The following is a 56618-nucleotide window of genomic DNA, read 5'->3' as shown; positions in this document are numbered from 1 at the left end:
GCCGAGCAGGACGCCGCCGACCTGCGCGACACCGCCGAGCGCGAGACCGCCGAACAGCGCGCCATCGCCGACCGCGAGACGGCCGAGCAGCGCGCCCTGGCCGAGCGCGAGACCACCGAACAGCGCGCCGTCGCCGACCGCGAGACGGCCGACCTGCGGGCCAGGACCGCCGCCGAGGTCGCCGCGCTGCGCGAGCAGACCGACCTGGAGCTCACCGCCGAGCGCGAGGCCGCCGAGGCCGAACTGGGCCGTCGGCGCGCCGAGGCGCAGGCCTACGACGAGCAGCTGCGCGCCGGCGCCGAGGCCGAGCTCCGGGCCGCCCAGGAGTCCGCCGAGCGTCAGCGCGCCGAGGCCGAGGCACTGGCCGCCCGGACGGTGGCCGCCGCCGACGAGCGGGCCGCCGCCGCGATCGCCGAGGCCGAGGACTTCGCCGCCTCGCTGCGGGCCGAGGCCGAGGAGTACGCGCTGGCCACCCGGACCCTCGCGGACGACTACGACACCGCGACCCACGCCCGCGCCGACGCCTTCGACGCCGACACCCGCGAGGCCGCCGAGCAGTTCGACCGGTCCACCCGCGAGAAGGCCAACTCCGTTCTGGAGAAGGCCTTCGCGGACGCCGAGGCGCTCGGCGAGGACGCCCAGACGACCGCACTGGCCACCACCGCGGCCGCCGAGGAGCAGGCGGACGCGATGGTCGCGGCCGCCCGCAAGGAGGCCGACCGGCTGGTCGCGGCCGGCGAGGCCGCCGGCCAGGCCGAGGTCGAGAAGGGGCGTGCGGACGCCGACGCGCTGCTCTCCGAGGCCCGCCGGGACGCCACCGCGGTCCGCGAGCGCGCCGAGGAACTGCGCGAGCGCACCGACGCCGAGGTGGAGGCGCTGCACGAGCGGGCCCGCAAGGAGAACGCGCAGGCCATGAAGTCGGCCGGCGAACGGGTGGACGCGCTGGTGACGGCCGCCCAGGAGCAGCTGACCGAGGCCGAGGAGCAGGCGGTGGCCGCCGTCGCCGAGGCCGAGGAGCGCGCGGCGGCGCTGGTCGCGGCCGCCGAGGAGCGCGCCAACGAGCTCACCTCGGAGGCGTCCGCCGAGGCCAGCAAGGTCCGGATCTCCGCCGTCCGCAAGGCCGAGGGCCTGCTCAAGGAGGCGGAGACCAAGCTCGCCGACTCCACCGACCGCGCCGAGGCCCTGATCATCAAGGCCGAGGCCAAGCTGAAGTCCGCCCAGGACGACGCCGAGGAGCGGCTCGACTCGGCCTCGGCCGAGGCGGAGAAGCGGCTGCGGGGCGCCGACGAGGCCGCCGACGAGCAGATCGAGCTGGCGAAGGCGGAGGCCGATCGGCTGCTCGCCGAGGCCCGCACCGAGGCGAAGCGGGTCACCGACGAGGGCCGCCGCGAGCTGGACGAACTGGTGCGCCGCCGCAAGGACATCAACACCGAGATCTCCAGGGTGCAGGACGTGCTGTCCGCCCTGGAGGCCTTCGAGGCGCCGTCGCCGGCCGCACCGACCAACGGGGGAAGCAACACCAAGAAGGACGGGGGTGCCAAGGCCGGTGCCGGAGTTGGCTCACCCCGGTCGGGTGGCAATCGCTCCGGTGGCGCACCACCCGATTGAGCGGACATTCTCCGCGATGCATCGGCATTTCGCCGACGACACTCCGGTACCGTGACAGGATTCCCTCAACCACCTCAGCGGTTTGACGACAGGAAGCCCAGAACCCCATGAGCGACAGTCACTCCCCTCACGGCTTCGACCTGGTGCGCCGTGGGTACGAGCGTGCCCAGGTCGACGAGCGGATCACCAAGCTGGTGGCCGACCGTGACAGTGCCTTGACCCGGATCAGTGCGCTGGAGAAGCGCATCGAGGAACTCCACCTGGAGACCCAGACCGCTCAGGCGGCGGTCACCGAGGCGGAGCCCTCCTACGCCGGTCTCGGCGCCCGGGTCGAGAAGATCCTGCGGCTGGCCGAGGAGGAGGCCAAGGACCTGCGCGACGAGGCGCACCGCGCCGCCGAGCAGCACCGCGAGCTCGCCGAGGCCGCCGCCCAGCAGGTCCGCACCGAGGCCGAGAACTACGCCAAGGACCGCAAGGCCAAGGCCGAGGACGAGGGTCTGCGGATCGTCGACAAGGCCAAGAGCGACAGCGCCCAGCTGCGCGCCGAGGCCAACAAGGACGCCCAGAACAAGCGCGAGGAGGCGGACGCCCTCTTCGAGGAGACCCGCACCAAGGCCGCCCAGGCCGCGCTGGAGTTCGAGACCAACCTGGCGAAGCGCCGCGAGCAGTCCGAGCGCGACCTGGCCGCCCGCCAGGCCAAGGCCGAGAAGCGCCTGGCCGAGATCGAGCACCGGGCCGAGCAGCTGCGCCTGGAGGCCGAGAAGCTGCGCACCGACGCCGAGCGCCGCGCCCGTCAGACCGTCGAGACGGCCCAGCGCCAGTCCGAGGACATCGTGGCCGACGCCAACGCCAAGGCCGACCGCATCCGCAGCGAGTCCGAGCGCGAGCTGGCGGCGCTCACCAACCGCCGCGACAGCATCAACGCCCAGCTGACCAACGTCCGCGAGATGCTGGCGACGCTGACCGGCGCGGCCGTGGCCGCCGCCTCGCTGCCGAACGACGACACCATGGGCGTTCCCGCCCAGCAGTCGCGCTGACGCCGCCGCCACGGGCCCTCACCCTCCGGGGTGGGGGCCCGTGGTGCTGCTCCGTCAGGATCCGCCGCCCGGCCGGGCCCGGCTCACCGGGGGTAGGCGCCGTCCGGCCGCTGGTGGCCGCAGCTCAGCTGGTTCCCGTCGTCGTCCGAGACGGTGCCGAACCACGAGGTGCACCAGACCGAGACCGAATCCGGCCAGTACTGCACCTCGAAGGGGTGCCCCGAGCCGAAGTCCCCGTACGAGGTGACGATGAAGGTCTCGCCCGGCCGCATCCAGTAGTCCTCGCCGAGCGGCTCCAAGGTCAGTTCGACCAGTTCCTCGCTGCGGTTGGTGACCGGCATCCGACCGGACACCTGCAGCGCCGAGAAGTCCCAGCCCGCCGCGTCCTCCGTCATCCCGCCACCCGCGCCAGCAGTCCGCGTACGGCGGCGTTGAACGCCTCCGGTGCCTCCAGCGCGCTGAGGTGGCCCACGCCGGGGAGGACGGTCAGCTCGGCCGCCGGCTGCGCCCGGACCATCCGCTCGGCCTCCTGGACCGGCGTCAGGGCGTCCTCGGCGCCCACCACGACGGCCACCGGCACCCGCACCCCGGCCAGCACCTCCAGGGTGTCCTGGCGGGCCGCCATCGCCCGCTGCGCCCAGGCGACGGACGCCGGAGGGGCCGCGGCGATCATGTCCTGGACGCGGTCGAGCAGGTGGCCGGAGTCCGGTCCGAGCTGACCGGCCGCCATCCGCTCGTCGAGCAGCAGCCGGACGCTGTCCCGGGCGAGCACGGCGGCGGCGATCCGCTCCCGGTTGGCCAGGGCCTGCTCCGGGTCGGCGGTGGCCTTGGTGTTCGCCAGCAGCAGGCCGGCCAGCCGCTGCGGGTGACGGCGGGCGAAGGCCAGCGCCACGTACCCGCCCATCGACAGCCCGCCGAGCACCGCCCGGTCGATCCCGGCCGCGTCCAGCAGCAGCGCGATGTCGTCGGCGACCGCGTCCAGCGAGGGCTCGTCCGCACCCAGCTCGGTGCCGCCGAAGCCGCGCAGGTCGGGGGCGAGCACCCGGGCCTCGTCGCCGGTCAGACCGGGCAGCCCGTCGAGTTGGGCGCTCCACATCGAGGCGTTGAGCGGAAAGGCGTGCAACAGCACGAGGGGCATTCCGGTACCGCTCTCGCGGACCGACAATGCGGAGGGGAGCTGGGTCATGGCCCCACCGTAGTTCGGCTCGCCCGGCGGGCGCACTCAGCGGGCCGCCATGTCCGCTTTGTCATAGCCTGACGGAGAGTAAGGAGTCCGAATGATCGAGTTGCACGACCTGACAAAACGTTACGGCAAGACCCTTGCCGTCGACCGGCTGAGCTTCCAGGTACCGCAGGGCGTGGTCACCGGATTCCTCGGCCCCAACGGTGCGGGCAAGTCCACCACCATGCGCATGATCCTCGATCTCGACCGGCCCACCGGCGGCCGCGTCACCATCGACGGCAAGCGGTACGGACAGCTCAGCGAGCCGCTCAAGTACATCGGGGCGCTGCTGGAGGCCAAGGCCGTCCACCCCGGCCGCACCGCCCGCGACCACCTGCTCTGGCTCGCCCAGAGCAACCGCATCCCCACCCGGCGGGTGGACGAGGTGCTCGCCCTGGTCGGGCTCACCCCGGTGGCCCGCAAGCGCGCCCGGGGCTTCTCGCTCGGCATGGGCCAGCGCCTCGGCATCGCCTCCGCGCTGCTCGGCGACCCGGAGATCGTGATGTTCGACGAGCCGGTCAACGGGCTGGACCCGGAGGGCATCCTCTGGATCCGCAACCTGATGAAGCGCCTCGCCGGCGAGGGCCGGACGGTGTTCGTCTCCTCCCACCTGATGAGCGAGATGGCCGTCACCGCCGACCACCTGGTCGTCATCGGCCGGGGCCGGCTGCTCTCGGACCTGCCGATGGCCGAGTTCATCCGGCGCAACTCCCGCTCCGCCGTCCGGCTGCGCACCCCCCAGCCGGAGCGGCTGCTGGACCTGCTGGCCGGCGCCGGGCTGCGGCACGAACCCGGTCCGGACGGCTCCGTCGAGGTGGTCGACGGCGACCTCGCCCAGCTCGGCGAACTCGCCGCCGACCACGACGTCGTGCTGCACGAGCTCAGCCCCCAACAGGCCTCGCTGGAGGAGGCGTTCATGCAGATGACGGCCGACTCGGTGGAGTACCACGCCGGGGACGGCGAGGGCCGCGACGCGGCCGGGGCGCCCGGCACCTGGGGCGCCGACTGGCAGGACGCGGCAGTGAAGCAGCCGGCGACGGCCCGGCAGGAGGAGAACTGAGATGGCGTCCTTCCCCGCGGTCCTGCGCTCCGAGTGGACCAAGATCCGCAGTGTCCGCTCGACGGTCTGGACGCTCGCGCTGGCCTTCGTGATCACCCTCGGCGTCGGCGCGCTGCTGTCCCTGCTCACCAACAACAACTTCAGCGAGTTCCGGGGCGACGAGGACACCCCCTTCGACGCCACCGGCACCGCCTTCTCCGGCATCATCCTCGGCGAACTGGCCATCATCGTCTTCGGCGTGCTGGCCGTCGGCAACGAGTACAGCAGCGGGATGATCCGGGTCACCCTGGCCGCCGTGCCGCAGCGCGGCACCCTGCTGGCCGGCAAGGCCGTGGTACTCGGCGCGCTGGCCCTGGCGGTCTCCCTGGTCACCGCGTTCATCACGTTCTTCGTCGGCCAGGCACTGCTCGGCGACCACTCCACCGGCCTGGGCGACCCGAACGTCCTGCGCGCGGTGTTCGGAGCGGCGCTGTACCTGACGATGCTCTGCCTGTTCTCGGCCGGTGTCACCGCGATGCTGCACAACCAGACGCTGGCGCTGGGCGTGCTGGTGCCGTTCTTCTTCCTGCTCTCGCCGATCCTCTCGGCGGTGCCGAAGGTCAAGACGCTCGCCCACTACTTCCCCGACTACGCGGGCTCCCGGATGCTGCTGGTGTACGAGCAGCACGGGCAGCCCTACGGGCCGTGGACCGGCTTCACCATCTGCCTGGCCTGGACGCTCGCCGCACTGGTCGGCGGCGCGCTGGTGCTGAAGAACCGCGACGCCTGACCGGCCGCGGCGCCCTGACGCGGCACTAGTAGCGGGGGGCGCCGCGGCCGCGCTGGATGTTGGAGGCGCGCCGCTCGCGGGCGCCCCAGCAGGCCCGGTGCCAGTGCCGGCGGTCGTCCACCCCGGCGCCGTGCATCGGCCAGGCCACCACGTGCCCGACGCCCGGCGGGATCTCCTGGTCGCAGCCCGGGCAGCGGTAGTGGCGGCCGGCCGTGCCGGCCACCGTCTGCACCACCCACTCCTCGCCCTGGTAGTTCTCGGTGCGGCGCAGCGAGCCCCCGAGCGGGGGAGCCGGCTCCGCGGCCTCGTGGTCGGCTGCGATCTTGATCCGGTTGCGGCGCGGCACGGCTGGCTACCTTCCTACGGGGGCGCGGAACCATCCCAGCCTACGGCCGGAATCCGATCTCCCGGGCCTCTATCACGGCATCGCCCGGAGCTCCGGTGTTTCCCGTGATATCCACCCGATCTTCTGGGAAATTCGTGGTTCGGCGTGCCATTGGCACATGACATCGGTTACTCACGAGGGGACAGGCGGGGCCCGCAGACCCTGCGCGCACCCGAGGAGGCCCATCGATGACCAAGACCAGTGCCCGCGCCGAGGCCCGACGGCCCGTCGGGGTGCGTCCGCCCGCCCCCGGCCCGGTGCTCACCCCGCACGCCCCGGCGACCGCCACCCCCGGCACCCCGCTGCCCGTACCCGAGCGGGCGTCCGCGCTGCCCGCGGACACCGCGCCGGTCCGGGTCGGCGCCTTCCTGCTCTCGGCGCAGTTCCCCGGACAGACCCACGGCGAGGCGCTGGACCGCACCGTGCGGGCCGCCGTCGAGGCCGAGCGCGCCGGCCTGGACTCCGTCTGGCTGGCCGAGCACCACTTCGTCCCCTACGGGGTCTGCCCGAACGCCGCGACGCTCGCCGCGCTGCTGCTCGGCCGGACCCGCCGGATCGGTGTCGGAACGGCCGTCAGCGTGCTGTCCACCGCGCACCCGGTGGCGCTCGGCGAGCAGGCCGCGCTGCTGCACCTCACGTCCGACGGGCGGTTCACGCTCGGCGTCGGACGCGGCGGGCCGTGGATCGACCTGGCCGTCTTCGGCGGCGGCGTGGACGCGTTCGAGCAGGGCTTCCCGGAGCGGCTGGACCTGCTGCTGCGCTGGCTGCGCGGCTCCCGGGTGGGCGCGGACGGGCCGCAGTTCAGCTTCCCCGAGGTGGCCGTGGTGCCCCGGGCCGCCGAACCGGCCCGCCGAACCGAGCTCGGCGCCTGGCTGGGCCTCGGCGACCCCGGCGGGCGGCCGCGGTTCCCGCGCCAGCGCAAGGAAGCCGACGCCGCGGACGGGGAGCTCACGCTCGCCGGGCGCCCGGTGGCCGGCCCGCCGGTGGTCGTCGCCTGCACCTCCCCCGGCGGTGTCCGGCTCGCCGCCGAGCGCGGTCTGCCGATGCTGCTCGGCATGCACTCCGGGGACGAGGACAAGCTGCGGATGCTGGAGCTGTACCGGGCCGCCTGGCTGGCCGCCGGGCGCAGCGAGGAGCAGCTGCGCCGGGTCAACCGCCAGCACGTGGCGGCCGGGGTGGCCCAGGTCGACGACCGGACCTCGGCCGCGCGGGCCACCCTGCTGCGCTCGATGCCGGGCTGGTTCGAGTACGGGCTCGGTGCGCACCGCACGGTGGACGGCCGGGAGCGCAAGATGCGCGACCCGCGCGAGTACACCGAGCTGCTCTGCGACCTGCACGCGGTGGGCACGCCGAAGCAGTGCGCCGACCGCCTGCTGGCGACCGCCGAGCGGACCGGCATCCGCCGTTTCGCGCTGCTCGCCGAGGGCAGCGGTGACCGCGAGGCGACGCTGCAGAACATCGCCCGGCTGGGCTCCGAGGTGCTGCCGCAGCTGAGCTGAGGCCCGTGGAGGCCGCCGTCGCCGCGCCGGAACGGTTCTGCGACGGCCCGGGCCGCCCCTCCCCCTCGACATCCCGGTCGGGTGGGGGCGGGGCGGCCCGGTGGCGTCCTGCGGTCCGACCGGCCTGACGGCCGGTCAGCAGTCCCGCAGTTCGTCGGACTGGTTGAGCAGCTGCTCCCGGGCGGACGTGAAGCGCCGCAAACGCGCCTCGTTGGCGTCCGACGGCAGGAACACCGCCACCCGGTGACAGTTCTGGAAGGCCAGCTGGACGCCGAAGTGGCGCTGCAGGGCGCCCCGGATCGCGTCGCTGGCGAGGGCCCGGAGGAGCTGGCCACGGGCCTGCTCGCTGGGCGGCGGTACCTGGTTGTCGGCGAAGTCGGTGCCGTCGACCTTCGCCTGGGCGACCAGCGAGCTGATCAGCTCCCAGGCGTACGGCAGGGAGACGCGGACGCAGTCGACGAATTCCCGCTCGTCGACCTCGCCCCGCTCGGCCTTCTCCAGCAGGGCCGGTGAGACGTCGAGCGACATGGGTTCTCCTCTCGCGGTCCACCCGCGCGGCGCCCGGGTGGTTCTGCGTTGTCCAAGCTGAGGGTGAGGGTGGGCGATCGCGCGTGATGTCCGGAACACCGTCGGACGGCTGTTTCCGGCACCGTGCGGAGGCGGTTGGGCACAGGGCGTCAACCGCTCACAACAGCGTGGCAGCCATCCGTGGACGAGGCCGGTGGTTCCTGTGGATTGCTCCGGAAATACGACTCACTGCACCAGAATGGCCTGATCCTGTCGGATCGTTCATCTGCCGTCTCCATCCCCGTTGACAGCGGCCCCGCAATCGTGCCGTCACACACGGTAGCTACCTATGGGTGTGGGCGCCAGAGCGTGGCGGGCAATCGTCGAACCGCCGAACATCCATGTTCGTCGGGTTCGCGCTTTCTTCACCCGGCCGTCGCGGAATCGCATCAACTGGCCCCGGTGGGCTAGCGTGGTCGACCGTGCGTCTCGTAATTGCCCGCTGCTCAGTCGACTATGCCGGTCGGCTCTCCGCCCATCTGCCCTCCGCCACCAGGCTCATCCTGGTCAAGGCCGACGGCAGCGTCAGCATCCACGCCGACGACCGCGCCTACAAGCCGCTCAACTGGATGTCCCCGCCGTGTGTCCTCAAGGAGGGCGACGGGGTCTGGACGGTGGTGAACAAGGCCGGCGAGAAGCTCATCATCACGCTGGAGGAGGTGCTGCATGACTCCTCCCACGAACTCGGGGTGGACCCGGGTCTGATCAAGGACGGCGTCGAGGCCCACCTCCAGGAGCTGCTCGCGGACCGGATGGAGGTGCTCGGCGCAGGCTGGTCGCTGATCCGCCGCGAGTACCCGACCGCGATCGGCCCGGTCGACATCCTGTGCCGTGACTCGGACGGCGCGACCGTCGCCATCGAGATCAAGCGGCGCGGCGAGATCGACGGCGTCGAGCAGCTCACCCGCTATCTGGAGCTGCTCAACCGCGACCCGCTGCTCGCCCCGGTGAAGGGCGTCTTCGCCGCGCAGGAGATCAAGCCCCAGGCCCGCGTCCTGGCCACCGACCGGGGCATCGGCTGCGTGGTGCTGGACTACGACGAACTGCGCGGCATCGACGACGACAAGCTGAAGCTGTTCTGACCGGTCGTCGACCGCGCTAGGGCGTGTTTGCAAAGTCCCGTCGGGTCCGACGCGACTTTGCAAACACGCCCTAGGTCGGCGACCCGGACGCCGTCGGGCTGCCCGTGCCCGACGGCGTCGTGCTGGCCGTGGCGCTGGGGCTGGTGGAGGGCGTGCTCGGGGACTGCGAGGGCGACGGCGTGGTGCCGGTACCGCCGCCGGCCGCGCCGCCACCGATGGCCCCGCCGTTGCCGCTGTTCCCACCGGCCCCGGCGTTGCCGCCCGATCCGCCGGGCGGCGGCGGGTTGCCGCCCGCACCGCCGCCCGCCGCGCCACCGCCTGCCGCACCGCCGCCGACCGCGCCCCCGGCCGCCGCGCCTCCGGCCGGGGGCTGCGACTGGCCCGGACCGGACGACTGCGGGGTGCTCGCCGTGGCGGTCGGCGACTTGCCGGGCTTCTTCGACGGGGAGGCCGAGGGCGAGCGCGACGCTCCGCCGCTGCTCGCCGAGGCCTCCGGGTCCGCCTGCTCCTCGGCCGTGGTGGCCGGGGCCGGCGTGCCGCCGGAGGCCGTCGCGCCGGGGCTGAGGCTCGGGCGGTGCGTCGGCAGGCCCGCGGGCAGGCCCGAGCCGTCCTCGGTGCTGATGCGCGGGTCGCCGCCGGGCTTCTCCGAGCCGGTGACGCTCATCCCGACCGCCGTCCCGAGCACGCCGAGCGCCAGCACGGCCGCCGAGGCGGCGATCACGGTCCGCCGATTGGCGCCGGCCGTTCCGGGGGTGCTCTTGAACCGCCACGGCACCTGCGCGATGGCCCGGATGACGGGCCGCCGCGGCGTGCTCTGGCCGGCCGACCCGGCCGCGGGCAGCTGACGTCCGTCGGCGCGCAGCAGGTCGAGCATCCGGCGGGCGGCGACGGCCCCCCGCGGCTCGCCCAGAGCGGCCCGCAGTGTCAGGGCGGACTCCAACTCGGCCGTCGCACGGGCCGGTTCCCGGACGCAGATCGCGTACACGCCCAACTCGTGGCGGAACCAGGCCTCGTCGCTTCCGGAGCCGCTCCGGCGGGCGGCCTCCAGGCCGAGCTGCAGGGCGCGCTCCCAGGCCCCCCAGCGCAGCGCCAGTGCCAGCGCGGGGGCGGCCGCCCGGGCCAGTCGCAGCACCGAGCCGTCGCGCCCGGCGGCGGCGTCGGCCAGCAGCACGCCGATCACCACCTCCGCCTCGGCCGCGATCTGCGCGGTGGAGACCGAACTGTGCCCGACCCACCAGGCGAAGTGCTGGGCGGCGCCGTCCATGCTGCCGCGGGCCGGCCAGTGCGGGGCGAGCAGCTCCAACGCGCCCGAGGTGAGCCGGTGGTGGCCGCCGATGGAGACGGCCAGCCCGCAGTCGGCGAGTTCGTGCAGGGCGCTCTCGCCCTGGCCCACGTCGATCAGCGCGGGCAGGTGGGGGGCAGTCGGGCACTCGCCGCCGAGCGCCACGGCGAGCCGCAGCACGGCCTGTGCGGGCTCGCTGAGCCCCTCGGCGAGCCGGACGGCGGGTGAGGCGCTCTCGGCGACGGAGGGCAGCGGGACGGTGCCGCGCAGCTCTCCCTCGCGGATCGCCGGGTCGGGGTGCTGGACCGGCTCGTCGACGACGCCGAAGACGCCCAGCCGGTCCTCCTCGGCGGCCACCAGCGCGTCCACCGCGACGTCCCGCTGGCGCAGCAGCGCGGCGGCCTGGACGAAGCGCAGCGGCAGACCCTCGGACTCGAACCAGAGGTCGACCGCCCAGGCCTTCTCGGACGGGTCCAGCGCGCGGCCGGCCAGCCGGGCGGCCAGCGCCAGGCAGGCGGACCGGGAGAGCCCGGCCACCAGGTGGTCCTGCAGCCGGGAGTCGAGCGGCAGTGCCGGGCTGTCCGGGGTGACGGAGACCAGGAAGGCGCAGTCGGGGGCCGCGGCGAGCAGCTGCTCCAGCTCGGGGCCGACGGACTCCACCTCGTCGATCACCACGACCGCGCCGACGCCGGCCAGGTGCTCGGCCAGCTGCCCCGGGTCGGGCCGGTAGCCGGGGGCGTGGTGGGTGGCGGCGAAGAGGTCCTGGAGCAGGTCGGCCGCGGTGCGGCGGTGACCGCAGAGCTGGACGACGCCGCCGGGGGCGATGTCGCCGGCCGCCTCGGCGACCGCCGACAGCAGGGCGCTGCGGCCCGAGCCGGCCTGGCCGACCAGGCGTATCGAGCGGCCCTCGGCGAGCAGGCCGAGCAGCTGGGCGATGTCGGCCTCGCGGTCCAGCAGCGGCAGGTCGGCCGCCCCGGCACCGAGGGCGAGCGGTCCGACCGCGCGGCCGGGGCCGCCGAGCGGACCGCGGGCGGGCTCGCTGCGCCCGGTCCGGCGGGGGCGGGGCCGCCACTCCTCGGGGCAGGGGCGCACCTCGGAGCCGTCCGGGGTCCCGACGCTCACCAGCAGGCCGCCGGAGACCAGCTCACCGCCCCGGGTGCGTACGGCCTCCTGCCGGAACTCACCGGATGGCTGTCCCACGTTCTACCTCGCCCCATGCTCGGCCGACGACTGCGTGCGGCCGCTCCCGCGCCGGGGAGGACGCCCCCGGTCGGCGGACCTCCACCCGGCCGAAGGCCCGGGAGAGCCGGACCAGGCTCCGGCGGCCGAATTCTCTGACGGCAGACTCTCGCACATCCGGCCCCACCCGTGCAGCGGCGGTCCGGTCCGGGCCCGCGGACGGCGGCCGCGCCTGGGGCGGTGCCGCTGCCGGGCCGGCCGGACAGGACGTATTAGAGGACCGGCCCCAGGGCGGGCAGGGTCGCACCGAGGTGGTCGACGGTGATGCCCTCGACGGCGAGGATGCGGTGCAGCCGGGTGGCCACCAGCAGGCGCTGGAGCTGGGCCGGGACGGAGCGCAGCACCAGGCGTCGGCCGATCCGGCCGGCCCGGCGGTGGGTGCCCATGATCACGCCGAGGCCGGTGGCGTCCCAGAACTCCAGTCGGGAGAGGTCGAGGACGAGGTCGCCCCGGCCGCCGTCGACCGCCCGGTGCAGGCGGCCACGGGCGTCGGCGGCGGTGCGCACGTCGAGGCGGCCTTCGATGGCCAGCGCCGCGTGGTCGCCGGTGATGCGCATGCTCTCCTCCTCCGCCTGGCAGGTCTGGTACGGGATCGTTCCGCCCCGACCGCGGCCGGGCCCGGGGGCGGGGTCCATCCGGGCGGGCCGTGGCCCCGCGCCCGGGCCCGGCCGCGGCATCAACGCCGGGCCGGGTTCCCCCTCATCTGACGGTGAACCAGGTCCGCAGGTTGCTGGTTCCGGCCAGATCTGAAGCAACTTCACTCGTCCGAGGGAATATACGCAGTAACTCCCCACACCTACGCTCGATTACCGCCCAAATCACCCGTCTGCGGCACCGGCGTGAGGAAACTCACCCGGCCTCCCGGAGGCGGGCCCGCGGTGCGCCGACCGCGGGCCCGGCGCGGCTCATCCGAGCCGGCGGATCACTTGCCCGGGTACGGGTAGAAGCCCCGGCCGCTCTTGCGGCCCAGGTCACCGGCGGTGACCATGCGGGCCATGATCTCGGGAGCGGCGAACTTCTCGTCCTGGGTCTCGGCGTAGATGTTGTGGGCGGCGTGCAGCAGGATGTCGACGCCGGTGAGGTCGGCGGTCTCCAGCGGGCCCATCGGGTGGCCGAAGCCGAGGCGGCAGGCCGCGTCGATGTCCTCGGCGGTGGCGACGCCCGACTCGTACAGCTTTGCGGCCTCGACGACCAGCGCGGTGATCAGGCGGGTGGTGACGAAACCGGCCACGTCGCGGTTGACCACCACGACGTCCTTGCCGACGCCCTCGGCGTAGGCGCGGACGGTGGCCAGCGTCGCGTCGCTGGTCTTGTAGCCGCGCACCAGCTCGACCAGCTTCATCAGCGGCACCGGCGAGAAGAAGTGCACGCCGACGACCGACTCGGGGCGCCCGGTGGCGGCGGCGATCCGGGTGATCGGGATGGCGGAGGTGTTGGAGGCCAGTACCGCGCCGTCCTTGGCGATCTTGTCGAGCTCCCGGAAGACGCCCTCCTTGACCTCCAGCTGCTCGAACACCGCCTCGACCACGATGTCGGCCTCGGCGACCGCGCCCAGGTCGGTGGTGGTGGTGATCCGGGCGAGCGCCGCCTCGGCGTCCTCGGCGGTCAGCCGCCCCTTGGCGACGAACTTGTCGTACGAGGCGCGGATGCCGGCGAGGCCGCGCTGCAGCGCCTCCTCGGTGACGTCCCGCAGCACCACCGGGTGCCCCGCCTGCGCGGAGACCTGGGCGATGCCGGCCCCCATCAGGCCGGCGCCGATCACGGCGATCTGCTGGCTGGACGCATTGCTCATGGCTGGGTCTCCCGGATGCCGTCGCCGCCCGGTGGGCGGGCCCTGAAGGCGGCTCAGGGCAGGGGTCACCCGCGTCGGAGCCGCGTCGCTCATGCGCGGACTCTAATGCCCTTCAGGCCCGCGTGGTGCCATTCGAGAGTGTGATCTGTGCCCGACCTGGTCACCCGATCAGACCGTCAGCCCGAGGTCCTGCGCGAGGATCGCCGCCTGTACCCGGCTGCGCAGCTCCAGCTTCGACAGGATCCGGCTGACGTGCGTCTTGGTGGTCGCCTCCGCCATCTCCAGGCGCCGCGCGATCTCGCCGTTGGACAGCCCGGCGCCGATGCAGGCCAGCACCTCCCGCTCGCGCGGGGTGAGCCCCGCGACGGCCGCCCGCGCGTCGGGCCCCACCGTACGGTCCGGGCGGGCGAAGGTGCCGATCAGCCGCCTGGTCACCGAGGGCGCCAGCATGCCGTCCCCGCGCGCCACCGTGCGGATGCCCTCGACCAGGGTGTCCGCCTCCAGGTCCTTGAGCAGGAACCCGGCCGCGCCGGCCCGCAGCGCGCCGTAGACGTACTCGTCCAGGTCGAAGGTGGTCAGCACCAGCACCTGGGCCGCCCCGGCGGCCACCACCGCGCGGGTCGCCGAGACACCGTCCAACCGGGGCATCTGCACGTCCATCAGGACGACGTCGGGCCGCAGCTCCAGCGCGAGGCGCACCGCCTCCTCCCCGTCGGCGGCCTGTCCGACCACTTCCAGGTCCGGTTCGGCGCGCAGGATCATCACCAGCGCCGCCCGCACGGCCGCCTGGTCCTCGGCCACCAGCACCCGGATCGTCATGCCCGGCCCTCGCCTTCCTCGGTCACCAAGGCGCGCGGCAGCACCGCGCGCACGCTCCACAACCCGCCGTGCGGACCGGCCTCGAAGTCGCCGCCGAGCAGTCCGGCCCGCTCCCGCATGCCCACCATGCCCGCCCGGGCGCCCGGCAGCGCCTGGCCGGCGCCGCTGCGGTACGGGCTGTCCACGGCGATCCGCAGCTCCTGCGGCAGGTACTCCAGCCGCACCCGGACCGTCCCCGGACCGGCGTGCTTGAGCGTGTTGGTCAGCGACTCCTGCACGATCCGGTACGCCGCCAGCCCGACCGGCACGGCCAGCGTGCCGCGCTCACCGCTCTGCTCCAGTTCGAAGTCCAGCCCGACGTCCTGGCCGGCCGCCCGGGCCTTGGCCAGCAGCGCGTCGACCGCGTCCAGGTCGGGCGCGGCGTAGGACTCGTCGGCCTCTCCCCCGCCGCTGTCCCGCAGCAGCCCGATCATGCGGCGCATTTCGGCCAATCCCTGGACGCTGTTCTCCCGGATCACCCGCAGCACCTCCACCAGCGGGTCGTCCTCGGGTCGGCGCTGGCGGCGGGCCGCCGACTGGGCCCCGGTGGCGTGGATCGCGATGGCCGACAGGTGGTTGGCCACCACGTCGTGCAACTCCCTTGCCATTCTGGCGCGTTCGGCGACGACCGCCTCCCGCCGGTCCATCTCGGAGAGCAGTGCGGTCTGTTCGGCCCGCAGCCGCTGGGTCTCCGCCTCCTCACGGTGCTTGCGCACCAGGTCGCCGGTCCACACCGGCCCGAGGAAGATCAGCACGGTGACCACCACGACCGCGAGCGCCGTCGGGGCGTCGCTGTAGAGGAAGGACAGACTGCCCAGCACGACGACCGACCCGGCCCCGCTCAGGTGCAGGACGCGCGACATCCGGGCGCTGCCGTAGAGCACGCTCGCGTAGAGCAGGTCGGTGTACATGATGGTGGTCGCGATCAGCGCGCCGGTGAAGATGCTCACCGCGAAGACCACCCCGCCGAGCGCCACCGTCAGGATCGGACGGGTGCGGCGGAACAGCTCCAGCCCGGCGGTGATGAGCAGCGGCGGCAGCACCATCCAGCGCGGGACGCCCTCGGAGTGGTCGTACACCTTGAACGCGAGCAGCAACAGGCCGCCGAGCAGGCCGCCGAGGGCGATCGCTCGGTCCTCCTGCCGCGGGGTGAGGGTGGGTCTGCGCACCACCCCATCAGATCATCCCCGGGCGGGCCCACGGCTCCGGTGCGGGGAGGAGCCGCCGTACACCGAAAGATGCAGGCCGGGCTCGGCTTCGGCGACGACGACGGGCGCGCCCGCACCCGGGAGGCTGGAGGCACCGCCGAGAGTCCCGGAGCACACCATGATCGTCACCCTCATCCTCGCGGCCGAGGTCGCCTTCTGGGTGCTCCTCGCCCTCGGACTGGCCACCCGCTACCTGCTGCGCTGGCGCACCGTGAGCACCGTCCTGCTGGTCGGGCTGCCCGCGGTGGACCTGACGCTGTTCGCCCTCACCGTGCTCGACCTGCGCGGCGGCGCCACCGCGAGCTGGACGCACGCCCTGGCCGCGGGCTACGCGGGCTTCTCCATCGGCTACGGGCCGTCCCTGGTGCGGTGGGCCGACCGGCACTTCCAGTACCGGTTCGCCGGCGGCCCCAGGCCGCTGCCCTCCCCCAAGTACGGCCCCGAGCGGACCCGCCACGAGTGGCAGATCTGCGGGCGCACCGTGGTCTCGGCCGGCATCACGCTGGCCCTGATCACCGCGCTGGTCCCGCTCTCCGACGGCGCCGCCCACTTCGGCGACTTCACCGGCTGGTACCTGCGGCTGGGCCTGGCGTCCGTGATCAACGTGATCGTCGCCGCCTGCTACTCGATCTGGCCCAAGGAGCCGCCGGCCGGCGCCCTCGTCGAGGACGGCCGCCCCGTCCCGGCCGGCCGGCGACTGCCCGGCGACTCCTGACCTAGCGGTTCTCGCCCGGCACCCAGAGCACGTCGCCCTGCTCCTTGTTGGCCGTACGGGCCAGGATGAACAGCAGGTCGGAGAGCCGGTTGAGGTACTTGGCGGTCAGCGGGTTGACGGTGTCCCCGTGCTCCTCGATGGCCGCCCAGGTGGACCGCTCGGCCCGCCGCACCACCGTGCAGGCCAGGTGCAGGTACGCCGCGCCCGCGGTGCCGCCGGGGAGGATGAAGCTGCGCAGCTTCTCCAGCGGCTCCAGGTAGCGGTCGCAGTCCTCCTCCAGCTTGTCGATGTAGGACTCCAGCACCCGCAGCGGCGGGTACTTCGGGTCCTCCACCACCGGGGTGGCCAGGTCCGCACCGACGTCGAAGAGGTCGTTCTGCACCCGGGTGAGCACCACGGAGACGTCCTCGGAGAGCCCGCCGGCCGCGATCGCCACGCCGATCGCGGCATTGGCCTCGTTGGTGTCGGCGTACGCGGCCAGGCGCGGGTCGGTCTTGGTCGTACGGCTCATGTCACCGAGCGCGGTGGTGCCGTCGTCGCCGGTACGGGTGTAGATGCGCGTCAGATTGACCATGCCGCCAAGACTAGCGAGCCGGGTTAGACCGCGTTAACCCCTGCCCCGGGGGACGTCGCCACCCGGTGTTGCCCTCCCCCCAGCCTCCGGCCGGGGGTGCCCCCACCCCGAGCGTGCCGCCGCTACGCGACGTTCACTCTCCCCCAGCCTCCGGCCGGGGGTGCCCCCACCCCGAGCGTGCCGCCGCTACGCGACGTTCACTCTCTGCCCGGGCGGGGCGGCCTCCAGCCAGGCGAGGAAGCCGGTCAGCGCGTCGTCGCTCATCGCGAGCTCCAGCGGCGCGCCGTTGTGCAGGCAGCGCAGCACGACCGAGCCGGAGAGCAGCGCCAGCTCCTCCTGGCCCTCGGGGTAGCGCCGGCCGAGGACCTCGATCTCCCGACGGGGCAGCACCCTGCGCGGGCGCGGGGCGTAGGAGAAGACCCGGAACCACTCGATGGAGTCGCCGCTGTACCGCCCGATACCAAAAACCCACCCCTTGCCGTCGGTCTGGGGGACCGGGGCCGAGGTGGGTTTGCCGTTCTCGTCGAGGTCGGGCTGCGTCGACGCGTCGGCGGGCATTTTGAGCCGGTAGCTGCAGTCGAACGTTCCGCCGACCCGCTGGATGACACGGCGGCGTACCGCGAAGGCCACCAGGCCGATCACACCCAGTGCCACGACCGCCGCACACACCACAAGGGCGAGGACCATGCTCACCTACCTCCTCGCTGCCCGCGTTCCCCGTATCGGTCGTATCAAGCGACCGCGTTGACCTACCAACTGATACGACAGTCCCGGGGTCACGCTCACGCGTCCCCGGGACCGTCGGTCGACCCCGCCACTGCGGGGTCAAGCTTGCTCAGGCGTGGGCCTTGAGGCCGCGCGCCGCGAACAGGCGCACCTCGGCGCGCCGCTCGGCGTGCGCGTCCAGGTCGGACTTGGCCTTGTCCAGCGCGCGCTCGGCACGGGCGACATCGATCTCGTCCGCCAGCTCGGCGATCTCCGCGAGCAGAGACACCTTGTTGTCGGCGAAGGAGATGAAGCCTCCGTGCACGGCGGCGATCACGGTGCCGCCGTCCACCGTGCGGATGGTGACCGGACCGGTCTCCAGCACGCTCAGCACCGGGGTGTGTCCCGGCATGATGCCGGTGTCACCGGAGGCCGTACGTGCGACAACGATGGTGGCCGCACCGGACCACACCTTGCGGTCGGCTGCGACCAGCTCGACGTGCAGCTCAGCCAACGTGGGCTCCTAGGCTCATGCAACGCCCGATTACTCGGGAGTTTCGGTAAGAATAACGGGCCCGCGCCTCCGGCATGAAACCGGCGGCACGGATTTGACCTGAATCACAGCCGATGCGACGCGAGGGGTGGGTCCCAGGGCTGGGGCCCACCCCTCACGGTCACTCAGCTGCTACCGGCCGCGATTACTTCTTCGCCAGCTCGGCGGCGTTGCGCTCCAGGTCCTCGATGCCACCGCACATGAAGAAGGCCTGCTCCGGGATGGAGTCGTACTTGCCGTCGGCGATCGAGTTGAAGGCCTCGATGGTCTCCGACAGCGGCACGGTCGAACCCTCGACACCGGTGAACTGCTTCGCCACGTAGGTGTTCTGCGAGAGGAAGCGCTCGATGCGACGGGCACGGTGGACCGTGATCTTGTCGTCCTCGGACAGCTCGTCCATACCGAGGATGGCGATGATGTCCTGCAGGTCCTTGTACTTCTGCAGGATCCCCTTGATACGGATGGCCGTCTCGTAGTGGTTCTGCGCGATGTACCGCGGGTCGAGGATGCGGGACGTGGAGTCCAGCGGGTCGACGGCCGGGTAGATGCCCTTCTCCGAGATCGGGCGCGACAGAACGGTCGTCGCGTCCAGGTGGGCGAAGGTGGTGGCCGGGGCCGGGTCGGTCAGGTCGTCCGCGGGGACGTAGATCGCCTGCATCGAGGTGATCGAGTGACCGCGGGTCGAGGTGATGCGCTCCTGCAGGAGGCCCATCTCGTCGGCCAGGTTCGGCTGGTAGCCCACCGCGGAGGGCATACGGCCGAGCAGGGTCGACACCTCGGAACCGGCCTGGGTGAACCGGAAGATGTTGTCGATGAAGAGGAGCACGTCCTGCTTCTCGACGTCACGGAAGTACTCCGCCATGGTCAGCGCGGAGAGCGCAACGCGCAGACGGGTGCCCGGCGGCTCGTCCATCTGGCCGAAGACCAGCGCGGTCTTGTCCAGAACGCCCGAGTCGACCATCTCGTCGATGAGGTCGTTGCCCTCACGGGTGCGCTCGCCGACGCCGGCGAACACCGACACACCACCGAAGTTCTCGGCGACGCGGTAGATCATCTCCTGGATCAGAACGGTCTTGCCGACACCGGCACCACCGAACAGACCGATCTTGCCACCGGTGACGTACGGGGTGAGCAGGTCGATGACCTTGATGCCGGTCTCGAACATCTCGGTCTTGGACTCGAGGTCCTTGAAGTCCGGCGCCTTGCGGTGGATCGGCCAGCGGACCTCGACCTGGGACTCGAACTCGTCCTTGTCGACGTTCAGCACCTCACCGAGGGCGTTGAACACCTTGCCCTTGGTGATCTGGCCGACCGGCACCGAGATGGCGGTGCCGGTGTCGGAGACCTGCGCGCCACGGACCAGGCCGTCGGTCGGCTGCATCGAGATGCCGCGGACCATGCCGTCGCCGAGGTGCTGCGCGACCTCGAGGGTCAGGATCTTCTTGCCCGAGCCGTCGGGGTTGTCCACCTCGACGTGCAGGGCGTTGAACATCTCCGGAATCGCGTCGACGGGGAACTCCACGTCGACGACCGGGCCGATGACCCGCGCGACGCGGCCCGTCGCCGTGGTCGGCTCAACTGTGGTGGTCATTCTCATTCGCTCCCGCGGCTAGCGTCGGCGAGGGCGTTGGCACCGCCGACGATCTCGCTGATTTCCTGGGTGATCTCGGCCTGACGGGCCGAGTTGGCAAGCCGCGTGAGCGACTTGATGAGCTCGCCGGCATTGTCCGTCGCGCTCTTCATCGCACGCCGACGGGCGGCGTGCTCGGAGGCGGCCGACTGCAGCAGCGCGCTGTAGATCCGGCTCTCGACGTACCGCGGCAGCAGCGCGTCGAGGACGCCCTCCGCCGACGGCTCGAAGTCGTACAGCGGGAAGATCTGGTTCGTGGCCTTCGACTGGTCGCTGAGCTCGACCTCGTCGAGCTTCAGCGGCAGCAGGCGCGCGTCGACCGCGGTCTGCGTCAGCATCGACTCGAACTCGGTCGAGACCAGGTGGAGCTCGTCCACCCCGCCGGTCTCGGCCGTGAAGGCCTCGATCAGCGCTGCCGCGACAGCCTTCGCGTCGCCGTAGCTCGGCTTGTCCGAGAAGCCCGTCCACGACTGCCCCACCGCGAGGTTGCGGAAGGTGTAGTACGACAGACCCTTCCGACCCACGATGTAGGTCACCACGTCCTTGCCCTCGCCGCGCAGGCGCTCGGTGAGCACCGTCGAGGCCTTGATGGCGTTGGACGAGTAACCGCCGGCCAGGCCGCGGTCCGCCGTGATCAGCAGGACGGCGGCACGCGTGGCGTTCGGGTTCTCGGTGGTGAGCGGGTGCTTGGCGTTGGACCGGGTGGCCACCGCCGTCACCGCCCGGGTGAGCTCGTCGGCGTACGGAGTGGAGGCGGCCACCGCGCGCTGCGCCTTACCGATGCGCGCCGCGGAGATCATCTCCATCGCCTTGGTGATCTTCTTCGTCGCGGTGACAGAGCGGATCCGGCGCTTGTAGACCCGAAGCTGTGCTCCCATGGGTCGTTACGTCCTTTCCCTCGCTACCGGACTCAGGCCTGCTCGGAGAGCAGCTTGCCGTCAGCCGTCGTGAAGCCCTGCTTGAAGGCCTCGATCGCCGTGGTCAGCGCGTCGGTGGTGCCCTCGGCCAGCAGACCGGTCTCGACGATGCCGGCGAGCAGGTCCTTGTGCTGCAGGCGCACGTGGTCCAGGAACTCGCGCTCGAAGCGGCGGATGTCCGCCACCGGGACGTCGTCCAGCTTGCCGGTGGTGCCGGCCCAGATGGAGACGACCTGCTCCTCGACCGGGAACGGCTGGTACTGGCCCTGCTTCAGCAGCTCGACCATGCGCGCACCGCGCTCCAGCTGGGCCTTGGAGGCCGCGTCCAGGTCGGAGCCGAAGCCGGCGAAGGCCTCCAGCTCACGGTACTGGGCGAGGTCCAGGCGCAGACGGCCGGCGACCGAGCGCATGGCCTTGATCTGGGCGGAGCCACCGACGCGGGAGACCGAGATACCGACGTTCACGGCCGGGCGGATGCCGGCGTTGAACAGGTCGGACTCCAGGAAGCACTGGCCGTCGGTGATGGAGATGACGTTGGTCGGGATGTACGCCGAGACGTCGTTCGCCTTGGTCTCGATGATCGGCAGACCGGTCATCGAGCCGCCGCCGAGCTTGTCGTTCAGCTTGGCGCAGCGCTCCAGCAGGCGGGAGTGCAGGTAGAAGACGTCACCCGGGTAGGCCTCGCGGCCCGGCGGGCGGCGCAGCAGCAGGGAGACGGAGCGGTACGCCTCGGCCTGCTTCGACAGGTCGTCGAAGATGATGAGGACGTGCTTGCCGTCGTACATCCACTCCTGGCCGATGGCCGAACCGGTGTACGGGGCGAGGTACTTGAAGCCGGCCGGGTCGGAGGCGGGAGCAGCCACGATCGTGGTGTACTCCAGCGCGCCGGCCTCCTCCAGGGCGCCACGGACGGACGCGATGGTGGAGCCCTTCTGACCCACGGCGACGTAGATGCAGCGGACCTGCTTCTTCGGGTCGCCCGAGCGCCAGTTGTCACGCTGGTTGATGATCGTGTCGACAGCCACCGCGGTCTTGCCGGTCTGGCGGTCGCCGATGATCAGCTGGCGCTGGCCGCGGCCGATCGGGGTCATCGCGTCGATGGCCTTGATGCCGGTCTGCAGCGGCTCCTTGACCGACTTGCGGGCCATGACGCCCGGGGCCTGCAGCTCCAGGGCACGGCGACCGGTCGAGGCGATGTCGCCCAGGCCGTCGATGGGGCTGCCCAGCGGGTCCACGACGCGGCCGAGGTAGCCGTCGCCGACCGGCACGGAGAGGACCTCGCCGGTGCGACGCACCGTCTGGCCCTCTTCGATGCCGCCGAACTCGCCGAGGATGACGACACCGATCTCACGGGTGTCGAGGTTCAGCGCGAGGCCGAGCGTGCCGTCCTCGAACTTCAGCAGCTCGTTCGCCATGACCGAGGGCAGGCCCTCGACATGCGCGATACCGTCCGCCGCGTCAGTAACCGTGCCGACCTCTTCACGCGAGGCGGCGTCCGGCTGGTACGACTGGACAAAGTCGGCCAGCGCGTCCCGGATCTCCTCCGGACGGATCGTAAGCTCCGCCATCAGGCTTCCCTGCTCTCCTAGTTTGCGATCCTCGGCCCGCCATTGAGGGCCGCAAGTATTCGACTCTCGGCCGGGTCTCTCGAACCGGCCGTACGATTTGCCGGCTCCGGTGGAGCCGGTTCCCGACCGAGGGTCGGATGTGCTTCGGGGTGCTCAGCCTTCGAGCGACTGGCGAGCGCCTTCGAGGCGGCTCGACACGGTGCCGTCGATGATCTCGTCACCGATCTCGACCCGGACACCGCCGACGACCTCGGGGTCGACGTCGATGTTCAGGTGGACCTGGCGGCCGTACAGCCGGGCCAGCGAGCCCGACAGGCGCTCCTTCTGGCCGTCCGACAGCGGCACCGCGGTGGTGACCAGGGCCACCACGCGACCGCGCCGCGCTGCGGCGAGCCGCGAGTAGGACTCCAGGCCCTGCTCAAGGCTACGGCCACGCGGCTGGGTGACCAGGGCCGTGACCAGCCGGACGGTGCCCGCGTTGGCGCGGCCGCCGAGCAGCTTCTTGATCAGCGCCGCCTTGGAGGCGGAGCCGGCCTTGGGCTCGGTCAGCGCGGAGCGCAGCTCGTGCGAGCCGCACACCACCCGGCCGAACCGGAAGAGCTCGTCCTCGACGTCGTCCAGGACACCGGCCTTCTCGGCGGCGATGACCTCGGCGTACGCGGCCAGCTCCTCGGTGGCGTCCACCAGGTCGCGCGAGCCCGACCAGCGGGAGCGGACCAGGCCGGAGGCCAGGTCGACCGTCTCGCCGGAGACCTGGCCGGCCAGCAGCGAGGAGACCAGCTGGGCCTTGTCCTGACCCGACCGGGACGGGTCGGTCAGGACGCGGCGCAGCGACACCTCACGGTCCAGGAGGACCGTGACGGCGGTGAGCTCCTCGGCGAGCTTGACCGCGTCCACCGAGGTGGAGTCGGTCAGGCTTTCGAGGTTCTGCCGCCCGGCGGCGAGGGCCTCGCGGCTTGCGCCGATCACTTGGCCGCACCCTGAGCAACGGCGGCCTTGGCCTCCAGCTCGTCCAGGAAGCGGTCAATCACGCCGCTCTGCCGGGTGTGGTCCTCAAGGGACTCACCCACGATGCGGGAGGCCAGCTGCGAAGCGAGCGAACCCACGTCCTGGCGCAGGGCGGCAGTCGCCTGCTTCTTGTCGGCCTCGATCTGGGCGTGGCCGGCGGCGACGATGGCCTCGCGCTGACGCTGGCCCTCCTCGCGCATCTCGCCGAGCTGGGCAGCACCCTGCTCGCGCGCCTGCTCGACGATCCGAGCAGCCTCGTGCCGCGCCTCGGCGAGCTCGGCCCGGTACTGCTCAAGCAGGGCCTGGGCCTCAGCCTGAGCGGTCTCCGCCCGCTCCATGCCGCCCTCGATGGCGTCCCGGCGCTCCGACAGCACCTTCTCGATGCTGGGGAGGAGCTTCTTGCCGAGCAGGCCGAAGACGATGAAGAAGCAGAGCAGGCCGATGATGATCTCCGGCCACGCGGGGAGGAGAGGATTCATCTTCTCCTCCTCCTGCGCAAGCTGAGCCACGATGCCCATGCTCATATCTGGACCTTCCTCGAAAGGGTCTGCGGCGGGATTACTTGTTGCCGAAGACGAACGGCATGACGATGCCGATGAGGGCCAGCGCCTCGGTCAGCGCGAAGCCGATGAACATGTTGGAGCGGATCAGGCCCGCGGCCTCGGGCTGACGGGCCATGGCCTGAACGCCGTTGCCGAAGATGAGACCGACGCCGATGCCGGGGCCGATCGCGGCGAGGCCGTAGCCGATGGACGCGACGGAACCGTAGACAGTGCCCTCAGCGAGGAAGCTCATTGCAGTTGTCCTTTGCAAGGTGGTGAACCGGTGGTGATTGGCCACCGGGCGATCCGGGAGGTTGGTTCAGGGAGGGCCGATTGGCCCCCTGGCTCAGTGCGCCTCTTCGAGGGCACCGGCGATGTAGCTGCTGGCCAGCATCACGAAGATGTAGGCCTGCAGGAACTGGACCAGCAGCTCGAAGGCGGTCAGCGCGATGGTCACCACGAAGGAGACCGAGCCGTAGAGCGCGCCCAGGGTCGGGCTGAGCAGGTACCAGGAGGCGATGGAGAACATCACGATCAGCAGGTGGCCCGCGAACATGTTCGCGAAGGCTCGGACCGCGAGCGTGAAGGGGCGCACGAGAACGTTCGAGAAGAACTCGATCGGCACCAGGATGAACATGACCCAGCCGGGGATGCCCGAGGGCCAGCAGAGGTTCTTCAGACCGCCGACGAAGCCGTGCTTCTTGAAGGTCAGGGTCATGTAGGTGACCCAGACGATCGCCGCCAGGCCGGCCGGGAACGCGATCGCCGCCATCACCGGGAACTGGGCGAAGGGGATGATCGACATGATGTTCATCATCCAGATGAAGAAGAACATCGAGACGAGCATCGGGACGTACTTCTCGCCCTTCTTGCCGATCGTCTCCAGCACGATGGACCGCTTGACGAAGTCGTAGCCGATCTCACCGACCAGCTGCAGCTTCCCGGGCACCACTCGCGGCTTGGCGAAGGCGGCCCAGAAGAAGGCGACCACCAGGAACGAGACGATGAACGACAGCAGCATCGGCTTGTTGAACTCGATGCTGCCGATCGTGAAGATCGGCTCGAACTGGAACTCGTTCAGGCCGGGGGCCGGGAAGCCGCAGCCAGCGTCCCCGAAGTGGCAACTGCCTGAGGCGAGGGACGTGAGTTCAGCACTCACCACGGACTCCTTCGTCGTGACGCATGGTTACGGCAACCTCGGTGTGTCGGCGTGGCCTGCGGCCACGGAGCGGCACTGAAACTTGATGGGTATCTCGCCGACCCCGCGCAGCAGTGCGGCGCACCGCAGAGGGATCATCGAAGACTTCGCGGATCCGGGGGGCGATCCGTCCATGACTCGGACAGACCAGGCCTCTTCCCGTGTTCCGTTGTTGCGACGGACGATAGCAGCCCGTCAGTGCGGCATAAACACCGCCCCCCTCGTTGGGGGGACAGTCAGGCCTCGTCACTGTTGACGCCCCGAGTCCGGAGGCTTGTCGGCCTTGCTTTCGGAGGCGTCCGGGTCGACGTAGAAGGTCTTGGCCTTGAGCGCACCGCGGACCTGGAAGCCGGTCCAGATCAGCGCGCAGCCGAGCAGGGTGAAGGCGAAGGCCTGACGGTTGAAGAGCTCGGTGTCCTTGAAGACTGCGAGAACGATGCCCACCAGCAGGATCTGCGTCGTGTAGACCAGGAGCGCCGCGGCCATCATGATGTGCGGGTTGTTCCTGGTCAGCCGGTCGAGTGCGACCTGGCCGAAGCTGAAGAAGGCCATCACCAGCAGCGTTCCGAAGAGAGCGCCGAGCAGCCCCTTGGTGCCCGCGACGGCGAGGGAGATCGCCATCGCGATGACTCCGGCGACCGCAGTGGGGATCGCGGCGCCTCGGAGGATCCGGGCGTCGTTGGACGGCATGTCGGCAACTCCGGCGGCATGTCGATGTGGCAGGGGGACGGGCACAGAACGTGGTGGGTGGCACCGGACCGGGAGGCCGCCGCGGGCCGACCGTCTGACGACGGGCCCGTCGAGGGAGACCGACCAGGGACGGAAGTCATCCACCTGTGAGGTCTTTCGGCGTGTTCTCGGTACTCGTGAACGGTATCACAAACTATTTGATGAGAGCTTTACCATGAATGTGTGGCACCTGTCACACTAGCGGCCTAACGGTGCCGCCGTACGGGTGAAGCATCTTGACGCCGCATCAGCCGAATGCGTAGGGCCGGACCGGGCCTAGTCGCGGTGCGGACCGCGCCCGCGGCCGCCGACCGCCGAGGAGCCCTTGCCCAGCCCGCCGAGCAGTTCCTTGTCCTTGGCGGACAGCTCGGCCATCGGCTCGGAGCCCGGAGCGGTCGCGGCGGGGTCGCTCCCGGTCGCCGCGGCGGCCGCCCGGGGGGTGCGGCGGCGGTAGCGCGGGGGCACGAAGGCCTGCACCGCACGCGGGGCGCGCGGGCGGAACCGCGGGGTGAGCAGCACGACCAGGCCGACCAGGCAGAGCCCGGCCAGCGTCAGCACCACCGTGCGGCCGGTGTTGGTGACCGAGAAGGCGACGGTGCCGAAGGCGATCAGGGCGGCCCAGAAGTACATGATCAGGACGGCCCGGCTGTGCGAGTGGCCGACCTGGAGGAGCCGGTGGTGCAGGTGCCGCTTGTCGGCGGCGAACGGCGACTGGCCGGCCCAGGTGCGGCGCACCACGGCGAGCAGCAGGTCGGCCAGCGGCAGCGCGATGACGGTCAGCGGCAGCAGCAGCGGGATGTAGATCGGGACCAAGGCGTGCACGGTGGCGGTCTGCGAACCGGTCTCGCTGGTGATGAGGTCCGGGTCGACGCGGCCGGTGATGGAGATCGCGGCCACCGCCAGCATCAGGCCGAGCATCATCGAGCCGGAGTCGCCCATGAAGATCCGGGCCGGGTGCAGGTTGTGCGCCAGGAAGCCCAGGCACATGCCGATCAGCAGCACGCTGAACAGCACGGCGGGCGCCGCGTCGGTGATCGTGTAGCCGTACCAGAGCCGGTAGGAGTACAGGAAGAAGGCGATCGCGGCGATGCAGACCATGCCGCCGGCCAGGCCGTCCAGGCCGTCGATGAAGTTCACCGCGTTGACCATGACGACGACCATGGTGACCGAGATGACCATGCCCTGGGTGGGACTCACCGCGACCGCGCCGACGCCGGGCACCGGCAGGGTGATCACCGTGACGCCCTGCCAGACCATCACACCGGCGGCGATCATCTGGCCGCCGAGCTTCACCAGGGCGTCCACGCCCCACTTGTCGTCGAGCACGCCGAGCAGCCACATGATCCCGGCGCCGGAGAGCAGCGCCCGGATGTCGGTGCCCTGGGAGAACACCTTGCTGAGGTTGTCGAGCTGGGAGGCGACCAGGATGCCCGCGCACAGGCCTCCGAACATCGCGATGCCGCCGAGCCGGGGCGTGGGCTCGCGGTGCACGTCACGGGCGCGTACCGGCGGCATCGCGCCGGCCGCGATCGCGAACTTCCGGACCGGGCCGGTCAGCAGGTAGGTGACGGCCGCGGTGCAGAACAGCACCAGCAGATACTCACGCACCACTGGCCTCCTGCGTCACTGTCCGACGGGTGAGTACCGAAGGTACTCCCGCGCTTGTCCGGGATTCGAGGTGCGTCGCCACGGCACACACCTTATTGAGTCGGACGCCCCAGGCGTGCATCGCGGTTCGCCCTACCGGGTAGGGATCCGGGATGCGTGCTCACCGGCGCTCGGCGAAGGCCCCCGCGAGCTCCCGGACCCGCGCTCCGGTCCGGGCGTCCGTGCCCTCGCCGAGCACCCGTCCGATCAGGCCGGCGATCTCGGTGAGCTCCGCCTCGCCCATGCCCTGGGTGGTGACGGTGCCGGTGCCGAGCCGGATCCCGGAGGTCTCCGCGGGCGGCGCCGGGTCGTAGGGCAGCGCGCACTTGCCGAGCAGGAGTCCGACCGAGGCGCACCGGCGTTCGGCCTCGGCCCCGCTGACGCCGAGCGGGCCGACGTCGGCGGTCACCAGGTGGGTGTCGGTGCCGCCGGTCGACAGGCGCAGGCCGGCCGCCGCGAGCCCCGCCGCCAGCACCCGCGCCCCCGCCACCGTGCGGTGGGCGTACCCGCGGTACCCGGGGGTGGCCGCCTCGGCCAGCGCGACCGCCTTGCCGGCCACCTCGTTCATCGCCGCGCCGCCCTGGCTGAACGGGAACACCGCCCGGTCGATCCGCTCGGCCAGTTCGGCGGTGGACAGCAGCAGACCGCCGCGCGGGCCGCGCAGCAGCTTGTGGGTGGCGGCCACGGTGACGTCCGCGTAGGGCACCGGGGAGGGCGCCACATGGGCCGCGATCAAACCGGTGGTCTGCGCGGCGGACGCGATCAGATAGGCGTCCACCTCGTCGGCGATCTCCCGGAAGGCGGCCCAGTCCGGGTGCCGGGGGTAGGAGATGGACCCGGCCACGATCGCCTTCGGGCGGTGCCGGCGGGCCAGCTCACGGACCTGGTCGAGGTCGATCAGGCCGTCGTCCTCCCGCACCCCGTAGCCGACGAACTCGAACCAGCGGCCGGAGAAGTTGGCCCGTGAGCCGCAGCTGAGGTGGCCGCCGTGCTCCAGCGACATCGCCAGCACCACGTCGCCGGGCCGCAGCAGCGCCGCGTAGGTCGCCAGCATCGCCGAAGTGGCCGACCGGGGCTGGACGTTGGCGTGCGGGGCGGCGAACAGCTCACGGGCCCGGTCGATCGCCAGCAGCTCGGCGGCGTCCGCCAGCGCGCAGCCGGTGTGGTGGCGCCTGCCCGGGTAGCCCTCGGCGTACTTGTCGATCAGCGGGCCGCCCAGGGCCGCCAGCACGGCCGGGCTGGTGAGGTTCTCCCCCGCCAGCAGCTGGATCGTTTCGGCCCGCCGTTCGGACTCGGCGGCGAGCAGGTCGGCCAGCTGCGGATCGGCCCGGTACAGCGCCTCGGACGCCCACCGGCGCCCGGGCATCCCGGTCGTCCCGGGCATCCCGGTCGTCTCGGAGGAGCCGGTCGCGGAGGAGCCGGTCGCGGCATCGGTGACGGTCATGGCGGGGCTCCCGGCGGCGTCGGGTTGCGGGGCACCTCCCGGCCGAAGGCTGGGGGCGGTCCCTCCAGCGTAGGACCGGGTGCCGTGCAGGGCCTGCCGACGCGGGGACGGTGCACCCGGCCGGGGGTGCCGGTGCCGCGGGGGCGGGCACGGGCCCGCGGCGGCGCGGGGAGTCAGCGCAGCGCGGTGACGCCGGTGAGCGCGGTGACCACCGGGTCCACCGCGTGGAATATCTCCTCGCCGCAGTTGCGGAACATGCCGATCGGCGCGCCGTACGGGTCGTGGACCTCGTCCGACTCCGGGCTGGCCGCCAGCAGCCAGCCGCGCAGCGCCGCGGCGGCCCGGACCAGCGCCCGGGCCCGCTCGGTGACGTCCGCGCCGCGGCGCGGGTCGGGCAGGGTGCCCGGGTCTATCGTGCGCACCAGCCGGGTGAACTCCTTCAGCGTGAAGGTGCGCAGCCCCGCCTCGTGGCCCATCGAGATCACCTGGGCGCGGTGGTCCAGGGTGGCGGTGAGCACCAGGTCGGCCTCGACCACGTGCTCGTCCAGCAGCTCGCGCCCGGCGAAGCCGCCGCTGTCCGCGCCGTACTCGTCCAGCACGGTCGCGGCGTGCTCCTCCATCGGCGCGCCCTCGTGGCCCCAGGTGCCGGCGCTCTCCACCAGGATGCGCCCGGCCACCCGGGGGCTCAGCCGGGTGTCCAGCTCACGCCGGGTGAGCCGCTCGGCGATCGGCGAGCGGCAGATGTTCCCGGTGCAGACGAACAGGATCCGAAAGTGGTCCAGGGGCCTCGGGCCCACGCTCAGGTACGGCGATATGCCGGGCCCGGCATGGAGGGAGGCGGCCGTCAACTGCCGGCCTCCAGGTCGGGAACGACCTCCCTCAGCTGCTCGGCGCTGATCGCGCCGGCCCGCAGCAGGACCGGGACCTTGCCCGTGACGTCGACGATGGAGGAGGCGGTGGCGTGGTCGGCCGTGCCGCCGTCCAGGTAGACGGAGATGGCGTCGCCGAGCTGCTGCTGGGCCTCGTCGCAGGTGGCCGGGGAGGGGCCGCCGGTCCGGTTGGCGCTGGAGACGGCGAGCGGGCCGGTGGTGTTCAGCAGCTCGATCGCGACCGGGTGCAGCGGCATCCGGACGGCGACGGTGCCCCGGGTGTCGCCGAGGTCCCAGCGCAGCGAGGGCTGGTGCCTGGCGACCAGGGTGAGACCGCCGGGCCAGAAGGCGTCGACCAGCTCCCAGGCCTGCTCGGAGAAGTCGGTGACCAGGCCGTGCAGGGTGGTCGGCGAGCCGACCAAAACCGGCGAGGGCATGTTGCGGCCGCGGCCCTTGGCCTCCAGCAGCGCGGCGACGGCCTCCGGGGAGAAGGCGTCGGCGCCGACCCCGTAGAGGGTGTCGGTGGGCAGCACGACGAGTTCGCCGCGGCGGATGGCCGAGGCGGCCTCGCGCAGACCGGTGGCGCGGTCCCCGGCGTCGGCACAGTCGTAGCGGCGGCTCATCGGTGCGGTCCCCTTCCGAGATGGCTCATGACAGCGCGGCCGTGCGGGCCACGGCGCTGGTCGTTCACAGCGCGGCCTTTCGGGCGGCCGTGCTGCTCTGCTTGCCGGTCACGACGACGCCGTTCGGGTCGCCGTGCTCCGTCTGGTGGTCACGACGACGCCCTTCGGGCCGCCGTGCCCTGCTCGATGATCACAACGACGCCCTTCGGGCCGTCGTGAAGCGCGGGCGGTTGTTGAGGTCGCGGTGGTCGGCCGCGTCCGTCCAGCCGCCCTCCTCGTTGAAGATCCACGGGACCTGGCCGCCCTGGGTGTCGGCGTGCTCGATCACCACGGCCCCGCCGGGGCGCAGCAGCCTGGCCGCGACCCGCTCGATGCCCCGGATGGTGTCCAGGCCGTCCTCGCCGGAGAACAGCGACATCTGCGGGTCGTGGTCGCGGGCCTCGGGGGCGACGTACTCCCACTCGGTGAGCGGGATGTACGGCGGGTTGGAGATCACCAGGTCGAAGCGGCCGTCCCAGGAGCGGTCGTCCTCGAAGGCCCGGGTGGCGTCGCCCGCGTGCAGGGTGACCCGGGCCCGGTCGGAGCTCGCCTCGATGTTGCGCCGGGTGTAGTGGAGCGCACCCTCGTCCAGCTCGAAGGCGTGCACGGTGGAGCGCGGCAGCTCCTGGGCGAGGGCGAGCGCGATGGCGCCGGAGCCGGAGCAGAGGTCGACCACCAGCGGCTCGGCGACGTCCATGTCCCGGACGGCGTCTATGGCCCACTCGACGACCGTCTCGGTCTCCGGTCGGGGCACGAAGACCCCGGGGCCGACCTCCAGCTCCAGATAGCGGAAGAACGCCCGGCCGGTGATGTGCTGCAGCGGTTCGCGCGCCTCCCGCCGGGAGACGGCCTCCCAGTAGCGGGCGTCGAAGTCGCCGTCCTTGACGGTGTGCAGCTGGCTGCGCTTCACGTTGTGGACGTGGGCGGCGAGCTCCTCCGCGTCGAAGCGCGGCGACGGCACGCCGGCCGCGGCCAACCGCTGGGTGGCCTGGGCCACCTCGGCGAGCAGCAGGTTCATCCGTACGACCTCTTGTTTCTGCGCTCCGGCCTGGACGCCGGTCTCAGTTCTGTTGGGCCGCGGCGAGCTTGGCCGCCGCGTCCGCGTCGACGCAGGACTGGATCACCGCGTTCAGTTCGCCGTCCAGGACCTGGTCCAGGTTGTACGACTTGAAGCCCGTGCGGTGGTCCGAGATGCGGTTCTCGGGGTAGTTGTACGTCCGGATCCGCTCGGAGCGGTCCACCGTGCGGACCTGGCTGCGGCGCGCGTCGGAGGCCTCCCGCTCGGCCTCCTCCTGCGCGGCGGCCAGCAGCCGCGAACGCAGGATGCGCATCGCCTGCTCCTTGTTCTGCAGCTGGCTCTTCTCGTTCTGGCAGGAGGCCACGATACCGGTCGGCAGGTGGGTGATCCGGACCGCCGAGTCGGTGGTGTTGACGGACTGGCCGCCGGGGCCGGACGAGCGGTACACGTCGATCCGCAGGTCGTTGGCGACGATCTCGACCTCGACCTCCTCCGCCTCGGGGGTGACCAGCACGCCCGCCGCGGAGGTGTGGATGCGGCCCTGGGACTCGGTGGCGGGGACGCGCTGCACGCGGTGCACGCCGCCCTCGTACTTCAGCTTGGCCCAGACGCCCTGGCCGGGCTCGGTGCTGCCCCTGGTCTTCACGGCCACCGAGACGTCCTTGTAGCCGCCGAGGTCGGACTCGTTGGCGTCGATGATCTCGGTCTTCCAGCCGACCCGCTCGGCGAAGCGCAGGTACATCCGCAGCAGGTCGCCGGCGAACAGCGCGGACTCCTCGCCGCCCTCACCCGCCTTGACCTCCAGGATGACGTCCTTCTCGTCGTTCGGGTCCCGCGGGACGAGCAGCAGCCGCAGCTCCTCGGTCAGCTCCTCGCGGCGGGCCTCGGAGTCCTTCACCTCGGCGAGGAACTCCGGCTCCTCGGCGGCGAGTTCACGAGCGGCCTCGATGTCCTCGCCGGCCTGCCGCCAGGCGCGGTACACGCGCGTGATCGGGGTCAGCTCGGCGTAGCGCTTGGCCAGCTTGCGGGCGTTCGCCTGATCCGAATGGACCGACGGGTCGGCCAGCCTCGTTTCGAGGTCGGCGTGCTCGACGAGGAGCTCTTCGACTGCCTCGAACATGGAGTGGGCCTTCTTCCCGTGAGAACCGGTGGAGTGGGTGGCGCACGCAGCGCCGGGGACGCGGCCGCCGCGGCGCACGAACGCCGTGGGACGCGAACGGCGCCGGTCCCCAGCGCCCCCGGAACGAGTACGGGGGCACCGGAAACCGGCGCCGAGGGAGCGCTAGGCCTTCGCGCTGTGCTGCTTGCCGAAGCGGGCCTCGAAGCGGGCCACGCGGCCACCGGTGTCGAGGATCTTCTGCTTGCCGGTGTAGAACGGGTGGCACTGCGAGCAGACCTCGGCGCGGATCACGCCACTGGTCTCGGTCGAGCGGGTGGTGAACTCGGCGCCGCAGGTGCAGGTCACATGGGTGACCACGTACTCGGGGTGAGCGTTGGGCTTCAAGGGGATCTCCTAGGTTCGGGAGGGCACCGGGTCGGCGGCTGGAATGCCGCACGTGAACCGGGACCGACGTACCAGTCTGCCAGGACCGGCCGCTTCTTCCCAAACCGGGTCGGCTCCCGGGATATTCCGGGCCCCGGTCAGCGGTCCGCGGTGGCCTTCGCCGACGGCTTGGCGGTACCCGCGGTGCCCGTGGGGGCCTTGGCCGGGGGCGTGGCCGCCTTCGCGGGGGCCGTGGGGGCCTTCGCCGGGGCCGTGGGGGTCGCCTGGGCGGGGTTGACGGGCTGGTCGCCCAGGATGGCCTGCGGGAGCGGCTGGTCGGCCTTCAGGGCCGCCCAGAGCTGTCCGGCCTGCGGCTGCTGCTCGACCACGCGGTTGGCGTCGCCGGGGGCCGTCACGACCGGCAGGGTGACCATGGTGAGCTGGTCCGGCCCGATCCCCTTCAGTTCCTCGGCCAGGCCCACCAGGGAGTTCACCGAGGCCAGCGCCGAGTCGGTGGTGATGCTGCGGGTGAGCGTGTCGCCGACCGACCAGAGCTTGACCGGGTTGGAGAACAGCCCGATCCCGCCGGCCTGCCCGAGCAGCGACTTCACCATCTGCTTCTGGAGCTCGATCCGGCCGAGGTCGCTGCCGTCGCCGACGCCGTGCCGGGTGCGGACGAAGGCCAGCGCCTGCTCGCCGCCCAGGTGGTGCTCGCCGGCCGACAGGTCCAGTCCGCTGTCCTTGTCGTGGATGGCCACCGTCGTGGTCACGGTGGCCCCGCCTATCGCGTCCACGACCCGGGCGAATCCGGCGAAGTCGATCTCGACGTAGTGGTCCATCCGCAGCCCGGTCAGCTGCTCGGTGGTCTTGACCGCGCAGGCGGCGCCGCCGGTCTCGTAGGCGCTGTTGAACATCGCGCGCCTGGCGCCGGCCGCCGCCCTGCCGCCCGCGTCGGTGCAGTCGGGCCGGGCGACCAGGGTGTCGCGGGGGATCGAGACGATCTCGGCGCGCGAGTGGTCCTGGTTGACGTGCACCACCATCGCGGTGTCCGAGCGGGCGGTGTCGCCGGTGTCCCCGCCGGCCAGGGCGCCGTTGCCGCCGGCCCGCGAATCCGAGCCGAGCACCAGCAGGTTGAACGATCCGTCGGTGGCGGCCGGCGGCCGGGCGGTGCCCAGCCGGGCGTCGATGTCGACGCTCTTGATGTTGCCGTTGAGCTTGAAGTACGCGTAGCCGGCGGCACCGGCACCGAGGACGACCAGTGCGGCGAACGCGCACGCGGCCGTCCGCAGGAGCCTGCGGCGGCGACTCGTTACCCTCTTGTGCTCGGCCATACGATCCAGAGTAAATCGGACAACATGATCAAAAGGGCCCAAGTTGTCCCAACTCTGGAACAAACACGGAACCCTGGACCGCTCGCGCGATCCAGGGTTCTGTGCGTGTCTGCCGGTCACCTACTGTCAGTCGCCGGACCCGGGGGTCGTCTTGGCGATCTGCATCAGGAACTCGGCGTTCGACTTGGTCTGCTTCATCTTGTCCAGCAGCAGCTCGATCGCCTGCTGCGAGTCGAGCGCGTGCAGCACCCGGCGGAGCTTCCAGACGATGGCCAACTCCTCGCTGCCCAGCAGGATCTCCTCCTTGCGGGTGCTGGAGGCGTCGACGTCGACGGCCGGGAAGATGCGCTTGTCCGAGAGCTTCCGGTCGAGCTTGAGCTCCATGTTGCCGGTGCCCTTGAACTCCTCGAAGATGACCTCGTCCATCCGCGAGCCGGTCTCGACCAGCGCGGTGGCCAGGATCGTCAGCGAGCCGCCGTTCTCGATGTTGCGCGCGGCACCGAAGAACTTCTTCGGCGGGTACAGCGCGGTCGAGTCGACACCACCGGACAGGATGCGGCCGGAGGCCGGCGCCGCCAGGTTGTAGGCGCGGCCCAGGCGGGTGATCGAGTCCAGCAGGATCACCACGTCGTGGCCCAGCTCCACCAGGCGCTTGGCGCGCTCGATGGCCAGCTCCGCGACGGTGGTGTGGTCCTCGGCCGGGCGGTCGAAGGTCGAGGAGATGACCTCGCCCTTCACCGACCGCTGCATGTCGGTGACCTCCTCGGGACGCTCGTCGACCAGGACGACCATCAGGTGGCACTCGGGGTTGTTGTGGGTGATCGCGTTGGCGACCGCCTGCAGCACCATGGTCTTACCGGTCTTCGGCGGCGCGACGATCAGACCGCGCTGGCCCTTGCCGATCGGCGACACCAGGTCGATGATCCGGGTGGTCAGCACGCCCGGGTCGGTCTCCAGGCGCAGCCGCTCCTGCGGGTACAGCGGGGTCAGCTTGTTGAACTCGGGGCGGCCGCGGCCGCTCTCCGGGTCCATGCCGTTGACGGAGTCCAGGCGCACCATGGCGTTGAACTTCTCGCGGCGCTCGCCGTCCTTGGGCTGGCGCACCGCACCGGTGATGGCGTCACCCTTGCGCAGGCCGTTCTTGCGGACCTGGGCGAGCGAGACGTAGACGTCGTTGTGGCCCGGCAGGTAGCCGGAGGTGCGCACGAACGCGTAGTTGTCGAGGATGTCGAGGATGCCCGCGACCGGGATCAGCACGTCGTCGTCGCCGACCTGCGGCTCGGCGGGGCCGACCTCGAAGCCCTCGCGGCGGCCGCGGCCACGGCGGTCGCGGTAGCGGCCACGGCGGCCACGGCGCCCGTCGCCGAACTCGTCGTCGTCGTAGCCGCCCTGCTGCACCTGCGGCTGGGCGGGCTGCTGGCTCTGGCGGCCCTGCTGGCCCTCGCTCTGGCCGCCCTGCTGCTGGCCCTGCTGGCCCTGGCGCTCGGGGCGGTCCGCGCGGTCCCGGCGGTTGCGCCGGTCGCGACGCGACTCGCGGGAGTCGGCGTCCTGCGCGGCCTGGGCCTCGCCGCCCTCCTGGCGGCCCTCGCGCTCGCCGCCCTCGCGGCGGTCACGGCGGTCGCGGCGGTCGCGGCGGGTCTCGGTGCGACCCTCCTCGCGGCCCTCGAAGCCGCGGGTCTCGGCCGGGCGGGCCTCGGCCTGCTTGGCCTCGGTGACCACCGCGGCGGGCGCCTCGGCGACGGCGTCGGCGGTCGGAGCACCGGCGGCCGAGGTGGCCCGGCGACGGGTGCGCTCGGTGCGGGCCGGCGCGGCGGCGGCGGTCTCGGCGGCGGCCTGGACCGGGATCTCGATCTGGGCCTGCGCCTCGGCGGCCGGGGCCTCGGCCTGCGCGGCCTTGGTCCGGCGGGCCGGCTTCTCGGCCGGCTCGGCGGTGTCGGCCTTGGCCGCGGCACGCTTGGTGGCGGGCGCGGCGGCAGCGGTGCCGCCGGCGGCGGCGAGCAGCGGGTCCCCGCCGCTCTTCTCCTTGATGGCCTCGATCAGCTGGCTCTTGCGCAGGCGTCCCGTGCCGCTGATCCCGAGCGTCGAGGCGAGCTTCTGCAGCTCGGCCAGGACGAGGCCGTCCAGGCCCGCGGCGGCGGTGCGACGGCGCCGGGCCGGGGCCGCGGGGGCGGCGGCTGCGTCCGACGCCTCGGCGTCCGGGCGCGCGCCCATCAGATCGGTGGTGTCGCTCACTAAGGGTCCTTCCCTGGAGCGGACGTCGGCCTGTCTGGCACGGCGACCGGTTGTGCTGTCCTGACCAACGCTCGACTGCGTCGGTCCGAGGCGGTGATCCCCCGGATGGCGGTAGCCAGTCGGGGGAGGGGCTGCGAGGTGCGGTGCGTGAAGCACGGTGGTGCTGGGTTGGCGCGGTGGGCGCGGTGGGATGGTCGCGTACCGACCCTCCCCCGGCCTCCGGCCGGGTGGTACCCCCACGCTGCCTGCGAATCCCGGGCCCCGTCGCGTGACGGTGGCCCGTGCTCCGCCCGGCACGGCCTCGAAGTGGGAGGCTGCGGGGTGGGGGTCAGGTGCCGTCACGGCTTCGGGATGCGGCCGCATGTCGCGCAGGCAGGCTGCGTACGCGCTGCGGTGGGCTCCCGGAGAATCGTCGCCCCGTGCATCGCCGCGACTCCGCTGACGCGGAGTGCTGGGATCGGGACGCGGCGCACCGAGCCCCGGAGGGCACCTGGTGCAGCAATGAGGTTAACACTACCGACCCCCTCAGACATTCCCCAGCCTTGCGCTTGCCAATCGTGTCCGGAGTACCCGGCTCCGGGCATGCCGGAGCCGGTCTCCCGGACGGGGTGTTCAGACGTCGAGCGGGAGTACCGAGGCCCCGGTCCGGTCGAGTTCCAGCCGGTGCGCGGCGAACGCCTCGCCCGCGAAGTGGACGAGCTTGTCGGCCCCCGCCTCGTCGGTCAGCGCGAGGACGGTCGGGCCGGCGCCCGAGATCACCGCGGCGTAGCCCTCGGCCCGCAGCGCCCCCACCAGCGCGGCGCTGTCCGGCATCGCCGAGGCCCGGTAGTCCTGGTGCAGCCGGTCCTCGGTGGCGGCGAGCAGCAGCTCGGGGCGCCTGGTCAGGGCCTCGACCAGCAGCGCGGCCCGGCCCGCGTTGACGGCCGCGTCGGCCAGCGGGACGGTCTTGGGCAGCAGGCCGCGGGCGGTCTCGGTGAGCACCTCGGTGGCCGGGACGAAGACCACCGGGACGACCCGGCCGGACGGCTCCAGGGTGACGGCCTTGGCCGACTCCTCGTCCGTCCACGCCACCGTGAAGTTGCCGCGCAGACAGGCGGCGACGTTGTCCGGGTGGCCCTCCAGCTCGGAGGCGAGGGCCAGCAGCGCGTCGTCGTCCAGCGCGGACGGGCCGCCGATGGTGACGGCGCGGGCGGCCACGATGCCGGCGCAGATGGCGGCCGAGGAGGAGCCGAGGCCGCGGCCGTGCGGTATCCGGTTGGCGCAGACGACCTCCAGCCCGCGCGGCTGGCCGCCGAGGCGGTCGAAGGCGGCGCGCATCGAGCGGACCACCAGGTGGCGCTCGTCGCGGGCCAGCGTGTCGGCGCCCTCACCGGCGATGTCGACGGAGAGCCCGGAGTCGGCGACGCGGACGACCACGTCGTCGTACAGACCCAGCGCGAGTCCGAAGGCGTCGAAGCCGGGGCCGAGGTTGGCGCTGGTCGCGGGGACCCGGACCCGGACGGCGGCGGCACGGAACGCAGGACCGGCCATGCGGTGGACTCTCCTGGGGAAATCGGACGGCGCGAAGCGCGTCGGTGCGAGGGTGGGGAGGGGCCGCGGGCCCCGTCGGAGGCGGACGGTCACAGTCGTCGGCGCGGCCCGGGTAGCGGGTCGGGCCCGGGGCATGTGCCACACGGCCGGACCCAGAGTATCGAAGAGAGGTTCCCCAGTGGTACACCCCGTGGGCCTTCGATCTGGTGTGTTGCCGCTTCTGGCCGGAATGCGTGCCGGAAGGGGGGCGGAATACGCCGCGGAATTGACACAAAAGTGTCAGCCGAAGACGGCGGCGGGCCGACCCCCGAAAGGGTCGGCCCGGGGCTGGGATTCGGCTCGGGAGTGGCGGGATCCGGTCAGTCCAGCAGGCCGAGGCGCAGTGCGGCGGCCTCCGCGTCGATCGGGACGATCTGCGGCTGCGGCGCACCGGCCACCGCCCAGTCCGGGTCCTTGAGGCCGTTGCCGGTCACCGTGCAGACGATCCGCTGGCCGGGGTCGACCAGGCCGGCCTCCGCCTTGGCCAGCAGACCGGCCACCGAGGCGGCCGAGGCGGGCTCCACGAAGACGCCCTCCTGCGCGGCCAACAGCCGGTAGGCGGACAGGATCTGACGGTCGGTCACCTTGTCGATGAGGCCGCCCGACTCGTCCCGCGCGGCGAGCGCGAAGTCCCAGGAGGCCGGGTTGCCGATCCGGATCGCGGTGGCGATGGTCTGCGGCTTGAGCACCGGCGCGCCGTCCACGATCGGGGCCGAGCCGGAGGCCTGGAAGCCCCACATCCGCGGGGTGCGGGCGGCCAGGCCGTCGGTGGCGTACTCGCGGTAGCCCTTCCAGTACGCGGTGATGTTCCCCGCGTTGCCGACCGGCAGGACGTGGATGTCCGGCGCGTCGCCGAGCATGTCGACGATCTCGAAGGCGGCGGTCTTCTGGCCCTCGATCCGGACCGGGTTCACCGAGTTGACCAGCGCCACCGGGTACTTCTCGGACAGTTCACGCGCAAGGGTGAGGCAGTCGTCGAAGTTCCCGTCCACCTGAAGGATCTTCGCGCCGTGCACCAGCGCCTGGCCCATCTTGCCGAGCGCGATCTTGCCCTGCGGGACCAGCACCGCCGAGACCATGCCGGCGCGCACCGCGTAGGCGGCGGCGGAGGCCGAGGTGTTGCCGGTGGAGGCGCAGATGACGGCCTGGGCGCCGTCCTCCTTCGCCTTGGAGATGGCCATCGTCATACCGCGGTCCTTGAAGGACCCGGTCGGGTTGGCGCCCTCGACCTTGAGGTAGACGTCGCAGCCGGTGCGCTCGGAGAGCACCTGGGCGGGGACGAGCGGCGTGCCGCCCTCCAGCAGGGTGACCACCGGGGTGCTGTCGCCGACCGGCAGGCGGTGGCGGTACTCCTCGATCAGGCCGCGCCACTGGTGGGTGTGGGCGCCTCTGTCGATCACGGCGTTCATGGCTGTTCCTACTCCCCTTCGACCCGCATGATGCTGGCCACGTCGCGCACGCTGTCCAGTGCGCGGAGCTTGTCGACCGTCGCCGACAGGGCGGCGTCGGTCGCACGGTGGGTGACCACGACGAGCGAGGCGTCGCCGTCGCGGCCCTGCTGGCGCACGGTGTCGATGGAGACGCCGTGCTCGGCGAAGACGGACGCCACCTGGGCGAGCACGCCCGCGCGGTCGTCCACGTCCAGACTGACGTGGTAGCGGGTGACCACCTCGTCCATCGGCTTGGCCGGCAGCCGGGTGTACACCGAGTCACCGGGGCCGGTGGAGCCGGCGAGCTTGTTGCGGCAGACCGCGACCAGGTCGCCGAGGACCGCCGAGGCGGTCGGCGCGCCGCCCGCGCCCGGGCCGTAGAACATCAGCCGGCCGGCCGCCTCGGCCTCGACGAACACCGCGTTGTACGCCTCGCGGACGGAGGCCAGCGGGTGCGAGAGCGGGATCATCGCCGGGTGGACGCGCGCGGTGACGGACCCGCCGTCCGCGGCCCGCTCGCAGATCGCCAGCAGCTTGACCACGCAGCCCATCTGCTTGGCGGAGGCGATGTCGGCGGCGGTCACCTCGGTCAGGCCCTCGCGGTAGACGTCCGCCGCGGTGACCTTGGTGTGGAAGGCGATACCGGCCAGGATGGCGGCCTTGGCGGCGGCGTCGAAGCCCTCCACGTCGGCCGTCGGGTCCGCCTCGGCGTAGCCCAGCGCGGTGGCCTCCTCCAGCGCCTCCGAGTAGCCGGCCCCGGTGCTGTCCATCTTGTCGAGGATGAAGTTGGTGGTGCCGTTGACGATCCCGAGCACCCGGTTGACCTTGTCGCCCGCGAGGGACTCGCGCAGCGGGCGGATCAGCGGGATCGCCCCGGCCACCGCGGCCTCGTAGTACAGGTCCACCCCGGCCTCGGCGGCCGCGGCGTGCAGCTCGGTGCCGTCCTTGGCGAGCAGCGCCTTGTTGGCGCTGACCACCGAGGCGCCCTGCTTGAACGCCGACAGGATGAGGTGTTTGGACGGCTCGATGCCGCCCACCACCTCGACCACCACGTCGATGTCGCCCCGGTTGACCAGGGCCTCGGCATCGGTGGTGACCAGGTGCTCGGGCACGCCCGGACGGACCCGTCCGGCCCGCCGGACCGCGATGCCGGCGAGCTCGACCGGCGCGCCGATGCGCGCGGCGAGGTCGGCGGCGTCCGTCGTCATGATGCGCGCCACCTCGGAGCCCACCACACCACAGCCCAGCAACGCCACCTTCAGCGGCCGCGTACGCATCATCCGACTCCGCTCTGCATTCATCGTGCTTCGGTATTTCCGGCGGGATTTCGGGGGTCCGCCGGAACTTCGGTCTGTACCAGTCTCCGGGACTTTCCGTACGGATCTACGGTCGTTCCATGATCTGAGACAAGAATTTCGTCATCCGATATCGAGACGCAGGAGATCCTCCTCCGTCTCGCGCCGGACGATCACCCGGGCCGCACCGTCGTTGACGGCCAGCACGGGGGGCTTCAGGGCGTGGTTGTAGTTGCTGGCCATCGAGCGGCAGTACGCGCCGGTGGCGGGTACCGCGATCAGGTCGCCCGCGGCCAGGTCGGCGGGCAGGAAGGCGTCCCGGACGACGATGTCGCCGGACTCGCAGTGCTTGCCCACCACCCGTACCAGCATCGGCTCGGCGTCGCTGCGACGCGACACCAGGGCCACCGAGTACTCGGCGTCGTACAGCGCGGTACGGATGTTGTCGGACATGCCGCCGTCCACGCTGACGTAGGTGCGCAGGCCCTCCAGCGGCTTGATGGTGCCCACCTCGTACAGCGTGAAGGCGGTCGGGCCGACGATCGCGCGGCCCGGCTCCACCGAGAGCCGGGGGGCGCTCAGGTTCGCGGCGGCGCACTCCCGGCGGACGATCTCGGCCAGCGCGGCCGCGATCTCGGCCGGCTCGCGCGGGTCGTCCTCGCTGGTGTACGCGATGCCGAGGCCGCCGCCGAGGTCGATCTCGGGCAGCTCGACGCCGTGCTCGTCGCGGATCTCGGCCAGCAGGCCGACCACCCGGCGGGCGGCGACCTCGAAGCCCGCGGTGTCGAAGATCTGCGAGCCGATGTGCGAGTGGATGCCGCGCAGCTCCAGGCTGTCCTGGGCGAGCACCCGGCGGACCGCCTCGGCCGCCGCGCCGCCGTTCAGCGAGAGGCCGAACTTCTGGTCCTCGTGGGCGGTGGCGATGAACTCGTGGGTGTGCGCCTCGACGCCCACGGTGATCCGGATCAGCACCGGCTGGCGCACGCCCTGCCGGGCCGCGATCGCCGACAGGCGCTCGATCTCCTCGTAGGAGTCGACCACGATGTGGCCGACGCCGGTCTTCACCGCGTGCTCCAGCTCGTCCACGGACTTGTTGTTGCCGTGCAGCGCGATCCGCTCCGGCGGCATGCCCGCGGCCAGTGCCACCGCCAGCTCGCCGACGCTGCACACGTCGAGGTTCAGGCCCTCCTCGTGCAGCCAGCGCACGACCGCCTTGGAGAGGAAGGCCTTGCCCGCGTAGTAGACGTCCGCGCCCGCGCCGAAGGCGTCCCGCCAGGCGCGCGCCCGGGAGCGGAAGTCGTCCTCGTCCATCACGTAGGCCGGGGTGCCGAACTCGGCGGCCAGCCGGTTGACGTCCAGGCCGCCGACGGTGACCACGCCGTCGGCGCCACGGGTGACGGTCCTCGACCAGACCTTGGGGTCGAGCGCGTTCAGGTCGCTGGGCGGCGCCTGGTAGTGGCCCTCGGGCAGCACGTCGCCGTGGCGGGGACCTGCGGGGTGTGCGGAGCGACTCATCGGTGTCTCTCGTCCTTGACCTATGGCGAGGGGCGGCGACGGTCCCCGTTGACCGTCCGCCGCCCCCGCTGTGCGCTTGGGGGTGGTGCTACATCCGCTCGGGCGCCGTCACGCCCAGGAGCGTGAGGCCGTTGGCCATGACCGTTCGCGTGGCCTCGACCAGCCAGAGCCGGGCGCGGTGCGTGTCGTTGAGCTCCTCGTCGCCCTTGGGCAGGAACATGCAGTTCTCGTACAGGCGGTGGTACCGGCCCGCGAGGTCCTCCAGGTAGCGCGCGACCCGGTGCGGCTCGCGCAGCTCGCCGGCCGAGGCCAGGATCCGCGGGAACTCGCCGAGGGCGCCGAGGATGTCGTTCTCCCACTGGGTGGCGAGCAGCTCGGGTTTGAAGTCCTCGGCCGAGCCCTTGTCGACGCCGAGCTCGGCGGCCTTGCGGGCCACGCCGCACATCCGGGTGTGCGCGTACTGGACGTAGTAGACCGGGTTCTCGTTGGTCTGGCTGGTCAGCACGTTGATGTCGAGCGTGATGGTGGAGTCGGTGGAGGAGCGCGCCAGGGTGTACCGGGCCGCGTCCACGCCGATCCAGTCGACGACGTCGTCGATCGTGATGATGTTGCCGGCCCGCTTGGACATCCGGACCTCTTCGCCGTCGCGAAGCATCTTCACGAACTGGCCGATCTTGACCTCGATGTTGCGGTCCATGTCGTCGCCCGCGCAGGCCGAGATGGCCTTGAGGCGGTTGACGTAGCCGTGGTGGTCCGCGCCCAGCATGTAGACCGAGACCTCGGAGCCGCGGTCCCGCTTGGACAGGTAGTACGCGGCGTCGGCGGCGAAGTAGGTGGTCTCGCCGTCGGCCTTGATCAGGACGCGGTCCTTGTCGTCACCGAAGTCGGTGGTGCGCAGCCAGATCGCGCCGTCCTGGTCGAAGACGTGGCCCTGCTCGCGCAGCCGGTCGATGGCCTTCTCGACGGCGCCGGAGTCGTGCAGCGACTTCTCCGAGAACCAGACGTCGAAGTGGGTGCCGAACTCCTCCATGGAGCGCTGGATCTCGGCCACCATGAGCTTGAGGCCCTCGGTGCGGAAGGCCTGCAGCTGCTCGTCCTCGGGCAGGTCGAGCACGCCCGGGACGCCGTCCACGATCGCCTTGGCGATGTCGCCGATGTACTCGCCGACGTAGCCGTCGGCCGGCACCGGCTGCCCGTTGGCGGCGGCCTTCAGCGAGCCGGCGAACTTGGAGATCTGCACGCCGGCGTCGTTGAGGTAGTACTCGGTGGTGACGTCGGCGCCGGAGGCCCGCAGCACCCGCGCCAGCGAGTCGCCGACGGCGGCCCAGCGGACGCCGCCGATGTGGATCGGGCCGGTCGGGTTGGCGGAGACGAACTCCAGGTTGATCTTCAGGCCCTTGAGGGCCTCGTTGCGGCCGTAGACCTCGCCCGCCTCGACGATGGAGCGCGCCAGCGCACCCTGGGTGGCGGCGTCGAGCGTGATGTTCAGGAAGCCCGGCCCGGCGATGTCGACCTTGGCGACCCCGGGCAGCTCTCGCAGACGGGCGGCCACCAGGTCGGCCACGGCTCGCGGCGGCCGGCCGGCCGACTTCGCGAGCTGGAGGGCCACGTTCGTCGCGTAGTCGCCGTGGTCCCTGTTCTTGGGTCGCTCGACCGTCACGTGCTCGGGCACGGCGACGGCCAGCTCGCCCGCCTCGACGGCGGCGCTCACTGCGGCCTGGACTGCCTGGGAAAGCTCTGCGGGGGTCACGACGCCAAGCGTAGGCGAGAGGGGGTGCCCGCCCGCCACTCGGTTTGCCGGTTGAGACGTCCGCCCGCCCGGCTCAGCCCCGATCGATGCCATCTGTTCGCTGAGGGCGAAACCCGTCGGCCCCGCCGCCGCGGACCATCAGTCGCCGCACCAGCGCCACCAGGTCCGCCGGATCGAAGGGCTTCCCGAGGTAGCCGTCCACCCCGACCGACTCCCCCAGGTCCAGATCCGCCGGCGTGCAGGCGCTGACGATCGCGATCGGCAGCCGGCGCGTCCCCGGCGCCGCCCGCAGTCGGGCCGCCGTCCGCAGACCGTCCAGTCGCGGCATCATCACGTCCAGCGTCACCACGTCCGGCTTCACCCGGCGGACCACCTCCAGGCACTCGGCGCCGTCGGCGGCGGTCACCACCTCGAAGCCCTCGAGCTCCAGGTTGACCCTGATCAGCTGGCGGATCACCTCGCTGTCGTCCACCACGAGGACCCGCCCGGACACTCCCGACACCTCACCGAGGGTATCGGCGCGCCCGTCGCCCCGTCCGGCCTTTCCCGACTTCCGCTCCCCCGTCCACCACCCCGCGCTCCCTTCCCGCTCCCCCGCCACTCCACCGTCGCTCCCCCGCCGCTCCCCCGCCGCTCCGCCGTCGGCCGCCCGTCGGCCACCCGCTCCGGGGCGCCTCGGGACGCACCGCCAAAACCCGTGCACGGAGCACGGCCCGGGCCTGGTAATGTTCTCCACGTCGAAGCGAGAGCGACGACAGCACCAAGCAGGCCCCCGTAGCTCAGGGGATAGAGCACCGCCCTCCGGAGGCGGGTGCGCAGGTTCGAATCCTGCCGGGGGCACTTCGCAAGAAGTGCAACAGAGGCCCAGATCAGTGGAGTTCATCCACGGATCTGGGCCTTCGTCATGCTGCGGACAGGTCAGGCCGCCACGCTGGGGCCGCCGCCCTGGCAGGACGGCGACCCGGAGGCGGCGGGCGGTTCGCGGTCAGCCGGCGATCGGGGCCGCGAAGGTCTCGGCCGGGCCGAAGTCGGAGAAGGTCACCTTGTTGACCGCCTTGACGCCCTTCTGCTCGACCTGCTGCTCGACGTAGAGGGTGCGGCCCCTGCGGTCGATCCACTGGTCGAACTCGAAGCCGGTGGCGCCCTTCGCCTTCATCGACTTGTACGTCCGCGGGTCGACGGTGCTCAGCTGCTCGACGTCGATGTGGCCCGCCAAGTGGTAGGCGGCGACGCCGTTGCGGGTCTCCATGCCCTTGCGGGCGGAGGGGCCGGAGGCCAGCAGCAGCTTGGCGAATTCGCTGTAGTCGAGGACCGCGTTGTCGGTGGAGCGCGGCACCTTGACCCAGTCGTCGCCGGGCGTGGAGAGGTCCCGCATGTAGTTGGCGTCGGGCGTCGTCAGGGTCTCGATCCACAAGATCGGCTCGGTCGCGCCGGGGGCGGTGGTGCGCATCTCGATCCGGCCGGTCCAGACGCTGTTGAAGTTGCTGCGGCCCTTCATCGTCGACAGCACCGCGCCGCCGCTCTCGGTCGAGATGGACACCGACACCGCGTACGGCGCCTTGTCCGCCCCGGCCAGCGCCTGCTCCGGGTCGAACGCGCCGTCGGCGGGCGCGGCGGAGGGGGCCGCGGTGGAGGGGGCCGCGGTGGCAGCCGCGGTCGGCGAGGCCGTCGCGGTCCGGGCGGTGGCGGCCGGGGTGGTGGCGGCCGGGGCGGAGGCCGCGGCAGAGGTCGGGGCCGACGGGGCGGCCGAACCGGTGTCGTCGTTGCACCCCGCCACGGCGGCGAGGGCCAGGGCCGTCGCGGCGATCGTCAGGGCGGTGGTGCGGGAGGTGGTCACGAGGGGGCTCTCCGGTGGGTTGGATCGTCGACGGAGAGTTTTCCACGCGGTGGACACGTCGATCGAACCGGTGTCCCGCGATCGCTCAGGAGGCCGATTTCACCGCCTCGCCGTAGAGGGTGGCGATGGTGTGGTCGAAGTAGGCGCTGTAGGAGGTGTCGGGGCTGTCGCCGCCCTCCTGGTAGCCGCCGATGGCACCGACGACGTGGCCGGTGGCGGTGCTGATCCAGGGGCCGCCGCTGGTGCCGCCGGGGTAGTCGGGACAGTCCACGACGCGCTGGTAGGTGCCCTGGCGGCCGGTGGTGTTGGTGCAGAGGACCGGGTCCTCGGAGCCGGCTGGGTAGCCGTAGAGGCGGACGGTCGTGCCGAAGGGCTCGTCGGTGCCGAGCTGGTTGGCGCCGACCACGTCCTCGATCCGGCGGCCGCCGCTGGAGGCGGTCTCCAGGATGGCGAAGTCCTCGTCCTGGTCGCCGTCCTGGGACCAGCCGGTGGTGGTGTGGATCGCGGTGACCCGCCAGGTGCCGTAGGGGGCCGTGCCGTCACGGTAGCCGGGGGCGAAGGTGACGCCGGCGGTGCTGCTGAGGCAGTGGGCGGCGGTGAGCAGCAGGTTGCCGGTCGCGCTGTGCAGCACGCTCGCGGTGCAGAAGTGCCCGCCGGGGGCGACCGCTCCGGTGAACAGGGCGCCCACGGTGGCGGATTCGGGGGTGGCGGGGGCCACCGCCGTGGTGCCGAGCGCGACCGGCGAGGGGGTGGCGGAGGCCGCGGAGGCCGAGACGGGGGGCGGGCTGTCGGCGGGCGAGGCTGAATCGGTCGGGGACTCGGAGCCGGCCGGGGAGTCGGCCGGGGACGGGCTGTCGGCGGGCGGCGCGGCGTCGACGGAGGGGGACGGGGAGGCCGCGGCCGGGCCGGCGACGGCCGCCGCCCGAGGGGTCGGGGCGTGGGAGCCCGCCACGACGGTGGCGACGGTGAGGACCGACAGGGCGGTGAGCAGGGTCGGGGCCAGGAGGCGGCGGCGGGAGGTGCGGCGACGGTGCTGGCCCATACCTGGTCTGCTCCTGCCCTGGGTGTCGGTGCGAAATGACGGTCCGACTATGGCGGGTGCAGCTGGGAAGGGTGTGATGCCCGGCTGGGAGGCGGATGAGAAATCTCAGCCCACGGGGTCGGCGGCTCCGGCGGCCAGGCCGTCCGGTGTGATGAACGCCGTGTGGGTGCCCACCGTGGTGCAGGCGAACGCTCCTGCCACCGCGCCGGACCGCGCGCAGTCGAGCGGCGGGCGGCCCCGGAACCAGGCGTACAGGAAGCCGGTCACGAAGGCGTCCCCGGCGCCGTTGGTGTCGACCACCGGGCGGCCCGGGTCGACGGCCGGGAGGTGCCGCACCAGCCCGTCGCGGGTGAGCAGGTGGCAGCCGTCCGCGCCCGCGGTGGCGACCACGGTGCTCGCGCGGCCCTCGGCGAGGATCGCCCGCATCACCTCCTCGTGGCGGCCCCGGCAGCCGGCCACCGAGAGGAAGACCAGGTCGGACCGGAGCGCGTACGGCCGGTGGTGGGGGTTGCGGCCGTCCCAGTCGTGCAGGTCGGTGGAGCTGGTGCGGCCGAGCCGGTGGATGTCCGGGTACATGTCCCGGTTGGGGCCGGTGATGGAGAGGTGGACGTGCCGGCTGCGCTCGACGTACGGGAGGTAGAACGCCCGCGGCAGCCGCAGCCCGTCGGGGTGGCGGCCGTCGTAGAAGGAGAAGCGGCGGCCGTCGGCGTCGACCAGGTTGACCGCGCGCGGGGTGCCGTGCGGGGAGACCAGGTGGTCGAACGGCAGGCCCTGGCGGGCGTATTCGGCGAGGACCAGCTCGGCCTGCGGGTCGTCGCCGAGGTGGTCGATGAAGGCGGTGCGCAGGCCGAGGTGGTGGGCGCCGAGGGCGACGCCGTTGCCGGTGTGGGCGACGTAGTCCCGCACCGGCGGGACGTACTGCGAGTCGCCGGCGGGCACTTCGAGCCGGTCGACGCGGACGATCGTGTCGACCCCGGCCCCGCCGACGACCAGCAGGTCGAGGTCGGGGGCGGGGGCCGGGGCGGGTGCGGACGGGTCGGACTCCGGCACGGCGGCGCCTCCTTGCTCCTGGTGGTGGCCAGGAGTCAAGCAGGCGCCGGAGGTTGACTGCAAGACCTTGCGGCAAGTTTCAGGAGGCCCTCTGCTTTCCGGTCGCGGTCGCCCCGCCGCCGGACTTCACGGCGGCCTGCACGTCCGCCGCGGCGCCGGCCCGGGCACTCGCCGGAGCCGCGGCACCGACCTCTCCGGTCGCCTCGCCGGGCGCCGGGCGGTGGTTGATCATCAGGACGGCGATCAGCGCCGCGGCCAGCAGGACGCCCATCGCGACCCAGGAGGCCGTCACGTACCCGTGCACCGCCCCCTGCGCCTGGACCTGGGGGTCGGCGGCGAGCCGGGTGGCCAGATAGGTCGCGGTGGCGCTGGCCGCGATGGTGTTCAGCAGCGCGGTACCGAAGGATCCGCCGACCTGCTGGGCCGAGTTGATGGTGGCCGAGGCGGCACCCGTCTCGTTCGGGGCGACGGTCAGGGTGGCCAGGCTCATCGACGGCATGAACACCAGGCCCATCCCGAAGCCGAGCAGCAGCTCCGCCGGCAGCACCGTGGCGGCCCACGGGCTGTCCACCTCCATCCGGGTCAGCCAGGCCATCGCGGCCGCGGACAGCAGCAGTCCGGGACCGATCAGGTTGCGCGAGGGCACCCTGGTCATCAGCCGGGCCGCGATGCCCGTCGAACTGATGATGATGGCGGCGGTCATCGGCAGGAAGGAGACACCGGACACCACCGGCGAGAAGTGTTTGATCACCTGGAGGTAGTAGGTCAGGAACAGGAACATCCCGAACATGCCGATCATCGCCAGGCCGATCGAGAGCGCGGCACCGCCGCGGTTGCGTTCGGCGACGATGTGCAGGGGCAGCAGGGCGTGTTCGGTGCGCCGCTCCACCAGGACGAAGACGACGAGCAGGGCCACACCGAGGGCCAGCGAGCCCAGCACCAGCCAGTCGCCCCAGCCCCGGGTGACGGCCTCGGAGGTGCCGAAGACGATCGCGAGCAGGCCGCCGCAGCCGAGGACGGCCCCGGGCAGGTCGAGTTTGACCCGGCGCCCCTTGGCGATGTGGTCGGCGGTGAGCACGTAGTAGGCCCCGAAGGCGGTCGCGATGGCGATCGGCGTGTTGACGAACAGGCACCAGCGCCAGTTCAGGTACTCGGTCAGCACACCGCCCAGGAGCAGTCCGATCGCGGCGCCGCCGCCGGCGATCGCACCGAAGATGCCGAAGGCCGTACTCCGTTCCCTGGGGTCGGTGAAGGTGGTGGACAGCAGCCCCAGCGCCGAGGGCGCGAGGAGGGCACCGAAGGCGCCCTGCAGGGCGCGGGCCGCGAAGAGCATGGCCGACCCCGAGGCGGCGCCGCCGATCGCGGAGGCGAGGGCGAAGCCGAGGAGTCCGATGGTGAAGACGCGCTTGCGGCCGAAGAGGTCGCCGAGCCGGCCGCCGAGGAGCAGCAGCCCGCCGAAGGCCAGCGTGTAGGCGGTGATCACCCACTGCCGGTTGGCGTCGGAGATGCCGAGGTCCTTCTGGGCCGAGGGGAGTGCGATGTTCACGATGGTGATGTCGAGGACGATCATCAGCTGAGCGATGGCAATGACCGCCAACGCCCACCAGCGGCGGTTTCCCGCCGCCTCACGGCCGGTGACAGGTTGGGCAGACACTGGGGAGCCTTCCGGTTGGGTGGCGGAGAGGTCACGCAGTCGTCTTCAAGCCAAACTCCCGGGGCCGCGAATGGCAAGGAAAAACCTGACCAAATAGTATGAATTGGGACTAAAGAACCAGGCCTCTGGGACCAGCGAACCAGTGGGGTCCGGGAACGCCCGGGCCCCCGGGAGCGCATGGCTCCCGGGGGCCCGTCGGCCGGCCCCGCACCGCCGCCGCGGCGGAGCGGCGCGGGGTGGCTCCGCTACAGCGCGGCCAGCTCCGCGACCAGGTCGTCCAGGCCGAGCGAGCCCTGCGACAGCGCCGCCATGTGCCAGGCCTTGAGGTCGAACACCTCGCCGCGCCCCTCGTGCGCCGCCTTCGCCGCCGCCCGGCCGCGCAGCCAGGCGCGCTCGCCCAGCTTGTAGCCGATCGCCTGGCCGGGCATGCCCAGGTAGCGGACCAGCTCGCTGTCCAGGAAGTCGTCGGACAGGCCGCAGTACAGGCCGAAGAACTCCCGGGCGTCGTCCGGCAGAACCGGCTGGCCGGCCTTGTACGGGGAATCCGCGGGGAAGTCGAGCCCGGCGTGCATGCCGATGTCGACGATCACCCGCAGGGCGCGCATCATCTGGGCGTTGAGGTAGCCGAGCCGGTGGCCCGGGTCGGTGAGGTAGCCCAGCTCGTCCATCAGGCGCTCGGCGTACAGCGCCCAGCCCTCCAGGTTGGCGCTGACCCCGCCGGTGCTGACCTGGTAGGTGGAGAGCCGGTCGGCGACGTAGTTCCACTGCGCCAGCTGGAGGTGGTGGCCCGGGACACCCTCGTGGTACCAGGTGGAGACGAGGTCCCAGACCGGGAAGCTCTCGCGACCGATGGTCGGCAGCCAGGTCCGCCCGGGGCGGGTGAAGTCCAGCGAGGGGGCGGTGTAGTACGGCGCGGCGGCGCTGCCGGCCGGGGCGATCATCGACTCGACCCGGGTGACCGGCTCGGCCAGGTCGAAGTGGGTGCCCTGGAGGTCGTTGATCGCCTGGTCCATCAGGCCCTGGAGGTACTCACGGGCGGCCTCGGCGCCCTCGATGGCCGGACCGTCGGTCTCCAGCCACTTCATCGCCTCCATCGGCGTGGCACCGGGCCGGACCTTCTCCGCCTCCGCCGTCATCTGGGCGTGCAGGTCGTGGAACTCCTGCCAGGCCCAGCCGTACGCCTCGTCGAGGTCGAGGTCTGCGCCGGTCCAGTAGCGCACCCAGCGGCCGTAGCGCTCGCGGCCGGTGGTGTCGGGGGCGTCGGCGGCGGCCGGGCCGTAGACGTCCCGCAGCCAGTCGCGCAGCTGCGCCAGCGCCTCGGCGGCGGCGACGGCGTGCCCGGTCAGGGCGGGGCGCAGGTTCTCGGGGGCGTCCTGGACGAAGTCCCCGAACCAGCCCGCCCCGTGCCCGGCCCGAGCGCCCTCCGCGGGGTCGCCCTCCGCCAGCCACTCGCCGAGCTGGCCGACCACGGTGACGACCTGGCGGGGGCCGGAGAGCAGGCCGCGCTCGACGCCCTCGGCGAGGGTCTCGCGGTACTGCGCCAGCGCGGCCGGCACCCGGGCCAGCCGGCGGCCGACGACCTCCCACTCGTGCTCGGTCCCGGTGGCCATCAGCGTGAAGACGTCGCGCACGTTGTGCACCGGCGAGCCGAGGTTGCGCACCGCCCGGTAGCCCTCCCCCGCGTCGTGGACGGCCAGTTCGGCGGTGAGGCGCTCGCGCAGCAGGCGGGCGCAGCGGCGCTCGGCCTCGTCCTCGGCGGCGCCGGCCGCCTCGGCCCCGGCGAGTCGGGCGAGGGTGCCGCGGGCGAGCTCGGCGAGGGCGTGCGCACCGGCCGGGGAGAGGTCGGGGAGGCGGTCGTCATCGGGGTTGAGCCCCAGATACACCGCGGTCAGCGGGTCGAGCTCGGCGAGGGCCTGGACGTAGGCGTCGGCAATACGGCGGGGGGTGGTGCCGTCTGAGCTGATCAGTTCTTCAACCATCCGGACATCATTTCGCGGCCCGGGCCGATTGCAAGACCCGTCGACGGATACTGACCGTCCGCGGTCAGGCGGTGCCCCGCCGCCCCCGCCACCGCTGCCACAGCAGACCCGGATCCCAGGTGGGCCGTCCGCGCGCGAAGCGGTGGAAGCAGAGGCCGATCAGGACCGCGCAGAAATGGCCGAGATCAGTGAAGGTGTGCGAAGTGACCAGCGGGACGAGGTAGAAGACCACGACCCCGGTGCCGTACAGCCAGCGCCAGCCGCCCGCGAAGCGGTAGGTGAGCACCGCGACCACGCCGGCCAGCGCGTACGAGACGCCGACGTCCACGGTGTCGGCCAGGTCGGCCTGCAGCCGCCCCCGGACGATGCCCCAGGCCACCACGCCCTCGCTGACCAGGGTGGCCAGCACGTGCGCGGTGGCGGCCACCGTGAGCCAGCGCCAGGTGCCCAGCCAGCGCTCGGCGTTGGCGTGGAAGAGGGTGAACAGCACGAGGTAGAGCGGGAAGTCGGCCTGCTCCGTCCAGAGCGCGCTGGCCACCAGCGCGTGCACCGGGTGCGAGGTCAGCTGGTCGATGTTGGTGGACCGGGCGGCCAGGAACCAGTCCAGCGCGGCCGGGTCCATCCGTGCCACCACGAAGCTGGTGGCCGCCAGGACCAGCAGCCACAGGTACGTTCCCGGCGCCGACCGGACCCACGCCCACACCGCGCGCGGCACTCTCCGGGCGAGGCCCGCCCGCTCCGGCGTCTGCAGCATCCGGTGGAACCTCCTCGCCTGCGACCACGGGCATCCCGTCCATATTCGGCGCTTTGTCCGCTTCCGGCCCGCCGACCCACGCGAACCGTGGCGAACGGCGACAAACATCCGTTCGGGAAGATCCGTGCAGGCAAGGAGCCGATCGGTCGGACGCCCATTACGCTGGCCGCCATGGAAGCCAGCTCAGCGCCCGTTCCGTCCGCCGGTGAGGCCCGTCCGCGCAAGGCGGGGTACCGCCGACTGCCGGTCCAGCAGCGGCGGGAGCAGCTGATCGCGGTGGCGCTGGAGCTGTTCGCCGCGCGGCCGCCCGAGGAGGTCGGGCTGGACGAGGTGGCGGAGGCCGCGGGGGCCTCCCGGCCGCTGGTGTACCGCTACTTCGCGGGCGGCAAGCAGCAGTTGTACGAGGCCGCGCTGCGGACCGCCGCGGATGAGCTGACCAGCCGGTTCACCGTGCCGGTCAGCGGGACGCCGACCGAGCAGCTGGCGGTCGTGCTGGACGCCTACTTCGCCTTCGTCGCCGGGCACGACGCCGGGTACTCGGCGCTGCTGCGCGGGGGGTCGGTGGTGGAGACCGCCCGGACCTCGGCGATCGTCGACGACGTCCGCCGGGCGGCACTCAAGCGGACCCTCAGGCATCTGGGCGTCCGGGAGGCCGGGCCGCGGCTGACGATGCTGGTGCGCTCGTGGATCTCGGTGGTCGAGGGCGCCTCGCTGAGCTGGCTGGACGAGGGCCGGGTGCTGGCGGTCGGCGAGCTGCGGGACTGGCTGGTCGACCAGTTCGTGGCGATGGCGGCGGCGACGGCGGTGCACGACCCGCAGACCGCGGACGTGCTGACCGCGCTGCTGGCGCTGGAGGGTCCGGACGCGCCCCGGCCGAGGCGGCTGCGCGAGCGGCTGTCCGCGTGAACCGCGGACGACGCGGCGGCCCGGGGGCGCCTGACGGCCCCGGAGCGGTGACCCTGACCCCCGTGCCCGGGGTCGGGGTCGTGGCCGGCCGACCGGCTCAGGCCTTGCCGAGGACCTGCCGCTGGCGGCCCAGCCCGTCGATCTCCAGCTCGACGATGTCCCCCGGCGCCAGGAAGGCCGCGCCCGGGTGGCCCAGGGTGACCCCGGCCGGGGTGCCGGTGACGACCACGTCGCCGGGCTCCAGCACCATGAACTGGCTCGCGTAGCGGACCAGCTCCAGCACCGGGAAGATCATCTGCGCGGTGGAGCCGTCCTGCCGCAGCTCCCCGTTGACCCAGAGCCGCAGCGGCAGCCGCTGCGGGTCCGCCACCTCGTCGGCGGTGACCAGCCAGGGCCCGAGCGGGGTGAAGGTCTCCGCCGACTTGCCCTTGTCCCACTGGCCGCCGCGCTCGAACTGGAAGGCCCGCTCGGTGACGTCGTTGGCGATGGCGTAGCCGGCGATCACCTCCGCCGCCGCCCGGTGGCTCTCCAGGTAGCGGGCGGTGCGGCCGATCACGATCGCCAGCTCGACCTCGTAGTCGGTCTTGTCGCCGCCGCGCGGCACCAGCACCTCGTCGTACGGGCCGACCACGGTGTAGCTCGGCTTGAGGAAGATCACCGGCTCGTCCGGGATCGCCGCGCCGGCCTCCCGGGCGTGGTCGCGGTAGTTGAGGCCGATCCCGACCACCTTGCCCGGGCGGGCGACCGGCGCCCCGACCCGCTGCCCGGCGATGTCCACCACCGGCAGCGCGCCGGCGGCCACGTCACGGGCCAGTTCGGCCGGGTCCAGCCCGGCCAGGAAGGCACCGTCGATGTCCCGGGCCCGGCCCGACAGGTCGTACGCGGCACCGTCCTGGCCCAGCACGACCGGACGCTCGGCGCCCGGGGGTCCGACACGGAGGAGCTTCATCAGAGCGTCACCACCTGGTTCGTCGCAGCTCACCGGGACGGCGGCACACCGCTCCCGGTCCATGCAGTCGAGGTATATCAACGTCCGGTGCCGGCGAACCAGACGGTTCCGGTCGGCGAGTTCCTATCAATTCCTCCAAGCCGCGCAGGCCCCGAATCGGCTGCCCGTACGGTTGACAGCCTCCGCCGCGGGCGAACGGGCGCACGAACGCCGGCCGCGCGAACACCGCGGCCGGCGCAGCGGGGGCGACGCAGCGGGGGGGGGTGCCCGTCCCGCGGCGTCAGCTGTTCTGCGGGCCGCCGCCGAGCAGCACCCGCAGGGCCGGCGGCGCGCCCCCGCCCTGGTCCGGCCCGCCCGGCCCGCGCTCCCAGCGGACCAGGTCGCGGCGGGCGTCCTCGTACGCGGCGGGCTCGCCCGCGAGGGCCGGCAGCAGCTCGCGCAGCAGCGCGGCGGCGGCGCCCTGGCGGCCGGCCCGGGCCAGCCAGACGGCCAGGTCGTGGCAGGTGCGCAGGGTCCGCAGGTCGGCCGGACCGCAGATCCGGGCGAACTCGGGGATCAGCGCCTCCAGCACCTGGACGGCCATCCCCGGCTCGCCCTCCGCGCCGATCCGCCAGGCCTGGTCGGCCCGGCGGCGCAGCTGCTCGGGGCTGGGGTCGTCCGGGGCGAGCAGGCCCGGCCGGACGTCGCGCAGCCGCCGGCGCACCTCGGCGGCGTCGGCGGGCCGGTCGGCCGGGTCCTTGGCGAGCAGCTGGGCCACCAGGGCGGCCAGCGCCGGATCGGTGGTGCGCACCGTCGGCGGGGTGTCGTGCAGGTGCTGGTACATCATCGCGACGGGCGTGTCGGCGGTGAACGGGCGCCGCCCGGTGCAGAGCTGGTAGAGCAGCACGCCGAGCGCGTACAGGTCGGCCCGGCCGTCGATCGAGGCGCCGGACCAGCACTCGGGCGCCAGGTAGGGCGCGGTGCCGATCACGCTGCCGGTGGAGGTGATCCCGACGGACTGGCTGAGCAGCCGGGCGATGCCGAAGTCCAGCACCTTCGCGTCGCCGCTCCCGGAGATCATGATGTTCTCCGGCTTGATGTCCCGGTGCACCACGCCCGAGCGGTGCGCGGCGTCCAGCGCCTTGCAGACCTGCCGGACCCACTTCAGCGCGAGCGCGTGCTCGGGCAGGCCGTCCTTGAGCACCGCGGACAGCGGCCGGCCGCTCACCAGCTCCATCACCAGGTAGTGGGTGGACCACGCCCCGTCCTGCACCCGCCCGTAGTCGTGCAGCGTGACGATGTGCGGGTTGGTGAGGCTGCCGACGGTCTTCGCCTCCCGGATGAAGCGCTGCACCGCCTCCTCGTCCGAGGCGTTCTCCTCGGTCAGGACCTTCACCGCGACCGGCCGGTCGATGGTGCGGTCGTGGGCCGCCCACACCACGCCGAAGCCGCCCCGGCCGAGCTCCCGGTCCAGCCGGTAACGGCCGTCCAGCACGTCCCCCGCCCTCATGCCTGCCCCCAAGTCCGCTGGATCCGAACGGTGTTCCCCCGCACGATAGCGGTGGAGGCAGGCGTGAAGGTGAACGGGCTACGGCTTGGGCTTGGGCAGCCCCGGCGGATTGATCTCGGAGCTCCGGACGGCCTCGCCGTCCAGGCCCCAGCGCTTCAGCACCTGGCCGTAGGTGCCGTTCCTGATGATCTCGTCGAGCGCGCCGCCCAGTGCCCGGACCAGCCCGTTGTCCTTCTTCGTGGTCGCCGCGATCTTGCCGAGGACGTCCCCGCCGCCGGAGTAGGTGCCGATCACCTCGGTCTCGCCGGACTGCACGCCGTGGAACGCGGTGCTCGGGTTGGGGCCGACGTAGACGTCGACCCGGCCGGAGGACAGCGCCAGGTAGTAGTCGGCGGAGTTCTGGAAGTACTTGAGGTCGGCCGGCTTGAGGCCGTTCTTCACGTTCTGCTCGTTCCAGCCGATCAGCAGCTTCTCCTGGTTGGTGCCGGAGGCGACGGCGATCGTCTTCCCCGCGATGTCCTTGGGCCCGGTGACCTTCCAGCCGCTGCCCTTCCTGGCCTCGAAGCCGAGGACGTCCAGGCGGTAGGTGGCGAAGTCGTACTTCTCCTTGCGGGCCTCGGTGACGGTGATGTTGGAGAAGCCGACGTCGTACTTGCCGCTGTCCAGGCCGACGAAGATGTTCTCCCAGGAGACCGGGTTGAACTCCACCTTCAGACCGAGCACGTTGCCGACCAGCTCGGCGATGTCCGGCTCGACGCCGATGATGGTCTTGTCGTCGTTGGCGTAGAAGTCCAGCGGCGGCGTGGTGCCGATCGAGTCGACGACCGTCAGCGTGCCTCTCTTTCTGATCTCCTCCGGAACCAGCGCAGCGATCGCGTCGACTTTGGCGGTGGTGACCCGGTTCTGCTGTGGCGTGAGGTTCACCGTGATCCCGTTCGGCGCGGTGCTGCCCTTGGCGGGGGCGAG

At 72.3% G+C, this 56618-nt stretch carries 51 protein-coding genes, 1 tRNA gene and 1 pseudogene (2 of these 53 only partly in view); 9 read left to right on the top strand and 44 right to left on the bottom strand.

What is annotated here, in order from left to right:
• Both ACFVVX_RS14585 and ACFVVX_RS14580 read left to right on the top strand, forming a co-directional pair.
• Positions 1-1608, top strand: a pseudogene (locus ACFVVX_RS14585) (hypothetical protein) (its annotated part extends 681 nt beyond the left edge of the window); the annotation flags it as partial.
• Between the two features lie 107 nt (positions 1609-1715).
• Positions 1716-2645 (top strand): cellulose-binding protein, encoded by a 930-nt coding sequence (locus tag ACFVVX_RS14580; RefSeq protein ID WP_218201876.1) that lies wholly within the window; start codon positions 1716-1718, stop codon positions 2643-2645.
• 83 nt (positions 2646-2728) lie between these two features.
• Here ACFVVX_RS14580 and ACFVVX_RS14575 read toward each other — a convergent pair whose 3' ends face one another.
• Positions 2729-3040, bottom strand: a complete 312-nt coding sequence (locus ACFVVX_RS14575) for a hypothetical protein (protein ID WP_387945222.1) — start codon at positions 3038-3040, stop codon at positions 2729-2731.
• Complete coding sequence (locus ACFVVX_RS14570) at positions 3037-3831, bottom strand: alpha/beta fold hydrolase (RefSeq protein ID WP_387945220.1); 795 nt, start codon at positions 3829-3831, stop codon at positions 3037-3039. Before ACFVVX_RS14570 ends, ACFVVX_RS14575 begins: the two co-directional genes overlap by 4 nt.
• A 91-nt stretch (positions 3832-3922) precedes the next feature.
• On the opposite strand from ACFVVX_RS14570, the gene ACFVVX_RS14565 reads away from it, so the two are divergent.
• Together ACFVVX_RS14565 and ACFVVX_RS14560 are read left to right on the top strand one after the other, a co-directional pair.
• Positions 3923-4927, top strand: a complete 1005-nt coding sequence (locus tag ACFVVX_RS14565) for an ABC transporter ATP-binding protein (protein WP_387945218.1) — start codon at positions 3923-3925, stop codon at positions 4925-4927.
• A gap of 1 nt (position 4928) precedes the next feature.
• Positions 4929-5696 (top strand): ABC transporter permease subunit, encoded by a 768-nt coding sequence (locus ACFVVX_RS14560; protein WP_387945216.1) that lies wholly within the window; start codon positions 4929-4931, stop codon positions 5694-5696.
• Between the two features lie 25 nt (positions 5697-5721).
• Here the strand turns inward: ACFVVX_RS14560 and ACFVVX_RS14555 are convergent, their stop codons facing one another.
• Positions 5722-6042, bottom strand: a complete 321-nt coding sequence (locus tag ACFVVX_RS14555) for an ATP/GTP-binding protein (RefSeq protein WP_387945214.1) — start codon at positions 6040-6042, stop codon at positions 5722-5724.
• A 227-nt stretch (positions 6043-6269) separates the two neighbouring features.
• Here ACFVVX_RS14555 and ACFVVX_RS14550 point away from each other — a divergent pair, with 227 nt between their 5' ends.
• Positions 6270-7580, top strand: coding sequence for an LLM class flavin-dependent oxidoreductase (locus ACFVVX_RS14550; RefSeq protein WP_387945212.1), 1311 nt, complete (start codon positions 6270-6272; stop codon positions 7578-7580).
• A 135-nt stretch (positions 7581-7715) separates the two neighbouring features.
• On the opposite strand, the gene ACFVVX_RS14545 is transcribed toward ACFVVX_RS14550, so the two are convergent.
• Positions 7716-8108, bottom strand: coding sequence for an SCO5389 family protein (locus ACFVVX_RS14545; protein WP_387945210.1), 393 nt, complete (start codon positions 8106-8108; stop codon positions 7716-7718).
• 461 nt (positions 8109-8569) lie between these two features.
• Here ACFVVX_RS14545 and nucS point away from each other — a divergent pair, with 461 nt between their 5' ends.
• Positions 8570-9229 carry an endonuclease NucS gene (nucS, locus tag ACFVVX_RS14540; RefSeq protein WP_387945208.1) on the top strand — a complete coding sequence of 220 codons (660 nt, stop codon included), beginning with the start codon at positions 8570-8572 and terminating at the stop codon, positions 9227-9229.
• A gap of 70 nt (positions 9230-9299) precedes the next feature.
• Here the strand turns inward: nucS and ACFVVX_RS14535 are convergent, their stop codons facing one another.
• The 5 genes from ACFVVX_RS14535 to ACFVVX_RS14515 form a co-directional block, all read right to left on the bottom strand.
• Complete coding sequence (locus ACFVVX_RS14535) at positions 9300-11711, bottom strand: ATP-binding protein (protein WP_387945206.1); 2412 nt, start codon at positions 11709-11711, stop codon at positions 9300-9302.
• A 251-nt stretch (positions 11712-11962) separates the two neighbouring features.
• On the bottom strand, positions 11963-12307 hold the full coding sequence (locus ACFVVX_RS14530; protein WP_387945204.1) for an STAS domain-containing protein: 345 nt from the start codon (positions 12305-12307) through the stop codon (positions 11963-11965).
• A 365-nt stretch (positions 12308-12672) separates the two neighbouring features.
• Positions 12673-13542, bottom strand: a complete 870-nt coding sequence (locus ACFVVX_RS14525; RefSeq protein ID WP_387945202.1) for a 3-hydroxyacyl-CoA dehydrogenase family protein — start codon at positions 13540-13542, stop codon at positions 12673-12675.
• 168 nt (positions 13543-13710) lie between these two features.
• On the bottom strand, positions 13711-14361 hold the full coding sequence (locus ACFVVX_RS14520; RefSeq protein WP_387945200.1) for a response regulator: 651 nt from the start codon (positions 14359-14361) through the stop codon (positions 13711-13713).
• Positions 14358-15569, bottom strand: coding sequence for a sensor histidine kinase (locus tag ACFVVX_RS14515; protein ID WP_387945198.1), 1212 nt, complete (start codon positions 15567-15569; stop codon positions 14358-14360). Before ACFVVX_RS14515 ends, ACFVVX_RS14520 begins: the two co-directional genes overlap by 4 nt.
• 157 nt (positions 15570-15726) lie before the next feature.
• Here ACFVVX_RS14515 and ACFVVX_RS14510 point away from each other — a divergent pair, with 157 nt between their 5' ends.
• Positions 15727-16323: a hypothetical protein gene (locus ACFVVX_RS14510; protein ID WP_387945196.1), complete on the top strand. Its 597-nt coding sequence runs from the start codon at positions 15727-15729 to the stop codon at positions 16321-16323.
• A 1-nt stretch (position 16324) separates the two neighbouring features.
• Here the strand turns inward: ACFVVX_RS14510 and ACFVVX_RS14505 are convergent, their stop codons facing one another.
• The 26 genes from ACFVVX_RS14505 to ACFVVX_RS14380 all read right to left on the bottom strand — a co-directional run bounded on the left by ACFVVX_RS14505 (position 16325) and on the right by ACFVVX_RS14380 (position 44494).
• Positions 16325-16897, bottom strand: coding sequence for a cob(I)yrinic acid a,c-diamide adenosyltransferase (locus ACFVVX_RS14505; protein WP_387945194.1), 573 nt, complete (start codon positions 16895-16897; stop codon positions 16325-16327).
• 186 nt (positions 16898-17083) lie between these two features.
• Positions 17084-17584: a DUF2550 domain-containing protein gene (locus ACFVVX_RS14500; RefSeq protein WP_329489620.1), complete on the bottom strand. Its 501-nt coding sequence runs from the start codon at positions 17582-17584 to the stop codon at positions 17084-17086.
• Between the two features lie 148 nt (positions 17585-17732).
• On the bottom strand, positions 17733-18116 hold the full coding sequence (locus ACFVVX_RS14495; protein ID WP_387945192.1) for a F0F1 ATP synthase subunit epsilon: 384 nt from the start codon (positions 18114-18116) through the stop codon (positions 17733-17735).
• Positions 18117-18300: 184 nt separating this feature from the next.
• Positions 18301-19746 carry a F0F1 ATP synthase subunit beta gene (gene atpD / locus ACFVVX_RS14490; protein ID WP_387945190.1) on the bottom strand — a complete coding sequence of 482 codons (1446 nt, stop codon included), beginning with the start codon at positions 19744-19746 and terminating at the stop codon, positions 18301-18303.
• A 2-nt stretch (positions 19747-19748) separates the two neighbouring features.
• Positions 19749-20663, bottom strand: coding sequence for a F0F1 ATP synthase subunit gamma (locus ACFVVX_RS14485; RefSeq protein ID WP_387945188.1), 915 nt, complete (start codon positions 20661-20663; stop codon positions 19749-19751).
• Positions 20664-20695: 32 nt separating this feature from the next.
• Positions 20696-22270 (bottom strand): F0F1 ATP synthase subunit alpha, encoded by a 1575-nt coding sequence (atpA, locus tag ACFVVX_RS14480; RefSeq protein WP_387945186.1) that lies wholly within the window; start codon positions 22268-22270, stop codon positions 20696-20698.
• Between the two features lie 153 nt (positions 22271-22423).
• Complete coding sequence (locus ACFVVX_RS14475) at positions 22424-23239, bottom strand: F0F1 ATP synthase subunit delta (protein ID WP_387945184.1); 816 nt, start codon at positions 23237-23239, stop codon at positions 22424-22426.
• The gene (locus tag ACFVVX_RS14470; RefSeq protein WP_387945394.1) at positions 23236-23796 is read right to left on the bottom strand and encodes a F0F1 ATP synthase subunit B; all 561 of its coding nucleotides are present in this window, start codon (positions 23794-23796) and stop codon (positions 23236-23238) included. The genes ACFVVX_RS14475 and ACFVVX_RS14470 overlap by 4 nt, the downstream gene beginning before the upstream one ends.
• A 40-nt stretch (positions 23797-23836) precedes the next feature.
• The gene (gene atpE / locus ACFVVX_RS14465; protein WP_148642913.1) at positions 23837-24073 is read right to left on the bottom strand and encodes an ATP synthase F0 subunit C; all 237 of its coding nucleotides are present in this window, start codon (positions 24071-24073) and stop codon (positions 23837-23839) included.
• Between the two features lie 93 nt (positions 24074-24166).
• Positions 24167-24979 (bottom strand): F0F1 ATP synthase subunit A, encoded by an 813-nt coding sequence (gene atpB / locus ACFVVX_RS14460; protein ID WP_387945182.1) that lies wholly within the window; start codon positions 24977-24979, stop codon positions 24167-24169.
• Positions 24980-25264: 285 nt separating this feature from the next.
• On the bottom strand, positions 25265-25708 hold the full coding sequence (locus ACFVVX_RS14455) for a hypothetical protein (protein WP_387945180.1): 444 nt from the start codon (positions 25706-25708) through the stop codon (positions 25265-25267).
• 315 nt (positions 25709-26023) lie between these two features.
• Positions 26024-27355, bottom strand: a complete 1332-nt coding sequence (locus ACFVVX_RS14450; protein WP_387945178.1) for an MraY family glycosyltransferase — start codon at positions 27353-27355, stop codon at positions 26024-26026.
• Between the two features lie 160 nt (positions 27356-27515).
• Positions 27516-28778, bottom strand: coding sequence for a serine hydroxymethyltransferase (gene glyA / locus ACFVVX_RS14445; protein WP_387945392.1), 1263 nt, complete (start codon positions 28776-28778; stop codon positions 27516-27518).
• 233 nt (positions 28779-29011) lie between these two features.
• Positions 29012-29635, bottom strand: a complete 624-nt coding sequence (locus ACFVVX_RS14440; protein WP_387945176.1) for a protein-tyrosine-phosphatase — start codon at positions 29633-29635, stop codon at positions 29012-29014.
• 47 nt (positions 29636-29682) lie between these two features.
• Complete coding sequence (locus ACFVVX_RS14435; RefSeq protein WP_387945174.1) at positions 29683-30330, bottom strand: L-threonylcarbamoyladenylate synthase; 648 nt, start codon at positions 30328-30330, stop codon at positions 29683-29685.
• Positions 30331-30520: 190 nt separating this feature from the next.
• Positions 30521-31387, bottom strand: coding sequence for a peptide chain release factor N(5)-glutamine methyltransferase (prmC, locus tag ACFVVX_RS14430; protein WP_387945172.1), 867 nt, complete (start codon positions 31385-31387; stop codon positions 30521-30523).
• A 43-nt stretch (positions 31388-31430) separates the two neighbouring features.
• Entirely contained in the window at positions 31431-32507 is a 1077-nt protein-coding gene (prfA, locus tag ACFVVX_RS14425; RefSeq protein ID WP_387945170.1) for a peptide chain release factor 1, read from the bottom strand.
• Positions 32508-32669: 162 nt separating this feature from the next.
• Positions 32670-32891, bottom strand: a complete 222-nt coding sequence (gene rpmE / locus ACFVVX_RS14420) for a 50S ribosomal protein L31 (RefSeq protein ID WP_093860516.1) — start codon at positions 32889-32891, stop codon at positions 32670-32672.
• Between the two features lie 137 nt (positions 32892-33028).
• Positions 33029-34201 (bottom strand): LCP family protein, encoded by a 1173-nt coding sequence (locus ACFVVX_RS14415; protein ID WP_387945168.1) that lies wholly within the window; start codon positions 34199-34201, stop codon positions 33029-33031.
• Between the two features lie 126 nt (positions 34202-34327).
• Positions 34328-36433 (bottom strand): transcription termination factor Rho, encoded by a 2106-nt coding sequence (rho, locus tag ACFVVX_RS14410; protein ID WP_387945166.1) that lies wholly within the window; start codon positions 36431-36433, stop codon positions 34328-34330.
• 612 nt (positions 36434-37045) lie between these two features.
• Positions 37046-37963 carry a homoserine kinase gene (thrB, locus tag ACFVVX_RS14405; RefSeq protein ID WP_387945164.1) on the bottom strand — a complete coding sequence of 306 codons (918 nt, stop codon included), beginning with the start codon at positions 37961-37963 and terminating at the stop codon, positions 37046-37048.
• Positions 37964-38322: 359 nt separating this feature from the next.
• Positions 38323-39411, bottom strand: coding sequence for a threonine synthase (gene thrC / locus ACFVVX_RS14400; protein WP_387945162.1), 1089 nt, complete (start codon positions 39409-39411; stop codon positions 38323-38325).
• Between the two features lie 8 nt (positions 39412-39419).
• Positions 39420-40712 carry a homoserine dehydrogenase gene (locus ACFVVX_RS14395; protein WP_387945160.1) on the bottom strand — a complete coding sequence of 431 codons (1293 nt, stop codon included), beginning with the start codon at positions 40710-40712 and terminating at the stop codon, positions 39420-39422.
• A gap of 138 nt (positions 40713-40850) precedes the next feature.
• The gene (gene lysA / locus ACFVVX_RS14390) at positions 40851-42242 is read right to left on the bottom strand and encodes a diaminopimelate decarboxylase (RefSeq protein WP_387945158.1); all 1392 of its coding nucleotides are present in this window, start codon (positions 42240-42242) and stop codon (positions 40851-40853) included.
• A gap of 88 nt (positions 42243-42330) precedes the next feature.
• A complete protein-coding gene (gene argS / locus ACFVVX_RS14385; RefSeq protein ID WP_387945156.1) occupies positions 42331-43992 on the bottom strand; it encodes an arginine--tRNA ligase in 1662 nt (553 codons plus the stop codon).
• A gap of 73 nt (positions 43993-44065) precedes the next feature.
• A complete protein-coding gene (locus tag ACFVVX_RS14380; protein WP_387945154.1) occupies positions 44066-44494 on the bottom strand; it encodes a response regulator in 429 nt (142 codons plus the stop codon).
• Between the two features lie 266 nt (positions 44495-44760).
• On the opposite strand from ACFVVX_RS14380, the gene ACFVVX_RS14375 reads away from it, so the two are divergent.
• Positions 44761-44832: transfer RNA gene (locus ACFVVX_RS14375), tRNA-Arg, on the top strand.
• A 145-nt stretch (positions 44833-44977) separates the two neighbouring features.
• Here the strand turns inward: ACFVVX_RS14375 and ACFVVX_RS14370 are convergent.
• From ACFVVX_RS14370 to ACFVVX_RS14345, 6 genes are all read right to left on the bottom strand, one after another.
• The gene (locus ACFVVX_RS14370) at positions 44978-45829 is read right to left on the bottom strand and encodes a hypothetical protein (protein WP_387945152.1); all 852 of its coding nucleotides are present in this window, start codon (positions 45827-45829) and stop codon (positions 44978-44980) included.
• A gap of 85 nt (positions 45830-45914) precedes the next feature.
• Entirely contained in the window at positions 45915-46871 is a 957-nt protein-coding gene (locus ACFVVX_RS14365) for a trypsin-like serine peptidase (RefSeq protein ID WP_387945150.1), read from the bottom strand.
• 105 nt (positions 46872-46976) lie between these two features.
• Complete coding sequence (locus tag ACFVVX_RS14360) at positions 46977-47921, bottom strand: carbohydrate kinase family protein (RefSeq protein ID WP_387945148.1); 945 nt, start codon at positions 47919-47921, stop codon at positions 46977-46979.
• 79 nt (positions 47922-48000) lie between these two features.
• Positions 48001-49491, bottom strand: a complete 1491-nt coding sequence (locus ACFVVX_RS14355; protein WP_387945390.1) for an MFS transporter — start codon at positions 49489-49491, stop codon at positions 48001-48003.
• 329 nt (positions 49492-49820) lie between these two features.
• Positions 49821-51554, bottom strand: a complete 1734-nt coding sequence (locus ACFVVX_RS14350) for a DUF885 domain-containing protein (protein ID WP_387945146.1) — start codon at positions 51552-51554, stop codon at positions 49821-49823.
• Between the two features lie 64 nt (positions 51555-51618).
• The gene (locus ACFVVX_RS14345; protein ID WP_387945144.1) at positions 51619-52308 is read right to left on the bottom strand and encodes a rhomboid-like protein; all 690 of its coding nucleotides are present in this window, start codon (positions 52306-52308) and stop codon (positions 51619-51621) included.
• Positions 52309-52479: 171 nt separating this feature from the next.
• On the opposite strand from ACFVVX_RS14345, the gene ACFVVX_RS14340 reads away from it, so the two are divergent.
• A complete protein-coding gene (locus tag ACFVVX_RS14340; protein ID WP_387945142.1) occupies positions 52480-53214 on the top strand; it encodes a TetR/AcrR family transcriptional regulator in 735 nt (244 codons plus the stop codon).
• A gap of 97 nt (positions 53215-53311) precedes the next feature.
• Here ACFVVX_RS14340 and ACFVVX_RS14335 read toward each other — a convergent pair whose 3' ends face one another.
• The 3 genes from ACFVVX_RS14335 to ACFVVX_RS14325 all read right to left on the bottom strand — a co-directional run.
• A complete protein-coding gene (locus ACFVVX_RS14335; protein WP_387945140.1) occupies positions 53312-54163 on the bottom strand; it encodes a fumarylacetoacetate hydrolase family protein in 852 nt (283 codons plus the stop codon).
• A gap of 280 nt (positions 54164-54443) precedes the next feature.
• Entirely contained in the window at positions 54444-55652 is a 1209-nt protein-coding gene (locus tag ACFVVX_RS14330) for a serine/threonine-protein kinase (protein ID WP_387945138.1), read from the bottom strand.
• Between the two features lie 78 nt (positions 55653-55730).
• On the bottom strand, positions 55731-56618 hold the 3' portion of the coding sequence (locus ACFVVX_RS14325) for an ABC transporter substrate-binding protein (RefSeq protein WP_387945136.1). 99 nt of this gene lie beyond the right edge of the window; the window shows 888 of its 987 coding nt (coding positions 100-987); the start codon falls outside the window, past its right edge — the gene reads right to left on this strand; its stop codon occupies positions 55731-55733.

Origin of the sequence: Kitasatospora sp. NPDC058170 (assembly GCF_042883905.1) — a bacterium.
GTDB lineage: Bacteria > Actinomycetota > Actinomycetes > Streptomycetales > Streptomycetaceae > Kitasatospora.
Note: the sequence above shows the minus strand (reverse complement) of the source record. Positions and strands in the feature narration are given on the sequence as shown.

Coding starts and splice junctions, on each gene's coding strand:
- ACFVVX_RS14365 (WP_387945150.1), bottom strand. CDS start 46,871: ATGGGCCAGCACCGTCGCCGCACCTCCCGCCGCCGCCTCCTGGCCCCG.
- atpD (WP_387945190.1), bottom strand. CDS start 19,746: ATGACCACCACAGTTGAGCCGACCACGGCGACGGGCCGCGTCGCGCGG.
- glyA (WP_387945392.1), bottom strand. CDS start 28,778: ATGCCCGGGACGACCGGGATGCCCGGGCGCCGGTGGGCGTCCGAGGCG.
- ACFVVX_RS14550 (WP_387945212.1), top strand. CDS start 6,270: ATGACCAAGACCAGTGCCCGCGCCGAGGCCCGACGGCCCGTCGGGGTG.
- ACFVVX_RS14455 (WP_387945180.1), bottom strand. CDS start 25,708: ATGCCGTCCAACGACGCCCGGATCCTCCGAGGCGCCGCGATCCCCACT.
- ACFVVX_RS14580 (WP_218201876.1), top strand. CDS start 1,716: ATGAGCGACAGTCACTCCCCTCACGGCTTCGACCTGGTGCGCCGTGGG.
- ACFVVX_RS14345 (WP_387945144.1), bottom strand. CDS start 52,308: ATGCTGCAGACGCCGGAGCGGGCGGGCCTCGCCCGGAGAGTGCCGCGC.
- prmC (WP_387945172.1), bottom strand. CDS start 31,387: ATGAACCTGCTGCTCGCCGAGGTGGCCCAGGCCACCCAGCGGTTGGCC.
- ACFVVX_RS14435 (WP_387945174.1), bottom strand. CDS start 30,330: ATGAGCCGCCGCTACGACTGTGCCGACGCCGGGGACCGCGCCACCGGT.
- ACFVVX_RS14330 (WP_387945138.1), bottom strand. CDS start 55,652: ATGAGGGCGGGGGACGTGCTGGACGGCCGTTACCGGCTGGACCGGGAG.
- ACFVVX_RS14520 (WP_387945200.1), bottom strand. CDS start 14,361: ATGACGATCCGGGTGCTGGTGGCCGAGGACCAGGCGGCCGTGCGGGCG.
- ACFVVX_RS14500 (WP_329489620.1), bottom strand. CDS start 17,584: ATGGTCCTCGCCCTTGTGGTGTGTGCGGCGGTCGTGGCACTGGGTGTG.
- prfA (WP_387945170.1), bottom strand. CDS start 32,507: ATGTTCGAGGCAGTCGAAGAGCTCCTCGTCGAGCACGCCGACCTCGAA.
- ACFVVX_RS14415 (WP_387945168.1), bottom strand. CDS start 34,201: ATGGCCGAGCACAAGAGGGTAACGAGTCGCCGCCGCAGGCTCCTGCGG.
- ACFVVX_RS14350 (WP_387945146.1), bottom strand. CDS start 51,554: ATGGTTGAAGAACTGATCAGCTCAGACGGCACCACCCCCCGCCGTATT.
- ACFVVX_RS14560 (WP_387945216.1), top strand. CDS start 4,929: ATGGCGTCCTTCCCCGCGGTCCTGCGCTCCGAGTGGACCAAGATCCGC.
- ACFVVX_RS14485 (WP_387945188.1), bottom strand. CDS start 20,663: ATGGGAGCACAGCTTCGGGTCTACAAGCGCCGGATCCGCTCTGTCACC.
- ACFVVX_RS14575 (WP_387945222.1), bottom strand. CDS start 3,040: ATGACGGAGGACGCGGCGGGCTGGGACTTCTCGGCGCTGCAGGTGTCC.
- ACFVVX_RS14395 (WP_387945160.1), bottom strand. CDS start 40,712: ATGATGCGTACGCGGCCGCTGAAGGTGGCGTTGCTGGGCTGTGGTGTG.
- ACFVVX_RS14510 (WP_387945196.1), top strand. CDS start 15,727: ATGATCGTCACCCTCATCCTCGCGGCCGAGGTCGCCTTCTGGGTGCTC.
- ACFVVX_RS14565 (WP_387945218.1), top strand. CDS start 3,923: ATGATCGAGTTGCACGACCTGACAAAACGTTACGGCAAGACCCTTGCC.
- ACFVVX_RS14355 (WP_387945390.1), bottom strand. CDS start 49,491: ATGATCGTCCTCGACATCACCATCGTGAACATCGCACTCCCCTCGGCC.
- ACFVVX_RS14570 (WP_387945220.1), bottom strand. CDS start 3,831: ATGACCCAGCTCCCCTCCGCATTGTCGGTCCGCGAGAGCGGTACCGGA.
- ACFVVX_RS14470 (WP_387945394.1), bottom strand. CDS start 23,796: ATGGGCATCGTGGCTCAGCTTGCGCAGGAGGAGGAGAAGATGAATCCT.
- ACFVVX_RS14340 (WP_387945142.1), top strand. CDS start 52,480: ATGGAAGCCAGCTCAGCGCCCGTTCCGTCCGCCGGTGAGGCCCGTCCG.
- ACFVVX_RS14505 (WP_387945194.1), bottom strand. CDS start 16,897: ATGGTCAATCTGACGCGCATCTACACCCGTACCGGCGACGACGGCACC.
- lysA (WP_387945158.1), bottom strand. CDS start 42,242: ATGAGTCGCTCCGCACACCCCGCAGGTCCCCGCCACGGCGACGTGCTG.
- thrB (WP_387945164.1), bottom strand. CDS start 37,963: ATGGCCGGTCCTGCGTTCCGTGCCGCCGCCGTCCGGGTCCGGGTCCCC.
- thrC (WP_387945162.1), bottom strand. CDS start 39,411: ATGAACGCCGTGATCGACAGAGGCGCCCACACCCACCAGTGGCGCGGC.
- ACFVVX_RS14335 (WP_387945140.1), bottom strand. CDS start 54,163: ATGAAGCTCCTCCGTGTCGGACCCCCGGGCGCCGAGCGTCCGGTCGTG.
- ACFVVX_RS14530 (WP_387945204.1), bottom strand. CDS start 12,307: ATGCGCATCACCGGCGACCACGCGGCGCTGGCCATCGAAGGCCGCCTC.
- ACFVVX_RS14525 (WP_387945202.1), bottom strand. CDS start 13,542: ATGAGCAATGCGTCCAGCCAGCAGATCGCCGTGATCGGCGCCGGCCTG.
- atpA (WP_387945186.1), bottom strand. CDS start 22,270: ATGGCGGAGCTTACGATCCGTCCGGAGGAGATCCGGGACGCGCTGGCC.
- ACFVVX_RS14545 (WP_387945210.1), bottom strand. CDS start 8,108: ATGTCGCTCGACGTCTCACCGGCCCTGCTGGAGAAGGCCGAGCGGGGC.
- atpE (WP_148642913.1), bottom strand. CDS start 24,073: ATGAGCTTCCTCGCTGAGGGCACTGTCTACGGTTCCGTCGCGTCCATC.